The following is a 57,671-nucleotide window of genomic DNA, read 5'->3' as shown; positions in this document are numbered from 1 at the left end:
ACACGGAGCCAAAAACTATTTGCAACATGAACAGTTTGAAAAAAATGGAATTTCCGTTGAATACATGAAATACGAAAATAAAGCTTACCAACAGTGGGACAATACATTTATCAGCCATATGTCGATATTGGATCTTATTGCATACAAAGGGGTTAGTGGAATTGAATATATAAAATCCAACACAATACATTGGAGAGAATTTATTAATGGATAAACATCAAAAATTTAAGCAAGAAGTCGCAAAAAACATTCGTTCTTTAGGTGAAAAACCGACTCTTAAAACTCAGTCATATGAGTGGATAAAAGACACGGCTGCGGATAATTATACCTATAACTTTAGTTGGCTTGGTAGGCCCATTATACAGGTTCCTCAAGATATCGTTGCGATGCAGGAGCTCATTTGGGAAATAAAACCAGACTTAATTATTGAAACAGGCATAGCTCATGGTGGATCAATCATATTCAGCGCCTCAATGTTAGCCCAACTCGATATGTGTGAAGCTATTCAATCTGGGCAGACAATTGATCCAAAAAAATCCAAACGTAAAGTGTTAGCCATTGATATAGACATCCGTGAGCATAATCGTGATGCTATTGAGTGCCACCCTATGGCATCACGAATTGAAATGATCCAAGGGTCGAGTATTGACCCGGATATTGTTAATACAGTCAAAACATTCGCTAAACAATATTCACGAATAATGGTCTGCCTCGATTCCAATCATACTCATGAGCATGTGCTTGCTGAGTTAGAAGCCTATGCAAATCTAACCAGTGTGGGCAGTTATTGTGTTGTTTTTGATACTGTAATTGATGATATGCCTGAAAATATGTTTCCAAACCGTCCTTGGGGTCCGGGAAACAATCCTAAAACAGCGGTATGGGAGTACCTGAAATCACACCCTGAGTTTGAGATTGATAAGAGTATTCACGATAAGTTATTGATCACTGTTGCGCCCGACGGTTTCTTAAAACGCACCAAATAAATATCATTGGCGATAAGCAAAAAGGGGGGGGATTTCAGTTTTTTCCCCACTTTTTTTTAAATGAATTAATTTCGTTTTGGGTATAAAAAGATTTAATCAAATTATTGTGGTAAATCTTATTGAGGTCTTTTTCAGACAACCTAAATTTAGCCATCACTTCTGAATATAAATCACGAAACTTTGATTTAGTTGCATCATTAGAAATGATGTTTTCATAATGATAGCCGGCGACTTTAATAATGAGTGGCCAGTTTTTCACATCTTCGAGCTTTAGAAATAATAATTTAATGTCAGTTAATTCTTTGTAAAAGTAATTTGTGGTTTTACTAAATTCGGCAATTAAATCGACAGAAAAATAAGACTTCCATTTTAAGCTATATGGTTGGCTGGTTAATGTGATGAAATCAACCGTTATCCTATTTTTAAATTCTTCATAGTTTGTTGTTGAGAGTTCTGAAATACGGTTTCTGTGGGCTAACCCAGAAATAGATCTAGCTACCGGCTCTCTATATGTTTCAATAATTAAAGGTTTAAACTTATATTGTTTGCCCATGTATAAGATCAAGTCGTACAAACAAAGGTTATTTTTTGTCAACAAGTCAGTTTGATAAATTTCTTCAAAATAGCTCTCGTCATGCCAATGAGCCACAGTTTCATTTATATATTTTTTTATCGAGCTCGAACCTGTTTTTCCAATGCCAATGTAAAACACTTTTGGTAATGGGTTGTTGTTTTTGACACTAACTTCTATAGAACGATTAACTACCATTGCAGTTAATTCTTCTAAAAAATTCTCAGCCTTAGCGCAGTGTTTAACATTTTTTAAGTTCATTATGTTTCTTTTATGCTCATTAGTGAGTGATTGCTAAAAAATATCCTTCAGGGGTTCAATCTTATTCTTTCATCTTAAAGTTGTAGCGGAGCCTCTATACTCGATTGCAGTTTAGAATGCATCAAATCTAGAATACTCTGTTTATGTTTGCGATATTCATCCATAGGCATTAATTTGTACACTAACTCTCTAATCGTGAGGGGCTGAACAATTCTTTTCATTCTAGTACCGTTATTAGAGATTCTTGTCTCTTGGTGAGAATTGTCTTTTGAAAACAAACAAATGTAAAAAAGATTATTGTAGGCCATATATACTTCTGAAAATTTTTGTATGGGGGTATCTAAGTTTGCTTCATTTGCTGCAATATATTTAGGAATGATAAGGTCACATTTTGGGTTACTAAAACATGCAATAAGTGCCGCTCTGGTATAAAACACTGGATTATTAAATATCAATTCGTTGTCAGAGGTTTGGCGTTTAAGATAAGTTACGCCCTTATACTCAGTAGGGAAATTGGCATCTTTACACAAACTGATAATGGTATTTTTTCTTCCGTACAAAGATACGGTTAACGGGTCATTTAAATGGTAAATAACATAGTCAGGCACATCTGAGTATCTATTTAGTTGTTCAGAATTTATGACATTCAATTTATTAATCCACGCAAATTCTATTTTTAAAAGTAGTCTTAAAGACTCTTTAAATTCGGCTGAATCAGTAACAACTAAGAGAGAGCTATCGGAACAGCTATGTTGCAAACTCATTAGTTCTCTTTTATTGGAGTTAAAAGCTGAAATGTCGAAATCATTGTATTCACTTACTGTTATTAACTCTTTTATAATTGTTAGGGTTGTGAACCATTTTTTCTTAGTTATGCTAAGGTTACTAAATTCATTTAATATAGTACTAGCCCCTAGCTTTAATAACACAGCATTCGCATAATTTACCGTCCCATACATATAATAAAACAGCAGAGAGCGGCCCGTCTGATAAGAATCAAACAGTAACTCTTTTTGAGCATTAATCAGCTTATTTATATCGTCAGGTGTTGATAAGTATTCCTCAACCAACTCTTGCAGTTGCTGCACTTCTTCAAGCATTAATTTATGTGAGAATTGCTTTTCATATTTTTCGATAAAGTGGGTACTGTGCTTGGTTGAGAAAACCTTTTTATGCAGTTTTTCCAAAGCATGGTCACGCTCATCATTGCTCGCCATGATGAGTAGATTATCGATCTCAAGTGGGGTCGTTCCTTTGATTCTTGCTCCGTCGCTACAATTGTAGAAGGTTTGTTCTTTTGGCTTTCGGTGGGTGACTTGCTCGATGATCTGCCGTGATACTTTAAACTCATGTTTAGTATTTACCTTAGGCCTAAAATTACCTGGTACAACAAGTGAGGTGATATTAGCGGTCGAGTAGTCGTAGGTTTCTTTACCATCTTCTTGGTAATAGCCAGAAGACTTCGAGTGATGATGGTTTACATCAACAAAACCTAAATCTACACCCATTAAATAAATATGGTTGAAGCCCAGTACACTAATAATGTTAGTTACAAAATTACTAACAGTAGGGAAGGATTGCTGAAGTACTTCGAAGTGCTGCTTTCCTAGTACACTTAATGCAGAAACTGTTGATGATTCCCCCTCTTTAAACGCGATCAGTACATCTTTGTATAACTCGCATGTGTCTGGGTGAATACCATTGCAGGAAATAAGCGTTATTTCTTTTAAATAGTCTAAATCACCTATCAACACCGGCCAATCGAAGGTGCTGCGGTTTTGTTCTATCTCAGCGTGAAAATCAGGCGTGATGCCATTCTTATAAAGCGCCTGGAGGGCGGTACCACAGCTAATGACGATAGCCTGGTCACGCCATTCTTTGATTGCCTCAATCGACATATCTAAAGAGGGCCCATTACCTACTATAAAAACCGGGACTTCCTTATCTTCATAACTTAGGAATTGCGATGGGGTATTCATGAGTACTGGATAATCGCGCCGGAACCCTTCTTTCATGTGCTCGATGCCGTAATAGGCATGATCGAAGTATTCTCCCATGGAGATAACCACCTGAAGCTGCTCCCTGAGCTGGGCAATGGCGCTATTGAGTGAAGCGTTATAATAGCTTTGGTAAAAATAGGTATTATTTAAAATATAGGGGCCAATCGAGTGGAATTGGTTTAGCAGGTCATTGAATAAGTGAGTGCCATCATCACCTACATTCAGATATATGCGTGCATCACTGGCTTCTACTTTTTCAAAGATGGCTTGCCAATCTATTGCGAACAAAGACGCGTAAAAAAAATCAGGGTTTGGCTCGCAAACAAACAGTTTTTCCACCGTGTGTTCTTCCAGCAATTTTTCTAATTGGTAACCAATACCCAGCCCGAACATGATGATAGAAGCAATTGTTTCGGGCAATTCACCCACTTCTTCTTCTGCTTCTTTTAAAAGATCTTGGGTCTCATTTACAAACTGATAGTGGATATAGTGCGCGAGTTTGGTGCCTTTATAACCAAGCACGAGCCCATCTTTATTCGGTTGTTCGTTAAAATTTTCAAAATTTAAGATGCAGTCTTGCTTTGGTGAGTTTCCGTACCAGGGATACAACCCCTCGGACTTTAATACGTTAACCTCTTCAGACTGGTTTTTAATTGGCAACCAAATCTTGGGTTTGTAATCTTTATATTGCTGATAAATATTTGGGAAGTATTTTTTAAATGCGCCTAGGTTCTGTTTGAATAACGCGCTCTGGGGTGACACTTGGTGGTGCGTATTTAAGTCTAGTTTAGGAGTCCAGAATGGTACGTATTCTAAATGACTTTTCTCGCGCGCGATGGTAAAGCCATTATTGCTAATTTCTTCCCAGCTACGCGTGCAGATATCCTGATGAATCGAATCGAACACCTGCTGGTTATAGTGCTTATAAACATAAAAACGGGTTAAGGAAATGTGTTCCCTAAGTTCGTTTATATCCGACAGTAAGTCTCTGCCATCTTTCTCTATTTGAATGAACAGTGAAGTCCCTTTTGCTTTGGCTAAAGCAAAAATATCAGCCCAAGGCGTCGCCATTGTTGAGCATTGAAAGTACTGCACTTCAGGTTCATAAATAATGAGGTTTTTAATCGTTCTCGCTTCAAGTAATTGCTTTATGTGCAAACCGAGGCCACAGCCCAGTACCACTAAACATTCCACTTCATCTGGCATAGGACCCATGGCTTGCTCGGTCGTAAAGCTTTCCAGTTGGGTAAAATCTAATGGGTCTGTGAGCGTATCAGTATGCTTTGATTGTATTTTTGTTTTGTGAAACTCAACACTAGGGCAATGTTCAAGTGACTGCGCTACCTGCTGATTTATTTCTTCTTGAGGGTAAAAACCATAAAATGTTCTGCCTATTCCATAATCAACGATATTGGTCTCGCCCCACTTATTAATAAATAAAGATAGGTTTGAAAGCTTAGAATCTTTGATCAAGGGAAGAAGTGAAGGAATATTGCGCTGAAATGCATTAAAGCTATTGCTGCGTGTTTCAACAATGCTTTTAGCTAGAGCATCATCCAATGCGGCTTGTTTTTCTTCATCTTTCTCTAAGTGCAGGCGAATATTTTTTAACATGGTTCACTTATAGTCACGGTTGTTATGATTATCAGTAGCGACGGTTCAATTACTCAGTACTAAGCGTTTCAACCCATAGCGCTGGGATACTCGTCGAAACGTCATTGACACAAGGTCAATGGCAAAATCTGCAATAACTGGGCCGTTTTACTGCTAATTATTTGACACAAAGTCTACATAAGCATTTGATGAAAATACAGAAATCTAGAGCCGCATCATCAAACGCTACATTTTCACGCCAGAATTGGACTAACAAATAGACTGAATTTCACCTAAGTATTGATCCCAATAGAGAGGTATCGTAAAACATACTTTTTCGCTGCTTACTTTTTAACCCATATTTTGCTAATCTTAATTCAGGTTTTAAGAAGTTGTAGAGGTACAATTTCTAGGAGAAAAATATGATTAATCTAAATACAGAGTCTAATGCATCTTTGTTGCAACAAGTTCAACAAAGACAGGAGTCGATCTTTGAGAAGCTAGCTTCTGGAAAAAAGGTCAACAGTGCCGCAGATGGAGCCGCTGCTCAGCAGATTATTGACAGGTTGACCTCACAAGTTGAAGGCAACCGTCAGTCGGTAACTAACGCTTATGATGGCGTGTCGTTAACGCAAGTCGCAGAGAGTGGCTTATCTGGTATTAATGATGATGTAAGCCGAATTCGTGAATTGTCGGTACAGGCCGGTAATGGGATTTTGAGCGACTCAGATCGCCAAGCCATTCAAGCTGAAGTGTCTCAGTTACAAGAGAATATATCCCAAACGATTGGGCAAACTGAATTCGGCGGCAAGTCACTACTAAGTGATGCCGGCAATATTGATTTTCAAATTGGTGCCAATGCTGGGCAGAAAATCGGTGTGGCTACTCAAGATGTTGCCGCAAGTTTAACTGATGTGCTAAATGTAGACCTAAGCACAGCGCAAGGTGCCGAAGAAGCATTAGCGGTTGCAGATGAAGCGGCCGAGTTTGTTGGCGCCGCTAGAGCCGATTTGGGGGCTACGCAAAACCAATTTGAGAGTGCAGCGCGTAACTTAACTCAGTCAAATGTGAATGTTGCTGCAGCTCGCAGTCGTATTCAAGACACCGACTACGCGCAAGCAACGGCGGATAGCGCTGCAGCCAATATGCTTGGCCAAGCGAGCATTTCTGTGCAGGCTCAAGCAAATCAACAGCAAGGACAAGTACTTAGTTTATTAAACGGTTAATAAACAAGCTGCGATAAACTAAAGGCCATTCAGGCCTTTTTTTATGCTGTTTTTTTGTGCGTTTTGAATCCTGTTCCACCTAGCTTTTAGTCATAGATGATTTTTTTAACTCTTTGTTATACATGGGATTTATTTTTAATTTTTATAACCTTTAAATTTAGCCCTCATTCCTCTATTGCTAATCACCAATGAATGGTTAAAATTAAAACCAGAAGTAAAACAGTTAATTAACACGAAAATATTGAGGGATGCATGAGTAATATTCTGATTATCAGTGGGCGACCCACGCTCGGGCATAATCTGAACACCATATTGACCTTTCTCGGTGAAAGCAGTACCGCTATCGCATTCGAGCAAGCTGTCAGTACTCTCAAATCTCATCCTGTTTTTGATGCTGTATTGATTGATGCTCTGAATATTGATTTAGCGGGTGAGCTGTGTGATAAATTTCCCCAGCAACCTTTTATTCTAGTTGATAGTAAAGATCCAAATTTTAAGTCCGGTGCCAACCGAGTAGGCACTGTTGATGGGGCAGTGACTTACCCGTTACTTACGCAAATGTTACATCGTTGCCAAGAGCATCGTCGGATGCAACCCAACCGCAACACCACACCGCAAAATAAAACAAAACTGTTTCGCAGTTTAGTGGGCAAAAGCAATCAAATTCAAAGTGTAAGGCACCTTATTGAGCAAGTCGCACCGACTGACGCAAACGTACTTATTCTCGGTGAATCAGGAACCGGCAAGGAAGTCATTGCTCGTAACGTACATTATTTGTCGAAGCGTGGTACAAGCCCTTTCATTCCAGTTAATTGTGGGGCCATACCTGGCGAGTTGCTTGAAAGTGAACTGTTCGGTCATGAGAAAGGAGCATTTACTGGCGCCGTGAGTTCTCGCAAAGGCCGTTTTGAATTAGCCGAAGGCGGCACCCTATTTTTAGATGAAATCGGCGACATGCCTTTGCAAATGCAAGTGAAATTGTTACGTGTGCTGCAAGAACGCACTTATGAACGGGTAGGGGGAATGAAGCCTATTCGTTGTGACGTTCGGGTCGTTGCTGCAACACACAGAAATCTCGAAGAAATGATTGAGCAAGGGCGCTTTCGAGAGGATTTATATTATCGCTTGAACGTTTTTCCTATCGATAGCCCAGCATTGCGCGAGCGGCACGAAGATATTCCTCTTCTTTTACAGGAACTCGTTTCACGCATGGAGCGAGAAAACGCTCAGATCAAATTTACCGAAAATGCGATGAAATCGCTCATGGAGCATAGTTGGGCAGGTAACGTTAGAGAGCTATCTAACCTTGTTGAGCGCCTGATGATTTTATACCCCAACCAATTAATTGATGTGGGGGATTTACCACATAAATACCAGCATTTAGATGCTGATGATTATGAGCCTGACTACCCAGAAGAGTTACTCGAGCGCGAAGCGCTTAACGCCTTGTTTTCAGCTGACGCAGAAAGTGACAGTGACGAAAACTACGACGAGAGCAATAATTCTACTGAATTACCTCCAGAGGGGATTAACCTCAAAGAGTATATTTCAGAAATGGAAGTCAGCTTAATCTCCCAAGCATTGGAGCAGCAGGACTGGGTCGTTGCTCGCTCAGCCGAAGTGCTAGGAATGCGCCGTACCACCTTAGTAGAAAAGATGCGGAAATACGATATTAGCAAAGCCTAGCTTCTCTTTTCGAATATTCGCAAACCCACCTTCGACAAAAAAATGACACATCTTTTTCAGTAACTAATTGATATTACGCTAGTATTTTTTTGGCATAAGATGTGCTTACCTAACAGCTGTATTCAATCTGTCTAAGTTTTGACGTGAGGAACATATGGCATTAAGTAATTTACAGACCCAAAACACGACTCAGGCACCTTCTTCAAAAGGGGCTGTTATATCGTTCTCACATTCTGTTGATGTAAATAGCACTTCCTCGCTTGGTCCAATTGACACCACGCAAGACATTCAGGCTCTGCGTCAACAAGCCACTAGGTTGGAACACTTATTACAAGTCATGCCCGCAGGTGTGGTAGTTATTGATGGTAAAGGCCATGTGAAGCAGGCCAATCATTTAGCTAAATCACTGTTGGGTGAGCCGTTGGAAGGGCAAGTGTGGCGTAATATCATCAAGCGCTCTTTTAAACCTCAAGCTGACGATGGGCATGAAGTGTCCTTGTTTGACGGTCGCAAAGTCAAATTGTCTATCACTCCCTTGGTAAACGAACCAGGTCAGCTCATTGTATTGACGGATTTGACCGAAACGCGCCAACTTCAACAACGCATCGGCCACCTGCAAAAATTGTCTTCTTTAGGCAAAATGGTCGCCTCATTGGCTCATCAAATTCGCACGCCGTTATCTGCAGCTATGTTATATGCCGCTAACTTATCTAGCGGAGATTTGGCAAAGGAGTCTCGTCAGCGTTTCAGTGATAAATTGCTCTCTCGTTTACGTGATTTAGAAGGCCAAGTAAACGACATGCTACTGTTCGCCAAAAGTGGCAATGAACAAGTACTCGTGGATATCTCTCTTGAGGACATGATGCGTGAAGTGAAAGCTGGCAGTGAAGCCATGCTCAATAAGAGTGGCGGTATCTTAGATATCATATTACCCGAGCCAAACATTCATTTTATAGGCAACAAGACTGCTTTGAGTGGTGCGTTGCAAAACTTAATTCACAACGCACTAATTGCTAAATCAAACGGTGCACGTATTGTTTTTAGTGCTCAAAGAGACGATCTAAAGCCAGATTGTATGCGCTTAACAGTGACTGACAATGGTCCCGGTATCCCCAAAGACAAGATTGATCATATATTTGAACCATTTTTTACCACTCGCAGCCAAGGTACAGGGCTGGGGTTAGCTGTCGTTAAAACCGTCGTGCAGTCTCATCAGGGCGAAGTCAGTGTTTCAAACTTAGCCTCTGGTGGCGCATGTTTCACTATCGTGCTGCCCATATTAACGCGAACCGCAGATGACGGCTTATCCGCTGGAGCAACAAACATTCACGCCCAACAGGCGAGGAGTTAATTTTATGTCTAAAACAACGATCCTTATTGTCGAAGATGATGCAGGTTTGCGTGAAGCTTTAGTCGACACGCTATTACTTGGCGGATATAACGTATTAGCTGCAGACTGCGCAGAGCGCGGTATGATGATGATGAATGAAGAAGCTATCGATCTGGTCGTGAGCGACATTCAAATGGGCGAAATGAGTGGATTATCGCTATTACGCAGCTTAAAAAACAAATATCCAAATGTTCCTGTGCTATTGATGACAGCCTATGCCACCATCGACGATGCAGTTACGGCTATGCGCGATGGCGCAACGGATTACTTATCAAAGCCCTTCGCGCCAGAAGTATTGCTGAATCTAGTAGGGCGTTATGCGCCTGCTCAAAAAGTTCTCTCATACGACCCCATTGTTGCTGACCCAAGTAGTGTTAAGTTACTGCAACTCGCCCAACGAGTCGCGCAATCTGATGCAACCGTCATGGTGCTTGGGCCAAGTGGTTCAGGCAAAGAGGTGTTAGCCCGGTACATTCACGATCAGTCTTCTCGGGCGGATCAGCCATTTGTGGCAATAAATTGCGCCGCTATTCCTGAAAATATGCTTGAAGCAACGTTGTTTGGTTACGATAAAGGTGCCTTTACTGGCGCTATTCAGGCGTGCCCAGGCAAGTTCGAACAAGCCCAAGGTGGCACCATTTTGCTTGATGAAATAAGTGAGATGGATTTAGGTTTGCAAGCTAAATTACTGCGCGTACTCCAAGAAAAAGAAGTAGAGCGCCTCGGTAGCCGTAAAATGATCCCACTGGATGTGCGTGTCGTGGCTACTAGTAACCGGAATATTCGCCAAACGGTGGACGAGGGTTTATTCCGTGAAGATTTGTATTATCGTCTTAACGTATTTCCGCTAACGTGGGCGCCCCTTGATAAACGCCCAGGGGACATAGTGCCATTAGCGGAGCATTTAGTGGCTCGTCATCGTAGTAAACAAGGTGCGAGCGCCCTCGGCTTTTCTTCTTCAGCGCGCAGTAAAATGTTACAGCATAGCTGGCCTGGCAACGTACGAGAATTAGAAAATGTTGTGCAGCGAGCGCTCATTTTATGCGATGGCGAAAAAATCGAAGCTGATGATCTTATGCTTGAATCGATCGAAAGTGAGTTAAACAATAACCACGAACAAATTATTGAAGAAGATGAAAGTAAATTAGGTTCGGAGCTTCGTCAGCAAGAGCATCAAATTATCTTGGACACCTTACAGTCTTGCCAAGGACGCAGGAAAGACGTAGCAGAACGATTGGGGATTAGCCCACGCACACTGCGTTATAAATTAGCTAAAATGCGCGAAGTAGGTATTGAGTTACCAGCCTAAACCGTCTTACAAATAATCAAAATGTAAGTGTTGGCACTGCACTACGGCTAACGTAATACCACCATTGACCGCCTAAACGATAGGCGGTTTTTTTACCCCTAAAGTAGACTTCTCATTCTTTTACACCCGTTTACTAGTTCGCTACGATTGTTACTCACATAAATCAGTAAACTTTAGTTTTATGTCAATAAACCGTCATGTTTTTACATCGTGCTAAAATCAATGTAAAGCCTTGAAATACATGGTTTATTTTTGTTGGCATTAACTTTGCTTTTAACTGGTTGAGACTGAATACCGTCATCTCATCAATTCGCCAGGAGCACATCATGGATATCAAGGCACAATCTCTTTATCAAGACATGCAAAGCATGGCTTTGCAAAGCAAAGCAGGATTAGGTGAAATCAATCCTGCCAGCTTGAATGGTATCCAGGTCAATCCATCAGGGGAAAACTTTGCCGATATGCTTGGCCAAGCGATTGAGTCAGTCAACTCTATGCAGTTAGACGCTAAAAGCCAAGCAGAGCGCTTTGAAATGGGAGATAAAAGTCTCAGTTTAGCGGATGTCATGGTAGCGAAAGAAAAGTCTAGTATAGCGTTTGAGGCCACTATTCAAGTACGTAACAAAGTACTCGAAGCCTACAAAACCATTATGAACATGCCGGTTTAGGAGCTAACTCGTGGCAGAAGCAACAGGTACAGAATTGGCAATGAGCAATGCCGGCGCGGATCCATATTCAAGTGGTTCAGAAGCAGAGCAAAAATCTGGTTTTATGGATTCACTTGGCTCCACCGACATGGTTCGTCAACTGACACTCGTTGTGGCTTTAGTCATATGTGTGGCGATAGCGGTATTTATTATGATTTGGGCACAGGAGCCTGATTATCGTCCGCTAGCGAAGATGCAAACCCAAGAGTTGATTGAAGCGTTAGATTATTTTGACCAGAACCAAGTGGATTACCGCCTTGAAGGTAATACTGTTTATGTCAGCGCTGATCAATATCAAAATATTAAATTAGGTATGGCTCGCCAAGGCTTAAGCCAAGGCGTGTCTGAAGGCACCGACATCATCATGCAAGATATGGGATTCGGTGTGAGCCAACGTGTTGAAAAGGTACGTTTAAAGCATGCGCGTGAACAACAATTAGCGCGCACATTGGAAGAAATGAGCGCGGTTACGCGTGCGAAAGTATTACTGGCTTTGCCGAAAGAGAATGTATTTGCCCGCCGTGAGAAAAAAGCCAGCGCTACCGTCGTCGTAACCTCAAGACGCGGTGCGATAATGGGCAATGAAGAGGTGAGCTCTATCGTGGACATTGTTGCATCTGCGGTGCAGGGCTTAGAGCCTGAGCGTGTCACAGTAACCGATAGCAATGGGCGGCTTCTCAATTCTGGTTCACAAGACAGTGAAGCGGCGAGAAGTAAAAAAGAGTTTGAAATGGAGCGTAAGCGCGAGACTGAGTACTTGCAGAAAATTGATTCTATTTTGATCCCCGTTCTTGGTCTGGGTAACTATACCGCTCAAGCTGATGTGACCATGGACTTTACCGCTGTTGAGCAAACCAAACGCAGTTACAATCCTGACTTACCTGCTGTGCGCAGTGAAATGACAGTAGAAGAAAACAGTGTCGGCGGCATGCTAGGTGGTATACCTGGCGCCTTGACTAATCAACCCCCGCTTGATTCGAATATACCCGAAGAAGCTAGCGCAAGTAACACACAAACAACCGTGCCGGGGCGTAATCACAAAGAAGAAACGAGAAATTACGAGCTAGATACCACCATCAGCCACACTAAGCAGCAAACTGGTGTCATTCGTCGCTTGAGTGTGTCGGTTGCGCTTGATCATGTATCGACAGTAGGTGAAGACGGCACAAGTACACTTGTTCCTCGTTCGCAGGCTGAGTTACTTGATATCCGCCGTTTGTTGCAAGGGGGAATAGGTTTCGATGTTACCCGCGGTGATTCACTGGAAGTTGTGAGCATTCCTTTTAGCCGGGAAGGTGAGGTCGCGTTAGAAGAACTGCCCATTTGGGAAGACCCTAAATTTATGCCTATCCTGAAGTTAGTGATTGGAGGGTTGGTGATAATCGTGTTGCTTTTGGCCGTGGTTCGTCCGATGCTACGTAAACTTATTTACCCTGAAGAGACCACCTCAAAAGATGAGTTCGATGCAGATGAGGGGTTAGACTTAGGTGATGAAACCATCAGTATGTTGTCGCAAGAGTTTGATGACTCACAGGTTGGTTTTGCCGCTGACGGTAGCTTTATGTTACCTGATTTGCACAAAGACGAAGATGTACTGAAGGCTGTTCGCGCATTGGTGGCTAACGAGCCAGAGTTGTCTTCGCAAGTGGTTAAAAACTGGTTGTTACAAGACGAATAATCTAAGCAGCGCGCATCTAAGTTACGAGTAAGAGATAAACATCATGCCAGATGAAAATACAGCACCAGCAACAACCGGAACTGCAGAAAGCGGTTATGACGTTGGAAAATTAGAAGGCGTTGAAAAAGCAGCTATCTTACTGCTCAGTTTGACGGAAGAAGATGCGGCCCAAATTCTTAAGCATCTTGAGCCCAAGCAGGTACAAAGGTTGGGTCAAGCGATGGCGCAAATTGATGATATGACTCAGCCCAAAATCACAGCTGTACATAAACACTTCATTGATGAAATTCAAAAATACAGCACCATCGGCTTCCAAAGCCAAGACTTCGTAAAACGCGCTTTGACCTCTGCCCTTGGTGAAGACAAAGCGGCGAACCTTATCGATCAAATTTTGATGGGTACCGGTGCCAAAGGCCTTGATTCTCTCAAGTGGATGGATTCAAAACAGGTTGCCAGTATTATTCGCAATGAGCACCCACAAATTCAAACGATTGTTATGTCTTATTTGGATGCTGAACAATCAGCTGAAATTCTTGCCCAATTCCCAGAGAAAGTGCGCTTGGATTTAATGATGCGCGTAGCCAATCTAGAAGAAGTCCAGCCTGCAGCGTTACAAGAATTAAACGAAATCATGGAGAAGCAGTTTGCTGGACAAGCGGGCACCCAGGCGGCAAAAATGGGCGGCTTGAAATCTGCGGCGGATATCATGAACTACCTTGATACCAACATTGAAGGCCAGTTGATGGATGCAATCCGTGAACAAGACGAAGAAATGAGTCAGCAAATTCAAGATCTTATGTTTGTATTCGACAACTTAGCAGAAGTAGACGACCGAGCCATTCAAGCTATCTTGCGTGAGGTTCAGCAAGACGCTCTACTCAAAGCGATTAAAGGGGCAGATGATGCCCTCAAAACTAAAATTACCGCCAACATGTCTAAGCGAGCCGCAGACATGTTGCTTGATGATTTAGAAGCCTTGGGTCCAGTGCGTTTAAGTGAAGTCGAAGCAGCGCAAAAAGAAATCTTATCTGTGGCTCGTCGCTTGGCCGATGCGGGTGAAATTATGCTTGGAGGCGGAGGCGGTGATGAATTCTTATAAGACGCTAGCTAACAGCAAAGACATGCAATGAACGATTACGATGGTGAGCAAGACAAACACATTAGCGCTTGGGATTTGCCTTTCGTTGAAGATGAGCGTAAGGCAGTTGAAACCACGACTAATGCGTTAAATCGACGTTCGAACTGGAAATACGAACCCCCTGAAAATCAAGTAGAAGAAGAGGAGGAGTTCGCGCCCCCTACCGCTCAAGAAATCGAATCCATTCGAGAGGCTGCTCAAAGTGAAGGGTTTGAAGAAGGCAAAAAAGAGGGCTTAGAAAAGGGTCATCAAGAAGGGTTTGAACAAGGCAAAGAACAAGGCTCGGCGCAGGGACTTGAAGAAGGTAAAACCCAAGGATTAGCCGAGGCTCAAGAAAGTGTTAATCAACAATTAGAGAGCTGGCGCAGCCTGTTAGACACCTTGCACAACCCGGTCGCGTTGGTAGAAGAGACACTGCAGAAAGAACTTGTTTCGTTGGCCGTATCCCTAGCGAAATCAGTGATTAGGGCCGAAATTAAAACTAACTCAGATATTATTTTTAATGCGATTAGTGAAGGGCTAAAAGCGCTACCGATTAATGAGCGCCAGTATCAAATTCACCTTCATCCAGATGATTTAGTGTTGGTGACTGAGCACTTTAGTGAGCAAGAAATTGAGAAACACGGATGGCAGTTAATTGAAGCGCCCAATTTATCTCAAGGTGGCTGCGACATCGTGACACAAAGCAATGCGGTAGATGTAAGCATAGAGCGTCGCGTTAAAGACGTGCTCGACAAGTTTCTGCTAGAGCAGGGCTTAGATACTATTAATGCTAGCGAAGACGAGTAGTTAGCTATGCCTCTGGATATCTTAGGGAATATTAAAGCACTGCAGCAACAAGTCCCTCAAGCTCCGGTCGTTGCAGCAGGCAAGTTGGTGCGTGGTATCGGGTTAACCCTCGAAGCGGTTGGGTGTCAAATGCCAGTGGGGAGCCAATGTTTAATACAAACTGTAGACGGTGAAATAGAAGCTGAAGTAGTGGGGTTTGCCGAACACATTACCTATTTAATGCCCACTCAAGCAGTGAAAGGCATAGTACCAGGCTCACGCGTTCAACCCCTTAATCGCGAACAAGGATTACCTGTTGGCATGTCGCTATTAGGCAGAGTGGTTGATGGAAACGGCCAACCTTTGGACGGTTTAGGTGCCATTAAAGCTGAGAAACGTGTGCCATTAACGCGCCCACCCATGAACCCCTTATCTAGGAAACCTATCAGAGAGCCTCTGGACGTAGGCGTGCGCGCCATAAATAGTATGATCACGGTTGGCAGTGGTCAGCGTATGGGCTTGTTTGCCGGCAGTGGCGTGGGTAAGAGCGTATTATTGGGTATGATGACCCGAGGAACAAGCGCCGACGTGGTTGTTGTTGGTTTGGTCGGTGAACGGGGCCGAGAAGTAAAAGAATTTATTCAAGATATATTAGGCGATGAAGAGCGCCAAAAATCCGTTGTGGTTGCCGCGCCAGCTGATACCTCGCCCCTGATGCGCTTAAAAGGGTGTGAAACCGCGGTGACTATCGCGGAGTATTTTCGCGACAAAGGTATGAATGTGTTGTTGCTTGTGGACTCACTGACGCGTTACGCCATGGCGCAGCGAGAAATAGCCCTTGCTGTTGGTGAGCCGCCAGCGACTAAAGGGTATCCGCCGTCAGTATTTGCACGTTTACCCGCATTAGTGGAACGTGCAGGAAATGGCGGTGAACACCAAGGTTCGATTACTGCGTTTTATACCGTGTTGACCGAAGGAGATGATTTACAAGATCCTATCGCCGATTCAGCTAGGGCTATTTTGGATGGGCATATTGTGCTTTCTCGTCAATTAGCTGACTCTGGGCACTACCCTGCTATAGATATCGAAGCCTCCATAAGTCGAGTGATGCCCATGGTCGTAAGCCCTGAACATGTTCAAGTGGCGCGGCGTATTCGGCAAGTCTACTCAACTTACCAGCAAAATCGTGACCTCATCAGTATTGGTGCTTATACCAGGGGTAACGATCCGCGCATTGATTTGTCCATTAAGGCTGAGCCTGCGATCAATGCTTTTTTACAACAAGGCATGCAGCAAATCTTACCCTTTGATGAAAGTGTAGAAACGATGGTTAAGTTGGGTACCGGGTTAGGGCCAGCATAATGCCTGTTTATTTAAAGAATATAAGTTGCTTAGCATTGATGACTTTTTTAATAAGGTTTTCCCCATATAGTCACGGAGCTCGAAATGCCGGTAAGTAAGCAATTGCAAATGGTCGCTGATTGGGAGCGACGAAAAGAACAAAAGATGGCAACCGATTATCAGTTGGCGCAGCAAAATGTGGTTGATAATCAAAACAAACTTAGTGGACTTGAGCAATATCGGGTAAATTATTTGAAAGAAGGGATCCGAAAAGGTCAGCTAGGGTTAGCCGCCAAAAATTACGGGCAGCACCAGTCATTTGTCGGCAAAATTGACGCGGCCTGTGAACAACAAACAAAACAAGTCAGTAATGCGCTGGTGGTGGCTGAGCAGCGTAAAGCACAGTGGCTTGCCCAGCAAAGAAAGCGAAAAGCAGTCGAGATGCTACTTGATAAACAGGCCCTTAAAATACAACAAAAACAGGATCGAGCAGAGCAACAGATGCTTGACGAGCTCGCGTTACAAAAATTCATCCGTAGCAAATAACTGTATCTAAGCGACCATTAACGTCGCATTTCATTCGCATGTCTATCATTTCAGTTCTTTGTCTATACTAACCCCAGCAAATAATTAACCAGTCAGCAATTATTTACTGGAATAGGTATTACCTACCACCTACCACCTACCAGCGTACGAAAATATCTCAGCATCTTTATGGTTAGCGAAGTGCCTAGAGTTACTTTGGAATGAAGATTGCTGTGTCCCTTAGCAAGTACACAAAACAATGCATACTTAAGACGTGAAAATTGCCACATTTACTATTCAGTAATGCAGAATCATATTTTAAGGTATTGTTTTTAATAAAGTAAATTGTTATTCGTTTTTGAGTGTAGAGGATTTTAGATGCTGCAACATATTGCCACCGCAAAATCAGACGTTGCCGCTTATGCGGTTGATGTGAGTGACGAAAGCCTATCCAAGCTGCAAAACGCGGATGAATTTGCCTATATGCTGGCCAAGGAAAATAAGACTCAGCATTCGCCCAAAGAAACTACGCAACCGAAACTAAGCTCAGAGCCAAAAACCACGGCGAAAGATAAGCTGGCACCGGAAAAACAACTGGGCACTAAAGAAGAGTACTCTCACAAGAACCCTCCCGACAGTGCCAACACTGGCAAAGTGAGTGACAATAAAGAGACAAGAAAATCTGACTCGCCAGTCGATACCGCACCTGATGAAACTGGGTTAACGGCAGATGATAAGCAGCAAATTGATACCTCAAAGGGCAATACTGAAAGTTCACGAATCACGACGGGTAGCAAAAATGAAGCAGATGCTAATCACTGGCTTTCGATTATTGAACAACTAGCACTTAATAGTGAAGACGCTATTAGCAGCAAGGGGCAACACAGCGCTCTTGCCAGTGCAAGCGGGACTGACGTTCCTGTCAACACGTTAAATGATAATAAACTGGCTGATAGCGTGAACGGCGACGAGGAAGCATTGCTTCTGGCTTTGTTAAATCACATTTTCGGAGAAAAGACTCAGGCGAATGCAGATAAGGCATTAGTACCTGAGCACGAAGCGGCTGATGAAGGAACGGAGCTCACCACTGATGATGACGTCGGTAAAATGATGGCGCTACTTCAGAATAACCCAGAATTGCTTAAAGAATTAGAATCACTGATTGTGGGTCAACAACAAGTAGATGGCAGCTCACGTTTAAACGATTTAAGCACCTTCGACGCTAAAGGCGAAGACGCGCTAGATAGTGACTCACTGGAAAATGAACTTGCTGCGCTGGATTTGGCACAAAAGCAATTATTCCAGCAAGATAAAGTCATAAGCGATGAAACGCTAGCAGGTATTGCAGAAGCTGTGGTTAGCTTGATGAGCGTTACAACGCCAGCTAAGGGGGATGCCCTGAATAGCGCTCCAGAGACTGCGAACGCTGTGGCTGTCAGCACAGCTGATTTGCTTGAAGGCTCAGCATTAAGCGAGCAAAGTACTGGTCAAACCGAACCCTTGGCCTTAGAAAATGACTTAACCCAGCAACAACTAGCAATGTTAGACAGTGCGCCTGAATTGAAAAAGCTATTACAGTTACCACCCGAGAAGCTTGAAAGTGCATTAGCGCTACTTGCCAAAGAATTACAAAAGGGAGGAACCGCTAGCACTGCAGGGGACGCGACAAGTAATGCCATGTTAAAAGGGGCGCTGCAAACAGACGCCGAATTAAGCTCAACTGCTAACGTAAATTTGAACACCCTTATTAATAAAGTTGACGCTGATAGCAACCCCAGCGGCACGGCTGACTTTGTCGCTGCCCTTAAAACCGGTTTAGCTGAAGTAAAAGCGCAGCTCGAAAAAGGGCGAGAGCCTGGCATTGATTTAAAAGCCTTGGTGAATGACGCCATAAAAGCGTCACCAGAGTTGGCAAGCAATATGCTTCCTAATAAGCAAGAACAGGTAGAATTGGCGACGCGCTCTGTGTCTCAAATATTGGACGTGGCGCAATTGATGAGCACCGCACTCGAGCAAGCCTCGCATCAGCAAACGGCAAATGCGACTTATCGAGAGCTAGGCATTAACATGGTCGAACACAACAAAGCCAATCAATTGCAGCAAGGACAATTCGACAAAGCCTTGAATTTGGCCAAACCAGAGGCCCATCAGCAATTGGCTGAAAAAGTACGCTTCATGGTGAATGCCAATCAGTTGGTTGCCGATATTCGCCTCGACCCAGCTGAATTGGGCTCGATGCATGTAAAAGTGTCAGTCAACGGTGAATCAGCGAACGTGAGCTTTGTGGTGCAATCGATACATGCGAAAGAGGCGATTGATAACGCCGCGCCGAGATTAAAAGAGATGCTGGCAGAAAAAGGCATTGAGTTAGGTCAATCATCGGTTGAACAAGAATCCCAAGAACAAGAACAGCAAACGGCCGGTGGCGGCTCAGGTGATGCACCGGGACGCAGTTCAGAGCAGGGGAGTGCCGATGGTGAGGTGCCTGACGGGATATTACAACAACCTATTGTCAATGGCTCTTTAGGGGGTATTGATTACTTTGTTTGACACTTAGGTATGGCTTATAGATTGCGATTTTCTGAGTAAGAACGATAATACCAGCAAAATATTATACAGGGTGTTGGCATGGCTGAAGAAGAATTACAAATGGAAGAGGGTGGCAAGAAAAGCAAACTCATGATGATTATCATCATAGTGATTGTTTTACTGCTAGGTGGTGGTGGCGCAGCGTATTTTTTGCTTGGTGGTGAAGACGAGGTCGCTACAATGGAAGGTGAAGAGCAAGCCCAAATGGAGGGGGATGGTGGTGAAACGTCAGAGGCTGTAAAAACGGGAACAGCACTTTATGTAGCTATTCCTAATCCGATTACGTTTAACGTGCCTGGCGCAAATAGAGACCGTTTAGTCGAAATTAAAGTGCAGCTTATGGTTCGCGGCAGTAGTGCTGAAGAGCAAGTGAAAATGCACATACCGTCGATTCAAGGGGCATTGAACAGAGCATTTAGCCAAGCGAATGCTGATGATTTAATCACAGAAGCGGGCAAAGCTGCCATTCGTGATAACGCTTTAAAGGAAGTTCAGAAAACCTTGAAAGACGTGTCAGGTAATGAATTGGTAGAGCAAGTATTGTTCACCGGTTTTGTGATGCAATAAGCAAAAGCGAGAAAGAGATTGAGCGACTTATTATCCCAAGATGAAATCGATGCGCTGCTTCACGGAGTAGACGAAGTCGAAGAAGATGACGTCGAAGAAGTGCAGGGCGATGGCACTGCGCTGGAGTATGACTTTTCTTCGCAAGATCGGATCGTCCGGGGAAGAATGCCGACACTGGAAATCGTCAACGAGCGATTTGCCAGACACATGCGGGTCAGCCTATTTAATATGATGCGCCGTTCTGCGGAAGTGTCTATTAACGGTATCCAAATGATTAAGTTTGGCGAGTATATCCACACCTTGTTTGTACCTACTAGTTTGAATATGGTTCGCTTCCGTCCACTCAAAGGCACTGGGTTAATCACCATGGAAGCGCGTTTAGTGTTTATCTTGGTAGATAACTTCTTCGGTGGTGATGGGCGCTATCATGCAAAAATCGAAGGCCGAGAGTTCACGCCGACAGAGCGACGTATCATTCAGATGCTGCTTAAACTGATTTTTGAGGATTATAAAGAGGCGTGGGCCCCCGTGATGGACGTGTCTTTCGAATATTTGGACTCAGAAGTTAACCCAGCGATGGCCAATATTGTTAGCCCCACGGAAGTGGTGGTAATCAGCTCTTTTCATATTGAACTCGATGGTGGTGGTGGGGACTTTCATGTGTCATTGCCCTACTCAATGTTAGAGCCAATTCGAGAACTTCTCGATGCAGGTGTGCAAAGTGATAAGGAAGACACGGACCTGCGTTGGAGCAAAGCACTACGTGATGAAATTATGGACGTGAAAGTCGAGCTTTCAACTCACATGATGGATTTGACGCTTAGCTTACAAAAGATCATGGACATGAAAGCCGGTGATATTATTCCTATCGACATGCCCGAGCACATCACTGTGATGATAGAGGAATTACCCACATTCAGAGCGAAGCTGGGCCGTTCACGAGACAACCTAGCACTTAAGATTACCGATAAAATTCCGCGACCTACGTCTGTCAAATCGGAATTACAATTATTAACCAAAGGCGGCCGCAGAATCGATAGCGACGCCGAGTTACAAACCCTTGAAGATGATTTGTAACCAATCAAGAGGCAAAGATTATGAGCGAAGAAGAAGGTTTAGATGATTGGGCAGCGGCCATGGCTGAACAAGCAGATGAAGAAAGCAAAGACGGTAACGCTACTGTTGCCGAATATGACGAGCTTGAAGAAGACAAAGAGATATCCCCTGCGGAAAAGCGCAAGTTAGATACGATTTTGGATATTCCTGTGACTATTTCTATGGAAGTAGGACGTAGCCATATCAGTATTCGCAATTTATTGCAGTTGAACCAAGGTTCTGTCGTTGAGTTAGACCGTGTCGCAGGTGAGCCACTTGATGTGTTAGTAAATGGCACGTTGATTGCTCATGGTGAGGTAGTAGTCGTCAACGATAAATTTGGTATTCGCTTAACTGATGTTATTAGTCAACTGGAAAGAATCAAAAAGCTCCGCTAAACAAACCTCTTTTAAAACAAGGGTTTGGTATGTACTGAGCCCTCTGTTTTTAGCTTCAAATACAGCATTTGCTGAAGCTAAAACCCTCTCTGATACCTCATCCATAGTGTCAATTTTTCTATCCCTACTGCTGGTGATCGCGGTGGTTTTCATGTTGGCGTTCATAATGCGACGGTTTAACGTCACTGGCGGCAGCACGGGGCAATTAAAAGTGATAGCTTCTTTAGCGGCAGGCACTAAAGAGCGCGTGCTCGTCATAGAAGTGGGTGAAGAACAGCACCTCATTGGTGTGACGGCGCAGAATATTAATCACTTAGCAAAACTCGACACGCCTATTTCAAATGACAAACCGCCTGTTGGTGACAATTTCAAAGATAAACTGAATATGTTTATGGCAGATAAGTTACAGCCTAACGCCAACACTGGCAGCAAAAAAAGTGCGGGAGTCCACGATGAATAAGATTTTTTTACTGCTATTGGCGACGGGACTATTAATGGTTCCTAGTTGGGTTCTTGCCGAGCCCGGTATCCCCGCGCTGACCATGACTGAAAACGCGGATGGCTCGCAAGATTACACCATGACATTGCAAGTGGTGGCGATCATGACTGCGCTGAGCTTGTTGCCTGCATTTATTATGATGATGACGTCTTTCACTCGTATCATCATCGTACTCTCTATTTTGCGTCAAGCGATTGGTTTGCAACAATCCCCTTCCAACCAAATATTGATAGGCGTGAGCTTATTCCTGTCTATGTTTATCATGGCGCCAGTGTTTGAAAAAATTAATGAAACAGCGCTGCAGCCATACTTAAGTGAACAAATCACCTCGATACAAGCTTACGAACTAGCCAAAGAGCCGTTGCGGGGTTTTATGCTGGCACAGACGAGAATAAAAGATTTAGAAACATTTGTGGAAATAGGCGGCTATGAAGATCAGTTTCAAGAGCCAGCCGATGTGCCAATGAATGTGCTGATACCCGCTTTTGTCACTAGCGAATTGAAAACCGCGTTTCAAATCGGTTTTATGTTGTTCATTCCATTTCTTATTTTGGACTTGGTGGTAGCGTCAATCCTCATGGCTATGGGGATGATGATGTTATCGCCTATGATCGTTTCGCTGCCCTTCAAGCTAATGTTGTTCGTGTTGGTGGATGGTTGGAACCTTATTTTTGGCACACTAGCAAACAGCTTTGGAATGGGGACTTAGTCATGGCACCAGAGGTCTTTGTTGACATATTGAAAGAAGCCTTGAACATGGTCATTTTGTTGGTGTCAGCCATCATCTTACCTAGCTTGTTTGTGGGGTTAATCGTCGCAGTATTTCAAGCCGCCACATCCATAAACGAACAGACAATGAGCTTTCTACCGCGCTTGATTGTCACTTTATTGGCCCTTAGCTGGGGTGGACATTGGCTAGTACAGCAGTTAATGGACTTCACCTTCACTATGGTAGAGCGTATCCCGGAAGTGGTGGGTTAGCATGGCGTTTTCCGCCGACATTATCACTCAGTTCATGGGTGACATGTTACTGCCATTCATGCGTATATCGGGCATGTTGGCGACCATGGTTGGCTTGAGTGCGAAAACAGTTCCCACTACTGTACGCGCTTTATTGACGCTGTTTATTACTTTCATTATTTTGCCTGTTATACCGCCTGTGCCGGTTGTAGAAATACTCTCAGTAAGTACCTTCGTGTTGGTGATCCAGCAACTTATTATCGGTATTTCCCTGGGGTTTATCTCAACCATGGTGCTGAATACCTTTGTATTGGCAGGGCAAGTCGTGGCGATGCAAACAGGGCTTGGATTTGCTTCCATCGTCGACCCAGTCAATGGCATCAATGTACCCGCGGTAGGTCAGTTCTACTTAATTCTAGCGACTTTGCTCTTTTGGGCGCTAGATGGCCATTTAGCCATGATCCGTATGGTGGTGATGAGCTTTACTGCATTTCCAGTAGGAGAAGCGTGGCTTCAGCCAGAGCAATTTAGAGAAATCGCCCATTGGGCTGGTTGGATGTTTATTTCCGCCGTGACCTTGTCTTTAGCGCCGATTGTATCTTTATTGATTGTTAACTTGGCGTTCGGTGTTATGACCAAGGCGGCGCCGCAATTGAACATTTTTAGTTTGGGTTTCAGTATCGCGCAAATCATGGGTTTGGTGATTATCTGGATCACCATGGATAATTTCACTTACCACTTTGAAGTACAGTGGGATAGAGCTCAGCAAATGATGTGTCAGCTCGTTAGAGTTTGTCCTTAAAGGAGGCGGTTTATGTCTGACGCTAATGAAAAAACAGAAGACCCCACATCCAAAAAGATCACCGACTCCAGAAAAAAGGGCCAAGTCGCGCGATCCAAAGAACTCTCGACGGCCCTTGTTTTAGTCTTTAGCGCTGCTGCGTTCATCATGATGGGAGGGCAAATTGCCAAGGCGATTTACCTAGTTACTCAGCGCACATTTACTCTATCGCGTGATGAAACCTATGACTTTACGCATATGTTTCAAGCATGGGGCTCAGCGATCGAAACAGTCGCCACGCCCGTTATGCTGTACATGGTCATCATTACCGCAGCGGGCATTTACGGCAATATTGCGCTTGGTGGCTACAATTTCACCTGGCAGGGAGCGGCACCTAAAGCCAATAAGCTCAATCCGCTCGCTGGCTTTAAGCGCATGTTTGGTATGAATGGTTTAGTTGAATTGCTTAAAGCGATAGCCAAAGTGATAGTGGTGATGGGCATGGCTTATGTCGCTATGTTGGTATTTAAGGATGAAGCTTTACACCTTGATTTAGAACTGTATCCACAAAACTTATTTCATGCAATGGACTTAATATCATGGGCATTTCTCATGATGTGCTGTGCACTTATTCCTATCGCGGCGTTTGATGTGCCGTATCAAAGTTACAAGCACAACAAAGAAATGAAAATGTCGAAACAGGAAGTGAAAGACGAAAACAAAAACGCTGAAGGTGACCCACAGGTTAAAAACCGTATTCGTCGATTACAATTTCAAGCTGCTGCAAACCGTATGATGCAAGAAGTACCTACGGCCGATGTGGTGGTAACGAACCCGACGCATTATTCCATCGCCTTGAAATATGATCAACAAGGCACCCGAGCACCCGTGCTCGTTGCCAAAGGGGTCGATGAAATGGCGATGCATATACGTAAAATAGCCGACGCACATGAAGTGCCTATTGTCGCATCGCCCATGTTGGCTCGAGCAATTTATTACTCTACTGAAGTGGAGTCTGAGATCCCGGCTAAGCTATTCATGGCCGTGGCGCAAATTTTGGCTTATGTCTTTCAACTAAAAGCCTACAAAAATGGCAAGGGAAAACGTCCTAAGTCAGTACCCACAAACCTTCCTATCCCTTACGAATTGAGGCGCTAAAGTCTCACCAGCCTGCGGTTAGACTAAAGATTAATGCATGGCGTAGGGGTGTTTTACCTCATTTGGCGCGGTAGTTGCTTTATGAAGTAAAACGTCCGTCAGGTGTCAAAAAATACGCGCTATGCAACTAACAGCTTATCTTAATCGTTTCGACAAAAATCAATTTCAGTCTGTTATGTCTGGACTTGGTGCGCCTCTTGTATTGTTGGCCATCATGGGAATGGTTATTTTACCCATGCCAGCGTTTCTTCTCGACGTGCTGTTTAGCTTTAATATTGCTTTATCACTGGTCATTATCTTAGTGTCTGTTTTCACTAAGAAGCCCGTCGACTTCGGAATTTTCCCACTCGTTCTGCTAATTGCCACTGTACTGCGCTTAGCCTTGAATGTGGCATCAACACGGATTGTTTTGCTGGAAGGGCACGAAGGCGGTGATGCGGCGGGGAAAGTGATCCAAGCATTTGGCGAAGTGGTTATTGGTGGTAACTACGCTGTGGGTATTGTGGTATTTGCCATTCTGTTGATTATTAACTTTAAAGTGGTGACCGCAGGTGCTGGACGTATCTCAGAAGTGAGCGCACGCTTTACGTTAGATGCAATGCCAGGTAAGCAAATGGCCATTGATGCAGATTTAAACGCAGGTTTTATCGACCAAGATGAAGCCCGTAAACGCCGGTTTGAAGTGACCAGTGAAGCCGACTTCTATGGCTCAATGGACGGTGCGTCTAAATTCGTAAAAGGGGATGCGGTTGCAGGGTTATTCATTATGTTGATCAACATAGTGGGCGGTTTATTCATTGGCATTTTTCAACACGACTTAGCCTTCGGGCAGGCCGTCGAGATTTATACATTGCTAACCATAGGTGATGGCCTAGTTGCACAAATTCCTTCGTTATTGTTGTCTGTAGCGACAGCGATAATCGTCACTCGTGAAAACGACTCCCAAGAAATGGGACAAGAACTCACTCGTCAATTAGGTAATCGCCAAGCGTTATACATCACCAGTGGTATTTTGTTTGTCATGGGTATAGTGCCGGGCATGCCGCATGTGGCTTTCTTGGGGTTTAGTGCGTTAGTGGGCGGATATGCTTATTACCAGCACTGGAGCGAAAAGAAATTGGCCTCACAGCCGGAAGTATTGGCGCCTGAAAAAGAACGTGGCACACCAAAACCTGCTGAAATCAAAGAACTAGGTTGGGATGACGTGCAACACGTTGACACCATTGGTTTAGAAGTAGGTTACCGCTTGATCCCGCTGGTAGATAAATCACAAGGCGGCGAGTTATTGACACGTATCAAAGGGGTCCGTAAGAAGTTGTCTCAAGAGCTTGGCTTTCTTATACCTCCAGTTCATATTCGCGATAATTTAGATTTAAGTCCTAACAACTACACCATATCCATGTTGGGAGTCTCTGTTGGCGAAGCGGAGATCAGCCACGACGACGAGCTGGCGATTAACCCAGGTCAGGTATTTGGCAAATTAGATGGAACCGTGACAAAAGATCCAGCATTTGGCCTAGATGCCGTATGGATCCGCTCGAACCAACGTGAGCACGCACAAACGTTAGGTTATACCGTGGTCGATAGCGCCACGGTTGTCGCGACTCACCTAAGTCAACTTCTGACTAATAATGCGTATCAATTACTTGGTCACGAAGAGGTTCAGCAGTTGTTGGATATGCTTGCCAAGCAAAGCCCTAAATTAGTAGAAGGTTTAGTACCTGATATTTTGTCACTTAGTACCGTGGTTAAAGTACTGCAAACGCTATTGTACGAAGGCGTGCCTATCCGTGATTTACGCACCATTGTACAAACCTTGTGTGAGTATGGACCTAAGAGTCAAGATCCTGATGTGTTGGTGTCTGCGCTGCGTATCTCTCTTAAGCGCCTCATCATTCAAGAGATCAATGGCGGACAAGCCGAGTTACCAGTCATAACTTTGGCGCCAGAGTTGGAACAGATGTTGCACCAGTCATTACAAGCCGGTGGAGGAGATGGCGCAGGAATAGAACCTGGTTTAGCTGAACGTTTACAAAAGTCACTAAATGATGCTTCTCAACAGCAAGAATTAGCGGGCGAACCTGCGGTGTTACTCACCTCAGGTATGTTACGCCCAGTGTTATCAAGGTTCTTGAAGCACGCAGTACAAGGTTTGCATGTGTTGTCATATCAAGAAATTCCAGATGACAAACAAATTAAAATAGTCAGTGCGGTGGGTCAATAGTCCGTCACCAGATGCAAGTAGCAAGGGGTAAATTGTGAAAATTAGACGCTTTTATGGCAAAGACATGCGCGAGGCTTTGAAACAAGTCAAAGACGAGTTGGGCGATGATGCAGTCATCATGTCTAATAAAAAGCTAAGCAATGGTGTGGAAATTGTCGCTGCATATGACAAAGAGCCAGCTGCAAGCCCTAAGCGCGCCGAGTCCAGTTTGACGTCTGCACCGAAGCCCAGAGCAGAATCCACTCCTACCCTCAGTGAAATCATCGGTGACAGCGGACCGGATAGCCTTAGAGCATTGCTTGAAAAACAAATTCAAGCAAAAGAGTCAGCTCATCAAGCGAGTCAGCCTGTTGCTCAGCCTGCAAAGCCTCAAAATGTAACAAGTCAGCCGCAACGCCAAACGCAGGCGCAACCAGAGGTACCCAACGTACCGCATCAGCAAGACGCATTAAATGAAATGCGTCAAGAGCTAGCCTCTTTACGTAATGTGCTTCAGTTCCAAGTGGCTGGTCTTTTGCAACAAGACAAAGGACGAAACCATCCTTTACACGGCTATTTAACCAACAAGTTACAAAAGATGGGTATCAGTGAAGCACTGGCCAATGAAGTGGTTTCTTATACCCCGGCAGATACTGATGAGCGTCAAGCTTGGTTGTTTTTATTAAAACTGCTGGCTAATCGCATACAAACTGAAGAAAGTAACTTACTGACCAAAGGCGGCATCGCAGTTTTAATGGGCCCTACTGGGACTGGAAAGACAACGACTGTGGCAAAACTTGCCGCACAAGCTGCGCAAAAATACGGTGCTCAAAATGTCGGCTTGATCACCATTGACAGCTATCGAATCGCTGCTTACGAGCAAATTTCTACCTATGCCAGAATTATTGGTTGCTCGGTGAAAAAAGCGCAGAACGCTGAAGAGTTATCAGATCTGTTATTCCAGTTTAGGAATAAGCGCCTTATACTTATTGATACTGCAGGGTTTGGGCAAAGAGATGTTAGACTGATCAAGCAGTTAGAAACGTTGAAGCAGAGTACAACGGCGAATATCAGCAGTTATTTGGTCATGCAAGCCAACAGTCAATATCAAGTTATGCAGCAAACCATTGCTGCTTACAAACAGATTTCTTTACAGGGTTGTATTTTCACCAAAATAGATGAATGCTACAGTCTTGGAGAGGCAATTAGTGCGGCCATCGAGCACAAATTGTCCGTGAGCTTTATTACCGATGGCCAAAAGGTTCCGGAAGACTTGAAAGTGGCAGATGCAAAATTTTTAATAACCAGCGCCGCTAAGCTTTATAAAAAGCACGTATTAATTCATACTAGTGGTAACTCACTAAATAACGCAGCAGTGGCAGTATGATTGAGGACCAAGCGAGTAGCTTAAGAAGAATGAATCAATCTCGATTAATTAAAGTGATCGCCGTTACCGGTGGTAAGGGCGGCGTGGGTAAAACCAACGTCACGTTAAATACCGCGATCTCTATGGCCCAGCAGGGTAAGAGAGTCATGGTATTAGACGCAGATTTAGGCTTAGCCAACGTGGATGTGTTACTTGGCTTACGTGTGGTGAAAAACCTTTCACATGTATTGTCAGGGGAATGCACTCTAGACGAAGTCCTTGTTGAAGGTCCCCACGGGATTAAAATTGCGCCAGCAACCTCTGGCAGTCAGTCAATGACTGAACTCACTCCAACCGAACATGCAGGCTTAATTAGAGCATTCAGTGAGCTGCGCTCGCAAATTGACGTATTAATTGTTGATACTGCGGCAGGTATTTCAGATATGGTTTTAAGTTTCTCACGTGCCTCGCAAGATATCCTAGTGGTAGTGTGTGATGAACCTACATCTCTCACAGATGCCTATGCATTGATCAAAATTTTGAATAAAGAGCACGGTGTTTTTCGTTTTAAAATTGTCGCCAATATGGTGCGCAATATGCGAGAAGGACAAGAGCTGTTCAATAAGTTAACAAAAGTCACCGACCGCTTTTTAGACGTGGCCTTAGAACTAGTCGCCACTGTACCGTTTGATGAAAATATTCGTAAGTCGGTTCGTAAGCAAAAAGCGATTGTTGAAGCATATCCAACTTCGCCAGCGGCTATCGCTATTAAAAAGCTAGCTCAACAGGCAGCAGGTTGGCCAGTGCCTTCTCAGCCAGGAGGGCATTTAGAGTTCTTCCTTGAGCAGTTGGTGGCCAAAAAAGCCGTGGGCGATATTCGGTGAACAGTAAAGCCGCTGCGTATCAGCAGTTAGATGACAGAAATGCACTGGTGGAGCGTCATGCTCCATTGGTAAAGCGCATTGCTCATCATCTTATTGCCCGCTTACCCGCCAGCGTATTGGTCGACGATCTCATTCAAGCCGGTATGATTGGTTTACTTGAAGCGTCTCGTAACTTCGATGGCACCAAAGGTGCGAGTTTTGAGACCTTTGCAGGTATTCGAATTCGCGGCTCTATGCTTGACGAAATTCGAAAAGGTGATTGGACACCACGCTCTGTGCATAAAAATGGCCGTGCGATAACGGATGCCATTAATAAAGTTGAGCGTGAGACAGGCCGTGACGCCAGAGATGTAGATATAGCCAAAAAACTTGAAGTCAGCATTGAGCAATATCACCAAATGCTTGGTGAAGTGAATGCAGGTAAAATTATTGGCATGGAAGATTTAGGGGTATCGGAAGATGTGGTGACAACAGAGCAAACTAAAGGCTCTGATACTCCGTTTGAAGATTTGCTCCAAGGCTCTTTTCAAAAAGCCTTAGCCCATGCCATTACAACCTTACCTGAGCGTGAAGCAATCGTATTATCATTGTACTATGACGAAGAATTGAATCTACGTGAAATAGGTGAAGTTCTAGACGTGAGTGAATCACGTGTTAGCCAAATACACAGTCAAGCTATGCTAAAACTAAAAAGTAAAATGCAGACTTGGCGTATTGAAGAATAAACAAATAACATATAAATGTTTTGATTTTGCCTCGAGCGGAGAAAGTTTTGGATAAGAATATGAAAATTTTGGTTGTTGATGATTTCTCGACAATGCGTCGCATCATCAAGAACCTATTGAAAGATCTAGGTTTTACTAATATTCAAGAAGCGGATGATGGCAGTACCGCATTGCCTATGCTTCAACAAGGTGATTTTGATTTTGTAGTGACTGACTGGAACATGCCAGGCATGCAAGGAATTGATTTATTGCGGGCGATCCGTGCCGACGAAAACCTTAAACACACACCAGTGTTAATGGTAACGGCAGAAGCCAAAAAAGAACAAATTGTAGCGGCGGCGCAGGCTGGTGTTAATGGGTATGTTATCAAACCATTTACTGCTGCGACCCTTAAAGAGAAGTTGGCCAAGATATTTGAACGCTTAGGTTAGTCAGGCTTTTCTCAACGATAAGGAAGGCCTTATGACCTCACATCCAGCCCCCATGAAGCTAGAAGATGCAAAGCAATTAGTCGCTTTACTTGAAAGTGGTAATAATCAAGGCGCTCAGCAGCTTCTCGATAGTGTCAATGACACCAATTCTGTCGAACTGTTCGAAGAGGTAGGTAAATTAACTCGCCAACTTCATGATTCTTTGAATAACTTTCAACTCGATGAACGTATTGCTAATTTAGCGAATGAAGAGATCCCTGACGCTAAAACGCGGCTCACGTATGTTATTGAAACCACTGAGCAAGCCGCGAATCGCACGATGGACTTAGTCGATGATTGCATGCCCATTGCCGAAAAGCTCAATTCTGAAATGAACGAAATCATTCCTGAGTGGAAGAAGCTTTTTAATCGTCAGTTAGAGCTGGGCGAATTCAATGCCCTGTGCAGACGCCTCGACACCTTTTTAGAAGAGGGCAAGGACGAGTCTGGAAAATTAAACGCATTATTAACCGAGATGCTACTAGCTCAAGGCTATCAGGACATCACAGGGCAAATTATTCGCCGGGTCATTGAACTAGTTAAAGAAGTAGAAGACAGCCTAGTGCATATGTTAACGATGTTCGGTGGATCAGAGTCAGCGGAAATTCCTCATATATCTGATAAACAAGCCGATAGTGTTAAAGCGGAAGGCCCAATTCTCGATGCAGCTAACCGTGACGACGTCGCATCTAATCAAGATGATGTTGATGATTTACTGTCAAGTTTAGGATTTTAGAGGCGTTACAATATGGGGTTTGATGTTGACGAGGAGATCCTTCAGGATTTTTTAGTAGAAGCGGGTGAAATACTAGAGCAGCTTCAAGAACAGCTGGTTGAGTTGGAAAATAATCCGCAAGATTCGGATTTACTGAATGCGATTTTCAGAGGCTACCACACGGTTAAAGGTGGCGCGGGCTTTCTTTCGTTAACCGAATTAGTCGATATTTGTCACGGCGCTGAAAACGTATTCGATGTCATGCGTAACGGCCAACGTTCATTAACGCCAGAGTTAATGGATATTATTCTTCAAGCAACCGACGAAGTCGTCGCCATGTTTGAAGATGTAAAATCGAACAAACCCTTGGTAGCAGCAGAGCAATCGTTATTAGATACATTGCATCGCCTGAGTAAGCCAGAGGCGCAAGACCAAGTTGCTGCGCCTCCAATTATCGAAACGCCAGTAATCGAGGCGCCCAGTGAAGCGGCATCTCAGCCTAAAACAAATTCGGATGACTTTGACGAATCCGAGTTTGAGGCCTTGCTTGATGAACTTCACGGTGAAGGTAATCCCGTTGGAGGAGCATCGCAATCACCATCAATTAAGCCGCCACAATCCACAGAGTCTTCCAGTGGCGCTGATATGAGTAGTGATGGTGACGATATTAGTGATGATGAGTTTGAAGCGTTACTCGATCAGCTTCATGGAGAAGGGCAGTTTGGCGGCTCTCAAGACGCTCCCTCTGAATCGACTGACGCGCCCGTAGCAAGCACAAATTCTGAATCAGAAGATATCAGTGATGATGAATTCGAAGCGTTACTCGATCAGCTCCATGGTAAAGGGCAAGGGCCTGTTACCAAAAAAGAAGCTAACGGAGAAACAAGTAAAGCGCCAAACACTCCAGTAACGTCGGCAGTATCTGATAACACGCCGTCGCAATCCGCAAGTGAAAAAGCCACTGATAAAAGTAACGACACTAAGTCGAGTGCGCCCAGCATTGCCTCTAGCCAAGCCAATATACCTGCTAAAAGCCCTGGGGCGGCGGAAAAGTCGGCTGTTTCTAAGCGTGAGGAAAAGCGTCCCGCAGCACCACAGCCGGAAACGACGGTTAGGGTGGATACCAAGCGCTTAGACCAAATCATGAATATGGTAGGTGAGTTGGTATTAGTGCGTAACAGGTTGCTTAGTTTAGGTTTATCCGTCAACGACGAAAGTATGTCAAAAGCGATTGCTAATTTAGACGTGGTCACCGGCGATTTGCAAGGCGCCGTGATGAAAACGCGCATGCAGCCCATCAAAAAAGTGTTTGGGCGTTTTCCTCGAGTCGTGCGTGACTTAGCGCGCACCTTGAAGAAAGAAATTACCCTTGAACTAGAGGGTGAAGAAACAGATTTAGACAAAAATTTAGTCGAGGCCCTTGCTGATCCTTTGGTGCATCTAGTACGAAATTCAGTGGATCATGGTATAGAAATGCCAGCGGATCGGGTCGCAGCGGGCAAGCCATCTTTAGGTACGGTAAAGCTATCAGCTTCTCAAGAAGGTGATCATATTTTGCTGAGCATAGTCGATGACGGTAAAGGCATGGACCCTGATAAGCTTAAAGAAATAGCTATTTCTCGAGGCGTATTAGATGCTGATGCCGCGGCTCGAATGACAGATGAAGAAGCATTCAATTTAATTTTCGCTCCGGGTTTCTCGACCAAAACTGAAATATCCGAAGTGTCAGGCCGCGGCGTTGGTATGGACGTGGTGAAAACCAAAATTAACCAGCTAAATGGTACGGTCAATATCGATTCTGTGCTGGGCAAAGGCACCACGCTAGAAATTAAAGTGCCACTGACTTTGGCAATATTACCGACTCTTATGATAGTGGTTGGCGATCAAACCTTCGCATTACCATTAGGCTCGGTAAACGAAATTATCAACATGGATATGAGTAAAACCAATACAGTTGATGGCCAATTAACAAAAATCGTTCGTTCCAAAGCGATCCCATTATTCTATTTACGCGAGTGGTTAGTACGCAAAAATGCTAAGCCAATCCCGCTAGATCGCGCTAAGGGACATGTTGTTGTCGTGCAAATTGGTACCCAGCAACTCGGTTTTGTGGTTGATGCGCTCATCGGTCAAGAAGAAGTGGTGATTAAGCCATTAGATGAATTGCTACAAGGTACTCCTGGCATGGCTGGCGCAACGATTACCAGTGATGGTGGGATTGCGTTGATCCTAGATGTTCCAGGCCTACTAAAGCATTATGCTAAGAAAAAAGCCGATGCCATTCGACAAGCGCGTTAAACACGAGGTTTTTACAAAATACACATGGCATACAAGATATTAGTTGTTGATGATTCGATTTTTTTTAGGCGCCGTGTAAAAGAAATTCTAGAGCAAGACCCCAGTTTACAAGTCATAGGTGAGGCCAGAAATGGTCAAGAAGCAATTGAGATGGTCGCTACGCTTAATCCTGATGTAGTCACTATGGACGTGGAGATGCCTATCATGGATGGGATCACTGCCGTCAAAAAAATAATGGCCCGTAAACCCGTCCCCATCATTATGTTTTCTTCATTGACACTTCAAGGTGCTAAAGCCACCTTGGACGCACTGGACTCAGGCGCAATGGACTTCTTACCCAAGAAGTTCGAAGATATCGCGGCAAATCGTCAAGATGCCGTTGCGCTTTTGCAATCTCGGGTCAAAAGCTTGTGTAGAAAGCAACACGGACTGCGCCCCGCTTCTGTGCGTGTGGCCCCTCCTAAAGCGATTTTGTTCAATAAGCCGGTTAGTCGAAATCCTGCTAAACGCTCAGTGCAAGCGACCAGTAGTATTCCGTTGGGAGCCCCACTTTATCATTCTTCGTCCAGTGGTATTCCGTCGGGTAAAAAGTATCGCTGCTTAGCGATTGGCACGTCCACAGGCGGGCCGGTTGCTCTACAAAAAGTGCTCACAGCTGTCCCAAAGAATTTTCCTTATCCTATCTTTATTGTGCAACACATGCCGGGCTCCTTTACTAAGGCATTTGCAGAGCGACTGAATCAGTTGTCGCAATTGACTGTAAAAGAAGCGATGAACGGTGAAGAAGTTAAAGCAGGCGTCGCGTATTTAGCACCTGGTGGCCGTCAAATGACCGTTCAGGGCGATAGTCAACGTGTTTCTTTTCGAATTTATGATGCACCAGACAGTGCCGATATACTGTATAAGCCCTGCGTTGATATTACGTTTGCGTCAATTGCGCATGTATATCACGGTGATGTCTTAGGGGTCATACTCACAGGGATGGGCTCTGACGGAAAACTTGGCGCCAGCAAGCTAAAAAGTAAAGGTGCAAAAATTTGGGTGCAGGATGAGCTAAGCTCAGTAGTATATGGCATGCCACAAGCTGTAATGAATGCAGGTATCGCTGAAAAAGAGTTTTCTATAGATGCGTTTGAAAGCCATATTTTAAAAGAGATGGCGTAGAAACTGACGTATTTTGACACTTTCGATAGAGAGTTAAAAAAACAGCAGGCGACTGAAAGGTATTTATCGTGAAAGTATGGACAGTAGCAAACCAAAAAGGGGGCGTTGGTAAAACTACGACAACAGTCACCCTAGGTGGTTTGCTTGCGCAGCGTGGAGCAAAGGTCGTCCTAATCGATACCGATCCCCATGCGTCCTTAAGTTACTATTTTGGTATTGACTCTGACGAATTATCACGCAGTTTATACGATATCTTTATTCACGAAGGGCCTTTAGACAAAGGCGCTGTTTTAGATTGCTTATGCCCAACTAAACTTGACTCGCTGTTCATCTTGCCTGCTAGCATGGCGCTAGCCACATTAGATCGCAAGCTAGGGAATCAAAGTGGCATGGGGTTAACCCTTAAAAAAGCGCTCGGGTTGATCGAAGATGAGTTCGAGTACGCGTTAATTGATTGCCCGCCTGTGTTAGGTGTACTCATGGTCAATGCGTTGGCTGCGTCTACCCGAGTGATTATTCCAGTTCAAACCGAATTTTTAGCGCTCAAGGGGTTAGAGCGAATGCTTGGCTCGTTGCACATTATGCAGCAGTCATTACGTAAGGAGTTTCGCTATACCATAGTGCCGACCATGTTTGATAAACGCGTAAAAGCGGCAATAGGCGCCTATCACACATTACGAGAAACCCATGGTGATAACGTTTGGCAGGGATTAATTCCTATCGATACTAAGTTTAGAGACGCCAGTTCAAACCACGCGTTACCTTCAATTCACGCGCCTAAAGCACGAGGCGTGGTAGCGTACACAAGTTTGTTGCGTCATTTACGTTTGTTAGGGGCTGCGAAATGAATGCTAAACCGCCAGGCAAAAAAAGCGTTATGGAAGAATATTTGTCTTCCTTACTTATCGAAGATGTCGAGCAAGATGGGCCACTCACCGAAGAGATTGAGCAAAACGCGTCGTTGCAGCATGTCAGTCAGTTGCTCGACTCTGCCTCAGTGTTGCATACAGAACTGACTAGTTCAGTCTCCAGTGAAGTTGTGCTTGAGCCTGCAAAAATTGATAGCGATAACGTGCTGGCTAAACGTATCGACGAGCAACCTGCTAGCGATGAAGTATTTGAACACAGTCTAAAGGACGCCGAACTTCCCAGCCACGAACAACACGAGAGCGTGACGGTCAACACGGTAGATAATGACGGTGCCGTTAATAAGCAAAGCCAAAACGCGGATAACCCTGTAGCTAAAGATACAGGTATTTATCATGAAGCATTTCAAGTACTTATATTCGAAGTGGCCGGGTTGTCTCTGGCACTGCCACTTACTGAGCTTGGCGGGATCCACCAGTTAGCTGATGTTACGCCTATTTTTGGTAAACCGAACTGGTTTAAAGGTGTGATGCTTCATCGTGATGAAAAAATGAAAGTTGTCGACACTGCAATGTGGGTTATGCCTGAAAAATGTAATGAAAAGCTGGCGGATTCAGCTAAAAATCAATATCTTATCATGCTAGATAGCAGCGGTTGGGGTTTGGCGTGTGAGCGTATTATTGACACCATCACCTTACAAGCTGAAGATGTTAAGTGGCGCAAGTTTGACGGAAAGCGCACTTGGCTTAGCGGTATGGTAAAGAAAAAGATGTGTGCCTTGGTAAACGTGAAGCAATTAATTTCACTTTTGCAGCAGGGTATGAATAGTAAAGACAACTAGCAATTGCTGCTGGAGTATTAAAAATGAGTGATGACAAAACATCAAATAACGTACCATCTGATCGAAACGATGAAGTCTTGCAGTGGGTAACATATAAGCTAGGGGAAGAAACCTATGGCATCAATGTTATGCAGGTTCAAGAAGTATTACGTCACACCGAGATTGCCCCTGTTCCTGGCGCTCCAGATTACGTATTAGGTATCATAAACTTACGAGGTAATGTGGTAACGGTTATCGATACTCGTGCGCGCTTTGGCTTGGAGCCAACAGATTTAACGGACAACACACGTATCGTCATTATTGAGTCTGACGAGCAAGTAGTGGGCATTTTAGTAGACAGTGTTGCTGAGGTTGTTTATTTGCGCTCATCAGAAATAGACAGCGCGCCTAATGTAGGTACAGAAGAAAGTGCCAAATTTATTCAAGGTGTAAGCAATCGAGAAGGTGAGTTACTTATTTTAGTCGATCTGAATAAACTCTTAAGTGATGAAGAGTGGGAAGAGTTAACCAATATTTAATGCTCTGTTTCGTTATTAACTGATTTGGACGCAATTGTGGAAATAAGCCATCTGATTTACGTGGTTATTGTGGTCGCCATTTTATTATTTATCGGTGCTTTCGCCGTTTTGGCGAAACGTATTGCCTTATTGCAGCGTCAGAATGAGTGGCAACAAGAATCGTTGAGCGAATTACAAGAGCAATTGCTTGCTAACCAACAAGAGTTGCAGGAAGTGCGCGTGGGCAGCATTGGCATGGGAGACAAGATAAAAGCACTCGTTGCTACGGTAAGACAAACCGCTAGCCAACAAGAGCAACTCGCCAGTCAGGATCCCCAAAGTCGCCTGTACCAACAAGCGGCTAAATTGGTGGCCAGTGGTTACTCAGTTGAAGATTTGATGCACGAATGTGATATGCCAAAAGCCGAAGCTGAACTAATCTACAATCTACATAAACGCTAAAATTCAACTGAGCAAGTTACGTTGCAGGTGCCCATATCGTATTATCCCTAAGGTAAAGTTTGCGGTTTTTGCTTGGCGTTAACTTGCTTTTCTACACGGTTATTCTCCTCTTAATCACCTAGTGCATCGATTTAATTATCTCGCAACGCAGCGTGTCTCTCCATAAAATGTTGAAATGATAAACACAGGAGCACTTGGTTATGCTCTTTTGAACTTAAGCAGTTTTTACGTTTAGACGTCTAGACGTAAAGATGTTGACATTTACGGCGTTTTGCTCCAGATTTAACCTATCTAAACACATCTTGGAGCCACTATGCCTATTCGAATTCCGACAGAATTACCTGCACAAAGCATTCTAAATAGTGAGAATATTTTTGTGATGGATACCGATCGTGCTGCCATGCAGGACATTCGTCCGTTGGAAGTTGGTATCTTGAATTTAATGCCCAACAAGATGGAAACAGAAGTGCAGTTCTTGCGTCTTTTATCCAATACGCCGTTACAAATCAATGTGGACTTGATACGCATCGACAATCAAGCGCCAAAGAACACCCCTGAATCTCATATGAAGGCGTTCTATCAAAACTTTGACGATGTGGCGGATAAGCAATACGACGGATTGATTGTCACTGGTGCGCCTTTGGCATTGTTGGATTATGACGACGTAAAATATTGGCAAAAAATGAAAGTGGTGTTGGAATGGGCTCAGCGCCATGTGCAATCCACTTTGTTTTCATGCTGGGCTGCACACGCTGCCTTATATCACTTCCACGGTAAAAACCGTAGGTTGCGTGACGAAAAGCTCAGTGGGATATTTGCTCATCAAGTGAAGGATGAACATAACGAACTAATGCGCGGCTTTGACCCCGTATTTCATGCCCCTCATTCGCGTTATGGTGAAATAAGCGTAGCAGACTACGAGTCGGTTGAAGGACTTAGTGTGTTAGCTAGTTCAGAAAAGACGGGGGCTTATATAGTTGCCTCAGACGACAAACGATTGGTCTTCGTCACGGGACACCCTGAATATGATCCTGATTCGTTGGATCAAGAATACAAGCGTGACCTAAAAGCGGGATTAACCCCCAACATGCCAGAAAATTACTATCCTGACGATGACCCGGCACAAGGGCCTTTAGTTACTTGGCGTGCTCACGGTAGTTTGCTGTTTACCAATTGGTTAAACTATTACGTGTATCAGAATACGCCTTATGATTTAGCATCATTGTCGAACAAAGCTTAGACCTATTTATTATCAGTTTTAAAGGAAAAAATGTGTCAATGGTAACCTCAGAACAAGCATTACTAGACGCCGCACGATCACGGATCCTCGTTTTAGATGGCGCAATGGGCACTATGATCCAAGCGCATGACTTTCAAGAAGATGACTATCGTGGTGAACGATTCGCCGACTGGCATAGTGATGTTAAGGGCAATAATGACTTATTAACGATTACCCAGCCTGACGCTATTTTTGATATTCATTGTGCATACCTAGCCGCAGGTGCGGATATCATCGAGACAAACACCTTTAACGCCACCACAATATCCATGTCTGATTACAACATGCAGTCATTGGCCAAAGAGATAAATATAGAATCGGCTAAATTGGCCCGCAAAGCCGCTGATAAATTCACAGCGCTGACACCTGACAAACCGCGCTTTGTGGCCGGAGTGTTAGGCCCAACAAGTCGCACTGCTTCAATATCACCTAATGTGAACGACCCAGGGGAGCGAAATGTTACATTTGACGAGCTCGTTGAAGCATATGTAGAAGCGACGAATGGCTTAATAGAGGGGGGCGCTGATTTGATTATGGTGGAAACCATCTTTGATACGTTAAATGCAAAAGCAGCTTTATTCGCCGTAGACACTGTTTTTGAGTCATTAGGCAAAACGTTACCAATAATGATTTCAGGCACGATCACTGACGCCTCAGGTCGAACTTTATCTGGGCAAACCGCAGAAGCTTTCTATTATTCAATGCGCCATACAAATCCTTTCTCGTTCGGTCTTAATTGTGCTTTGGGGCCAGATTTGTTGCGTCAGTATGTTGATGAAGTATCTACTGTGGCGGAATGTTTGGTATCCGCTCACCCCAACGCCGGTTTACCTAATGAATTTGGCGAGTATGACCTTGAGAGTGATGAAATGGCTGAGCATATTCGCGAGTGGGCGCAATCAGGCCTCGTCAATATTGTGGGAGGATGTTGCGGTTCTACTCCAGAGCACATCGCCGCTATCGCCAACGTGGTTAAAGACGTTGCCCCGCGCGTCATCCCAAAACATGAAATTAAACTACGTCTTTCTGGGCTTGAGCCCTTTGTACACTAAATACGGATTGAAGTAGTGGTATTGAGCCATGACGAGTTTTGGCTTAGTGAAATGGCAAGTGAATGAAATTAAGTAAATTGAGTAACCTATGACCCAAGCAAGTGCATCTTTTATCAATGTTGGCGAACGTACTAACGTCACCGGATCCGCCATGTTTAAACGCCTTATTCTAGAAGGTGATTTTGAAAAAGCACTAGATGTTGCTCGTCAACAAGTGGAGAACGGCGCACAAATCATTGATATCAATATGGATGAAGCCATGTTGGACTCAGAAGCAGCAATGACGCGCTTTTTGAATTTGATTGCCTCAGAGCCTGACATCTCTCGCGTACCGATTATGATTGATTCATCAAAATGGTCAGTAATCGAAGCAGGTTTAAAGTGTGTTCAAGGTAAGGCCATTGTTAACTCCATTAGTTTAAAAGAAGGCGAGGAAAACTTCTTACATCAAGCTAAATTACTGAAACGTTATGGTGCAGCCACCGTTGTAATGGCATTCGATGAGGCAGGGCAAGCGGATACCGAAGATAGAAAATTTGAAATTTGTCAGCGTAGTTATCTGTTATTAACAGAAAAAATAGGCTTTCCTCCAGAAGATATCATTTTCGACCCGAATATTTTTGCGGTTGCCACGGGGATTGAAGAGCACAATAATTATGCTGTGGACTTTATTAATGCCACGCGCAGAATCAGACAAGGTTTACCTCATGCCCACATATCTGGTGGGTTATCAAATGTGTCGTTTTCATTTCGCGGCAATAATCCAGTACGCGAAGCTATGCACTCAGTGTTTTTATTTCATGCCATAAAAGCGGGAATGGATATGGGCATAGTGAACGCGGGTCAGCTTGAAGTGTATGACCAGATCCCAGCCGAGCTGAAAGTCGCGGTTGAAGACGTTATTCTCAACCGTCATCCTGATGCCACTGACCGGCTTTTAGAACTTGCGCCCAAATATCAAGGCGATGGTAAAGCGCAAGTAAAAGAGAACCTCGAATGGCGCGACCTGCCAGTGAATAAGCGCCTAGAGCATGCACTTGTGCGCGGTATCACTGATTACATTGATGAAGATACCGAGCTTGCGCGTCAGCAAGCAGAAAAACCGCTACACGTAATTGAAGGGCCATTAATGGATGGCATGAATGTAGTAGGGGATTTATTCGGTGAGGGTAAAATGTTCCTGCCTCAAGTGGTTAAATCTGCACGAGTCATGAAAAAAGCAGTGGCTTATTTAAATCCTTTCATTGAAGCCACCAAGGAAGTTGGCAGCTCGAACGGTAAGATTTTGTTGGCGACGGTAAAAGGTGACGTTCACGATATCGGTAAAAACATTGTTGGGGTGGTTTTGCAGTGTAATAACTTCGATATTATCGACTTAGGCGTGATGGTGCCTTGCGCTAAGATCTTGCAAGTAGCCAAAGACGAAAACGTCGACATGATTGGTTTGTCTGGGCTTATTACCCCATCCCTTGATGAGATGGTATACGTGGCAAAAGAAATGCAACGTCTCGGTCTGGATTTACCTTTGCTTATCGGCGGTGCAACCACATCAAAAGCGCATACCGCAGTCAAAATTGAACAGAATTACGATCAACCCGTGGTTTACGTGCCCAATGCCAGTCGTGCTGTTGGTGTCTGCCAAAAGCTGATATCAAAAGAGCATCGGCCTGCTTACGCCGAGCAAATTTCCAAAGAATATGACGTGGTTCGAGAGCAACATGCCCGTAAGAAGCCTCGCAGTCGTCCCGTCACCTTAGAGCAAGCCCGAGCTAACGCCTTTGACTTCGACTGGAGCCAGTACACACCGCCTGTACCTAAACAATTAGGTGTTCAAACCGTGTCTGTAGAGCTGACAGAGCTGCGCGCTTACATAGACTGGACACCGTTTTTCCTAACATGGTCATTGGCTGGCAAGTATCCTCGAATTTTACAAGATGACGTAGTCGGTAAAGAAGCACAGTCGTTATTCGATGATGCCAACGCTATGCTTGATGACTTGTGTGCAAACAAAAAGCTGCAAGCGAAAGGTGTCATGGGGATTTTCCCTGCAAATAGGGTTGAAGATGATATAGAAGTTTATACAGACGAAACGCGCACTCATGTTAGAGAAGTCTGTCATCACCTTCGTCAGCAAACAGAAAAGGCCAAAGGCTTTAATAACTGTTTAAGTGACTTTATTGCACCTAAGTCATCGCAAAAAGCGGATTTCATTGGTGCGTTTGCAGTGACCGCAGGTATAGGCGAAGACGAACTCGCTGAGGCCTACATCGCCGATGGTGACGACTACAACGGGATCATGGTTAAAGCCCTTGCAGATCGTCTTGCAGAAGGCTTTGCTGAGTATTTACACGAGAAAGTACGCAAAGAAATCTGGGGTTTTGCACCGGATGAATCTCTGAGTAACGAAGAGCTCATTCGTGAAAAATACCAAGGTATTCGCCCTGCACCAGGTTATGCGGCGTGTCCTGAGCATACTGAAAAACAAGCCATTTGGGACTTACTTGATGCCGAGAAGAACACAGGTATGAAATTGACCGAAAGTTACGCCATGTGGCCAGGGGCTGCCGTTTCGGGCTGGTACTTCTCTCATCCCGATGCGCGTTACTTCGCTGTTGCACAGATCCAAAAAGATCAGTTGCTCGACTACGCGACGCGTAAAAGTTGGACTGAGTTGGAAGCTGAGAAATGGTTAGGCCCGAATCTACATGCTTAGTACTGTATTCGATGTGCTTTTAGCCATTAGCCAATGCTATTGCAGTACAACCTGCACAAGGATATTCATAGTAAGATGACTGAAAAACGTTATAGTCCCTCATGCGAAAATAACCGCCTACCGATCCTAGCGGTGTTAAAAAGCGCATTGAAAGATCGTCGTCATTTACTCGAAATTGGTTCTGGCACAGGCCAGCATGCCGTGTATTTTGCCCCAGAGTTACCCCACTTAAACTGGCAAACCAGTGATTTAGCCTATAACCACCCTAGTATTCAAGCCTGGCTCGATGACTTGCCGGCACCTAATCTATACCAACCTGTGGTGTTTCAAGTCGGGGCTGATAATTGGCCTGTCAGCCGCGTTGATTGCGTATATACCGCGAACACCACTCACATTATGCAACCTCATGAAGCTGAGATCATGATGCAGACAGTAGCTAAAGAGTTACCCTCAGGTGGTGTGTTTTGTCAGTACGGGCCGTTTACGATAAACGGGGAGTTCACTAGCCAAAGTAATCATGATTTCAACCAACACTTGTTGAATGAAGACTGTGGTGGCATACGCGATATAGCAGAGTTAACGCAGTGGGCTGGGGAGCTAGAGCTTGTAGAGCAACAGCCTATGCCTGCTAATAATTTCATGCTCATTTGGCGTAAACCTTAGTAAAATCCATCGCGCTCTATCGGCGAGCGTGATAATTCTGTGACACCAGCGTCCTAGTCTTGCGTTGCTTTGAAAGGCAATAATTCTGTGGCGTTTTGCTTATATGATCGGATCCCCGCGTCTTCTTGCTGAAGGAAGCGTCTTACACCGTCATGAAACGCTGGCTCAGCTAACCAATGGTTTGAGTAGCAGAAAATCGGTTCAAAGCCGCGTAAAATCTTATGTTCACCTTGAGTGCCAGGATTAAATGTAGCGATATTTTGCTCAATGCAAAACTCGATGCCTTGATAGTAACAACATTCATAATGCAGGTTATTGATGTCTTCCATCGCTCCCCAGTATCGGCCATAGAGCTGCTTATCGTCATACAGGTAAAGGGCACTGGCGATAAGCTGATCGTCACGCGTGGCCATCACCAGCATAATATTGTCACGCATCGAGTGATACAATCGGTTAAAAAAATCGCGATTAAGGTAACCCTGATGACCACTGCGTTTCAAGTAGGTTTGCTGATAACACTGATAGAAAAAGTCGATATGTTCAGGGGTCAGGTTTTTAGCAAATACTCTTTCGAGTTTTACCTCTTGGTCCCGTACTTTTCTTCTTTCGTTTCTAATCGACTTTCGTCGCCTAGAGGTAAGCGCCGCGCAAAAATCGTCATAATGTTGGTAGTCTCGATTAAACCATTGAAATTGAACTGCCCTGCGCATCATGTGCTGATGTGTATTTAGCGCTGCGCTTAAATCCTCAGGCACAAACAACCAATGCATAGATGAAAGTCTATTTTGCGAAATGTAAGTTTGAATGGCTTTGCAGAGTTGGGGCAGCAATTGTGATTTATCCGTGCCGGTTTTTAACATTAACCTTGAACCTGGCACCGGAGTAAAGGGGATGGCACAGATCAATTTGGGATAGTAATTTAGACCGTACTCGCGATAGGTATTAGCCCAAGCGAAATCAAAAACGTACTCCCCATAGCTATGATTCTTTGTGTACAAAGGTAGAATGCCTACCAAAGTGTCATTGTGATAAATTGTGAGGTGTTGCGGGTGCCAGCCTGTTTTGGCTTCCACAGATTTTGAAAGCTCCAGTGCTTCAATAAAAGCATATTGATGAAATGGGTCACTTTGCTCAGCAATCGCATTCCAACTCTCACTGTCTATTTGCTCTATGCTGCTTAGAAATTTAAAATCAAATATTTGGCGCATAACACTCTACAGGATCCCTTTGATGGGTGAATATATTACCTGATATGACAGATAACGACAGTAAGAACATTAAATATAGTATTACCAAATATTTATCGATGCGCGAGCATAGTTGTCACGAATTGTTGCAGAAATTGACAGCTAAGGGGTATGACAAGGGGTTATGCGAAGAGCGTATTGCTCAATTTAACAAAGCAGACGTTCAAAGCGAACTACGTTATGCCGAGATGATTGTGCGCAGCCGAGTAGCAAAAGGTAAAGGTGAAAAAATCATACGTAGTGAGCTGAGTCAGCACGCTATTGCGCCTGAGCTCATCGACATTGCTATTACCGAGCAAGAGATCGATTGGGATGCGCTCGCCATTCAAGTAGCTGAAAAAAAGTTTGGCCATAAGCCCGCGAAGGATTGGCAGGAGCAACAAAAGCGTAATCGTTTTATGCAATACAGAGGCTTTAGCCATGAACAAATTCGGGCAATGAAAAGCGTGCGCTAAGTGCCTTGAAGTCCTTAACAAGTTAGCAAAAAACATGCTATCTTTGCCGACTAATAAATAGTTAAAAATGGCCGTTTGAGGCCATTTTTACCCTCAAATCATTAAATGTTGTTTCAGGATCATCCATGAGTAAGAGCACAGCGCAAATTCGACAAGCCTTTTTAAACTTTTTTGCAGACAAAGGGCATCAAAAAGTTTCTAGTTCGTCTCTGGTTCCAAGCGACGATCCCACATTGTTATTTACCAACGCGGGTATGAACCAATTCAAAGATGTGTTTTTAGGCACTGAACAACGCAAGTACACACGTGCAACCTCATCTCAACGGTGTGTAAGAGCGGGTGGTAAACATAATGATTTAGAAAATGTAGGCTACACGGCGCGTCATCACACCTTTTTTGAAATGCTAGGTAACTTCAGTTTTGGTGATTATTTCAAGCACCAAGCCATTGGTTATGCATGGTCTTTTTTAACCGAAGTATTGAAACTGCCGAAAGACAAGTTATTAGTCACTGTTTATTCAGAGGACGACGAGGCGTTTGACATTTGGCACAACGACATTGGCATTCCTAAAGAAAAAATTATTCGTATTGCCACCTCAGATAATTTCTGGTCAATGGGTGACACCGGGCCTTGTGGGCCTTGTTCTGAAATATTTTATGATCACGGTGAACACATCTGGGGTGGTCCTCCTGGCTCCCCGGAGGAAGATGGCGATCGTTTTATCGAAATCTGGAACTTGGTCTTCATGCAGTTCAATCGTCAAGCCAATGGTGACATGTTGCCTTTGCCTAAACCCTCTATCGATACCGGGATGGGGTTAGAACGTATTTCGGCTATTATACAAAATGTGCACAGCAACTATGAAATTGATATTTTCCAAAACTTGATAAAAGCCACTGCAAAGATTGTTGGGGTAACAAGCCTTGAAGACAAATCGTTGCGCGTGGTGGCGGATCACATTCGCTCCTGTAGTTTCCTTATTTCAGACGGCGTCATGCCATCGAATGAGGGGCGAGGGTATGTACTGCGTCGTATTATCCGCCGCGCGGTGCGCCACGGTAATAAGCTGGGTGCAAACGGCGTGTTTTTCTATAAATTAGTAGCAGCATTGGCCACAGAGATGGGCGACGCGTATCCAGAGCTAAACGAACAACGTGCAGTGATTGAAAAAGTGCTTCGAGTGGAAGAGGAGCAGTTTTCCCGTACGCTTGAGCGCGGAATGCTAATTCTAAACGATGCATTGAACGAGCTTGAAGGTAAAGTGGTACCGGGTGATGTGGTCTTCAAGCTCTATGATACCTATGGCTTCCCAGCAGATTTGACCAATGATGTAGCCCGAGAGAAAGGTTTGAGCATTGATGAGGAAGGGTTTGAGCAGGCGATGGCTGAGCAGCGAAAACGAGCCCAAAAAGCCAGTAACTTTGACGTGGATTACAACGAGCAACTTCGCAGCGATTTAGAGTCAATCTTTGTGGGATATGAACATGAAGATAACACTGCAACAATCACTGAGCTGTTTTTCAAAGGGCAATCAGTTAACGAATTAGCAGCAGGTGCTGAGGGCACAGTTATTTTAGATGAGAGTCCATTTTATGCCGAAGCGGGTGGTCAAGCTGGTGATACAGGTACGTTAGTCACTGACGCGGGTGGTTTCAGCGTAAAAGATACGGTTAAGTTAGGGAAAGCAATCGCCCATAAAGGCGCTGCCCTTAGCAAGCTAAGCGTGGGAGATAGCGTATTAGCAAAGGTTAATGGTGTTCGTCGCCATGCAATTAAGCTAAACCACAGCGCGACGCATTTAATGCACGCAGCACTGAAATCGATTCTTGGTGAGCATGTAAACCAAAAAGGTTCGTTAGTACAAGCGGATCGCTTGCGCTTTGATTTCTCGCATTTTGAAGCGATGAGTAAAGAGCAAGTGCTGGCTGTGGAAACCATGGTGAATGAGCAGATACTCGCTAATCATCCTTTGCAAACTCAACTAATGGGCTTAGAGCAAGCAAAAGAAGCTGGTGCGATGGCCTTGTTCGGTGAGAAATACGATGATGATGTGCGCGTGGTGTCCATGGGGAGTTTCTCGATGGAACTGTGCGGCGGTACGCACGTTGAACGCACTGGTGATATTGGATTATTCAAAATCATCTCAGAAAGCGGTATCGCGTCAGGCGTGCGACGAATAGAAGCGGTAACAGGTTTGACTGCACTCCAACATGTACAGCAACAGACATTCGAACTAAGTTCTATTAGCGCAGTCTTAAAAACGGATGTTAATTCTGCGGGTGAGCGCGTTGTTCAACTTATCGAGCAGACTAAAACGCTCGAAAAAGAAGTCGCTAAACTTAAGCAGGAAATAGCTAATAGCGCGGGGAGTGATCTTTTATCCCAGATAAACGAAATAAATGGGGTAAAAGTATTGTCTTATCATGTACAAGGCATTGAAAGTGGGGCTTTACGCACCATGATAGATGATCTAAAGAATCAAATCGGCAGTGGCGTTATCCTTTTAGGGTTAGCAACTGGCGATAAGGTTAGTTTAATTGCTGGCGTTACGAAGGATTTAACCCACAAGGTGAAAGCCGGCGAGTTAGTCAATTTTGTGGCTCAGCAAGTAGGTGGAAAAGGTGGCGGACGTCCTGATATGGCGCAAGCTGGTGGCTCTCAACCTGAGAACTTAGACACTGCGATTGCCTCTGTTTCAGAGTGGTTGCAAGAAAGGCTGTAAATGTAAAACCGACGAATTTTTGCCGTGACAACAAAAATAAGGAAGCGTCGAGTGTGTAATTCTTTGGTTATTTCAAAGGGATACGCTAGTTTTAAATTAGGGATTATTTTTTGTAAATGGATAAGGAGCTAAAAAATGCTAATTTTGACCCGTCGTGTTGGTGAAACCTTAATGGTCGGTGACGAAGTCACAGTAACGGTATTAGGGGTAAAAGGTAATCAGGTAAGAATTGGTGTTAACGCGCCTAAAGAAGTATCTGTGCACAGAGAGGAGATTTACATGCGAATTCAAGCTGAAAAAAATGGTCAGCTTGCAGGACATGACTCATCATCATCGGATGAAGATAATTAATTTTATTTTTTCTGATAAAAAAAAGCTGGTTTACCCAGCTTTTTTTATGCGAAAGAACCGTGGTTAATTTCATGATATACGCATTTTAGCGATGAATTATCATACGTTTAAGACGCTTTTTGTACGAACAGCTTAAAATACCAGCAAGCAGTAAGAATCTTTATAAAAAGTGTTTGACTTACTCCTGTGTGTCGGTAAACTTCGGCTCCAGATTTAGGAGAGACACCAAACGGTGAAAGGCGCTTCCAACGCTACGGAAGTTAAGTAAATAAGGCCTTTGTAAGATGGTTTATGCTTTGGCATAATACTCAAACTAAGACTAAATCAGTAGCAACAATTTAGCGGTTTTCCGGAGAGGTGGGTGAGTGGCTGAAACCAGTTCCCTGCTAAGGAACCATACGTATTACTCGTATCGAGGGTTCGAATCCCTCCCTCTCCGCCATAACTTAAACGGTAATCATTAGATTGCTAAGAAGCTTAGACTAAAGGAAGTAAGCTTGAGTAAAACAAGGTAGAGTGCCTAATATGTTTTATTCGATAACGATTTTGCGCATGTAGCTCAGCTGGATAGAGTACCTGGCTACGAACCAGGCGGTCGGAGGTTCGAATCCTTCCATGCGCACCATTATTAAGTTTAATATAAATAGTCTGATATTAAATTGTCCTGTTTTTGCGCATGTAGCTCAGCTGGATAGAGTACCTGGCTACGAACCAGGTGGTCGGAGGTTCGAATCCTTCCATGCGCACCACATTAAAAACCCACTGATTTCAGTGGGTTTTTTTTTGCTCAGAATTTCGCTCTCCCATTTATCACACTCGTTTTTAGCGCTTCCTCACGATTTTGACGCGCTGCTTATCATCTACTACTAGACAATGTTAGCCTGATCTTTCTCTACAACATGTAGAGTAGGCAGGTGTAATAGCTATTTATTGGGTATTCATGCAAGAAAAGTGAATTATTCCTTATTTTTTATTCCTTTTTAAACCGCCTTAAAAGTTGTGTTATTTCAGTGCACATGGTACTTATCGGGTCGTTTTGTCAGTTACCGGAGAAATACTAACTATGCAACCTGATGTAATGTCGTTATTACTTGAAGCTGGAATGCTCCTCTTAGTGGGGATGTCAGTGGTTTTTCTATTTCTGACCTTATTAATTGGCGCTGTTAATTTGATTGCATGGGTGTGTGCTAAATTTCCCGAAGAAGAATTGTCCGTCCTCAACCAGACTCGCAACCGCGCAACGCCCGCAGCTAATCAGTCAGGCGTTTCCGCGCCCGTGGTTGCGGCTATTACCGCCGCTGTTGATCAGTACCGTCGCCAACGTTAATTTTTACTTATTGTTTAATAGGAACCCAAGATGTCAAAACCTCTAGCCATCACGGATGTAGTGCTGCGTGACGCACACCAATCATTACTTGCTACGCGAATGCGAATTGAAGATATGCTGCCCATTGCGGCAAAGCTTGATCAGGTCGGATACTGGTCTTTAGAAACATGGGGCGGCGCAACATTTGATTCCTGCATTCGTTACTTGGGCGAGGATCCATGGGAGCGTATTCGTTTGCTTAAAAAGGCCATGCCAAACACCAAGCAACAAATGCTTTTACGCGGACAAAACTTGTTAGGTTATCGACATTATGCTGATGATGTGGTCGAAAAGTTCGTTGAGCGAGCTCACACCAGTGGTGTAGATGTTTTTCGTATTTTTGACGCAATGAATGACATTCGTAACCTCAAAACGGCTCTTAGTGCAGCAATCAAAGTAGGGGCACATGCCCAAGGCACCATTTCATACACTGTAAGTCCCGTGCACTCATTGCCGCTGTGGCTTGATATGGCAAAGCAGTTAGAGGATTTGGGTGTACATTCTATCTGTATAAAAGATATGGCCGGTTTGCTTAAGCCGTATGTATGTGAAGAGCTTATTACGCGCCTCAAAGAGACCGTGAGCGTGCCTATCGCCATGCAGTGTCATGCTACTACCGGTTTAAGCACAGCAACCTATCAGAAGGCGATTGACGCAGGGATCGACATGCTGGATACGTCAATCTCGTCTATGAGTATGACCTATGGCCATAGTGCGACAGAAACCATGGTGGCGATTGTTGAAGATACACCAAGAGACACAGGCCTTGATTTGCCCTTACTGGCTGAAATAGCAGCTTACTTTCGAGACGTTCGTAAAAAGTACGCTAAATTCGAAGGCAGTTTGAAAGGGGTAGATGCACGTATCCTATTAGCTCAAGTGCCCGGCGGCATGTTGACTAACATGGAATCGCAGCTAGTTGAGCAAGGCGCTCAGGACAAATTAGATGAAGTCCTTAAGGAAATTCCTCGGGTGCGTGAAGACCTCGGTTTTATTCCGCTTGTCACTCCCACCTCTCAAATCGTCGGTACTCAGTCTGTACTTAACGTGCTAACCGGCGAGCGTTATAAAAGTATTACCAAAGAAACGGCTGGTGTATTAAAAGGCGAGTATGGCGCCACCGCCGCACCAGTGAATGCTGAGCTACAAGCACGTGTATTGGATGGCAAAGAAGCAATAAACTGCCGACCAGCTGATTTATTGGATGATGAATTAGACACCTTAGAGCAAGATTTACTCAATCAAGCGAAAGAGCAAGGGATTACGCTCGCTGAGAATGCGATAGACGATGTACTCACTTATGCGCTATTCCCACAGATTGGCTTGAAATTTTTGAAGAATCGCCATAATCCCGATGCATTTGAGCCCGTGCCCACCGCTGACAATATTGACGCTAGCGCAGCGGTGAGTGCGACACCAAGTAAAGCCACAGAATCCTACTCTGTAAGAGTTGATGGAAAAGTCTACGCTGTTGAAGTGGCCCAAGGCGGGGAGCTGACAGATATTCAGGTAGCAGGCACAGCCCCTCAAAATAGTGCACCAGCTACATCTGCCCCGGTATCCGCTGCAGGTGAAGATGTTGTAGCACCGCTAGCGGGTAATGTTTTCAAGTTGCTCGTGCGCTCAGGTGATTCAATCAGCGAAGGCGATGTAATTGTCATCATGGAAGCGATGAAAATGGAAACCGAAATTCGCTCCACCGCTTCAGGTACCATCCAAGATATATTGGTTAAAGAAGGTGATGCAGTGCAGTCTGGCCAAACGATGCTGACGTTGGCGTAGGGATTATTTATGGATAAATTAACCTTACTTTGGCAAAGCACGTCGTTAGCCCATTTCGAAATTGGTCAGATTGTCATGATGGCTGTTGGGTGTTTGTTGCTATTTTTGGCGATCGTAAAGAAGTTCGAGCCCTTACTACTCGTGCCCATTGGTTTTGGTGCCATTTTAACCAATATTCCATTGGCAGGGTTTAGCGATCCGGGCGGTCTGCTTTACTACATCTATTATGTAGGGATCGAAACTGGGGTGTTCCCACTACTCATATTTATGGGGGTGGGCGCTATGACCGATTTCAGCGCCTTAATCGCTAACCCGAGAATGCTGCTGCTGGGTGCAGCCGCTCAGTTTGGTATTTTTGGTACTTTGTTTGGCGCGATTGCATTGAATTTGGTTCCGGGGTTTGAATTTACTTTAAAAGATGCTTCGGCAATTGCCATCATCGGCGGAGCTGATGGACCAACTGCAATATTTTTAGCCTCGAAATTAGCGCCGGAATTATTAGGTGCCATTGCCGTTGCGGCATATTCATACATGGCGTTGGTGCCTATTATTCAGCCACCAATAATGCGCCTATTGACCACTGAAGACGAACGTAACATCAAGATGGCACAACTGAGAGTGGTCTCCAAGCGTGAGAAAATCATCTTCCCTTTAGCGGTTTTATTGGCGACGATTTTGTTCTTACCTTCGGCAACCCCATTAGTTGGAATGTTCTGCCTTGGTAATTTGATGAAAGAGTCGGGGGTGGTTGACCGTTTAAGCAATACTGCTCAGAACGAATTGATTAATATCGTCACGATATTTCTTGGTTTAGCGGTTGGCTCTAAACTATCAGCAGATAAATTTTTGACCATCGAAACCTTGGGTATTTTGGGCTTAGGAGCAATAGCATTTTCAATTGGTACTGCTGCAGGTATTTTGATGGCTAAAGCCTTGGGTAAACTTTCCAGCGAGAAAATTAATCCATTGATTGGCGCTGCTGGCGTATCTGCTGTGCCCATGGCCGCGCGAGTCGTCAATAAAGTAGGTCTTGAAACTAACCCGCATAATTTCTTGCTGATGCATGCTATGGGCCCGAACGTGGCCGGTGTACTTGGCTCGGCAGTGGCTGCAGGTATCTTATTAGCACTGGTGGGATAACCCCGCTACAAAACTGCACACACCACTAAAAAGGGCTTAGCAACATACACTGCTAAGCCCTTTTTTATTGGATATCGTTTTTCGACCTTGGTGGAATGAGGATTAGCTTTGGCCATCAATAAGGGCTTGATGGGCGTGAACCAATTTTTTTGTGTAGTCATCTTTAGGCCAATGAAAAATGACTTCCGTTTTACCTGACTCAACGACCTTACCTTGTTTCATTACTAGCATTTTGTCACTTATGTGGCGCACTATGCCTAAATTATGAGAGATAAAAATAAAGCCAAGGCCCAGCTCTCGTTGCAGCTCCAGTAACAGATTGACAGTTTGAGAGCGCACCGAGGGATCAAGTGCCGCAAACGGCTCGTCAGCCACGATCACTTGAGGATTGAGAATGATCGCCCTTGCTAACGCAACACGCTGCCGCTGCCCATCAGAGAGCATATGGCGGTAAAAAAATCGATGTTCAGACAGCAATCCTACTTGTCTTAATGTTTGTTCTACTTTAGCGACTCGCGCTTGCGCACCTAGATTTGTATTTAGCTTTAAAGGCTCTTCCAAGATGGAGCCTAAAGTAATACCTGGGTTAAGTGATTCATTGCTGTTTTGAAACACCATGCGAATATTCAGCACACGATGCTTGTTGTCATATTGCTCTAATTTTTTCTCATTCAGATAGATAGAGCCGCTATCAGGTTGCTCGAGGCCTACTAATAATTTAGCAAGCAGGGACTTGCCTGAGCCATTAGCCCCCACAATAGCCAAGGTCTCTCCCGCTTGAATGCTGAAATTAACCGGGCCTAGCGTAAATTTAGCTCCCTTTTTCTGCCATCGTTTGCCGTGACAGTTCTCAAAGGTTAAATTTTCAACTGAAAGTAAGTTGTTCACTTCTGGTCTCGATGCAAAGGAAAATGACAGCTGTAAGTATGTTCATGAATGCGCCGCACTTCTGGCACTTTCACGCATTCTCTGCGAGCCCTAGGACAGCGCGGCCCTAAACGACAGCCAATAGGTAAATGTTGAAATGAGGGAATTGTTCCTCCTAATGAGCTCAGGGGCGACTTAGGCGCTAAGTCCGTGCGAAAACTAGGGGCGCTTTCTAACAGAGCTTTTGTGTAAGGGTGCAAAGCACGCTTACGTAACTGCGACATGCGTCCGCTTTCCACCGTCTGTCCACAATAAAGTACCGTCATATGGTCAGCCATACTGGAGATGGCCAATAAGTCGTGGCTCACAAAGAGAATGCTTAGTTTGCGTACCTTATTCACCCGACTTAGCAACTTCAAGATTTGGCTTTTATCCGTTATTTCCATGCCACGGGTAGGATCATCTGCAATCACCAATTTAGGCTGTGAAGCAAGTGCCATGGCAATCATAAATTTCTGACAAACGTCATTAGGGATTTGGTGAGGTAGGCTGCGCATATACACCTCATGATCTTTAATCCCCACGCGATGGAGTAGCTCAGAGGCATATTTCTTACGGGCTTTTGCGCGGTTCCAAAACATGCCTTTTTCTAAACGGGTGGCTAATATAACTTCTTTTAACTGGTCCCCTAAGGTCACTATGGGATCAAGCGAGCTTTTAGGGTTCTGAAAAATAACCGAAATATCCGAGCGGATAATTTTACGCCGCTCGCGTACTGACATTTTTAGTAAGTCCTGGCCGCGCCACGTCATTCTGTCAGCAGTAATACGCCAACGATCCGAAATGGCGCCCACAATCGCTTTAACAATGATGCTTTTCCCTGAGCCTGATTCGCCTACTAAGGCGTGGATCTGCCCTTCGTTAATGACAAGATTAATTTTGTCGAGGGCTTTTATCCAGCCACTTTGAGAGTCAATTTCCAGGGTGAGATTCTTAATATCCAATAGGCTCATTAGCGTAACAACCTATAGCGTAAAGCTGAGCGTAAACCGTCACCCACTAAGTTAATTGACATCATCATAAAGAATATTGCTCCCCCTGGAATAGCAATGTTCCATGGGGCAACGTAAGCTGTGGTTAACCCTTCAGATAATAACGCGCCAAGCTCGGGAGAAGGGGCTTGCGCACCTAAATTTAAAAAGCCTAATGCGCTGATATCCAATATCGCAACAGACAATGAAAGGGTCACTTGCACTACTAGCATTTCAGCCATGTTGGGCAATATTGAATTGAAAAATATGTGTACCTTGCCCGCTCCATCGAGCTGGGCGGCCAGTACATATTCTTTCTTCATTTTTTGGCGCACTATGTCTCGGGTTTGGTGAATAAACTGTGGAATAAGCGCGAGTGAGATAGCCCACATGCTATTCACAAGACCCGTGCCGACAATGGCAATAATGATAATGGCAATGAGTAAAGTAGGGATAGCCATGATTGAATCAAGTAGGTGGTTTACCACGCTGGAGCGCAATCCTTTACTCATACCAGCCATGGCGCCTAGCGCAACGCCTATCAGCATTGAAATGATTACCAACACTAAGCTAATACCAAACGTCATTCTGCAGCCATAAATGATACGCGATAGCATATCTCGGCCTAGACCGTCGGTACCAAATAAGTAACTGATATCGCCGTTGTTATCCCAAGCGGGAGGCACTAATAGCAAATCAATATTTTGTTGCAATGGATCATATGGGGCCAAGAACGGACCGAAAATCATAATAAAAATAAAGAAAACAACGCAATACAGGCTCAATACGGCTGCATGATTCTCTTTAAATTCTTTCCACGTATTTTGTATGGGAGAAGGGTAATACTCTTCTTGGTATAAATTAAGACGTGGCATTTTCTGGCCTTCTGCCCGCAGGGTCAAATATTTGAATAACCATATCTATCGTAATGGTAAAAGTAAGTACCAAAGCAGATACGGCTAACATACCAGCACGGATAGCGGGAAAGTCTCGTTGGTAAATAGCTTGAATGAGTCCGTTGCCAATACCTGGCCAAGAGAATATGGTTTCTACAATCATAGCGTTGGTAAGCAAGGTGGTAAATTGCATAACCAATAAGGGTAAAATCGGAATAAGTGCATTTTTCACTCCGTGGCGCAAAAAAACTTGTCTCGGGCTTAAGCCACGAGCATAAGCCGCTTGTATGTACTCACTGCTCATCACCTCAACTACTGAGCGCCGTGTAATACGCATGACAATAGTACAGGTCACAATGGCGATCGAAACACTTGGTAAGACTAAATGACGAAGTGCATCTTTAAAGGCAAATTCTTTGTCGGGTAAGTCACTTAACAATATATCAATTAAAATGAATCCCGTCTGGTAGGGGACATCGTAAAGCAAACTAATTCTGCCTGAAAGCGGGAACCAGCCCAGTTGAATCGAGAAAATTAAAATAGCAATTAAGGCTGCCCAAAAGACGGGGATAGAGTATCCGATTACACTGGTGGTCAAAAGGGCAAAGTCGGTCAATTTATGATGCCGTAAGCCCGCAAGGAAGCCCAAGGGTAATCCAACAACAAAAGAAACAATCAGTGCGTATGCGCTAAGTTCAACGCTGGCTGCCAGTGAGCGGCTGATTTCTTCTGCTAACGGCAAGCCAGAGCTGAAACTCAGCCCCCAGTTTCCAGAAAATAGATGGTTAACGTACTGCCAATATTGGCTTAAGAAGGAGTCTTGCATAGCGTATTGTTGAGCCAAAATAGCATACCCTTGCTCAGAACTATCGCGGATACCGGTTAAATTCACCAAGGGATCGCCCGGAAATAAATACGCTAAAGAGAATGAGAAAAAGCTTAAAATAAATAAGGTCAATATCAGTAAGCTCACGTGACGCAATATAATCTTCAGCATTATTGCTTACTCACGTTTCTAAACTGAATGCCGCCATACGGGTTTATTTCAATGCCAGTTACATTGTCCCGGTACGCTTGATAGCGAAATGCGTGGGCAATAGGCATGAGTGGCATTTGCTCATTAATCAGTTCAATTGCTTTGCTATAAAAGTATGCTCTGTCTTCCTGTGCGGTGTAATTGAGCGCCTGGTCAATTAGTTTGTCGTATTCCTTGGAGCACCAACGAGCGCGGTTTGTACCTGAGTCTATAGCTGAGCATGTGAGTAGCGGCCTGAAAAAATTATCGGGATCGCCGTTATCAGCAGACCAGCCAATTAACACGGAATCATGCAAACCTTGATTTAACCTCGCTCGGAAAGTTGACCATTCGTAGCTGACAATATTTGCATCAATACCAACATTTCGCAGGTAGCGCTGCATTAATTCGGCCATTTTCATGGCGTTAGGATTATAAGCACGCTCAACGGGCATTGCCCAAATAGTCATACTAAAGCCTTCCTCAACACCATTTTCACGTAATAATTTAGCTGCAGCTAAAGGATTAAAAGTGGATGATCTGGTATCCGGTTGAAAGGCCCATGAAGAAGGAGGAATGATGGATGTTGCAGGGATCGCACTACCAAAATAAATCGCTTCCATAAGCGCGTTCTTATCAATCGCCATGGCCAGTGCACGGCGTACCTCTGGTTTATCAAACGGTGGCCTTGTGGTGTTAAATGCCCAAAAACCTACATTTAACCCTGGTTTTTCATCGAGTGTTAATTCCTTTCGCTTACGGATGATATCCAGCTGGCTGTGTGTTGGGAACGCCATAGAGTCGCATTCGCCAGTCATGAGCTTCGCCAAGCGTAATGAACTTGAAGGAGTAATGTCGAAAATGAGTTGTTGCGTTGTGCTGCGCTCGCGCCAATATTTAGGATGAGCATCAAAACGTACGTACCTGTCTTGTCTAAAGCTATTAAATTTAAATGGTCCTGTGCCTACAGGATGTGTATCTATCAGATCTGGTGTGCCTGCAGCTGCAAGTTTTTCAGCATATTCAGCGGATAATATAATTGAGAAATCGGTGGCTAAATTGGCTAAAAAAGAGCTTTCAGGGCGCACCAGTGTGATTTCGACTCGGTATCTGTTTATGCGTTTAATATCGCTGATAAGATCGCCCAAGCCAACGCTATTGATATACGGATAACGCCCGCCTGATACATCATGGTAAGGGTGGTTCTTGTCGCGCCAGCGATTAAAACTAAATACCACATCATCAGCATCAAATGAACGAGTTGGGGTGAAATAACCGGTACTGTGAAAAGCAATATCTTTTCGCAGTTGGAAGGTATAGGTCAAGCCATCAACGCTGGTCATCCAGCTGCTGGCAAGGCCAGAAATGATTTC

General features: G+C 44.2%; 51 protein-coding genes and 3 tRNA genes (2 of these 54 cut by a window edge). 46 read left to right on the top strand and 8 right to left on the bottom strand.

From position 1 onward, the window contains the following. Together PATL_RS15670 and PATL_RS15665 are read left to right on the top strand one after the other, a co-directional pair. Positions 1-214 carry the end of a WbqC family protein gene (locus tag PATL_RS15670; RefSeq protein ID WP_011575802.1) on the top strand. It extends 497 nt beyond the left edge of the window, so the window shows 214 of its 711 coding nt (coding positions 498-711); the start codon falls outside the window, past its left edge; it ends in the stop codon at positions 212-214. Next, entirely contained in the window at positions 207-986 is a 780-nt protein-coding gene (locus PATL_RS15665; protein ID WP_011575801.1) for a cephalosporin hydroxylase family protein, read from the top strand. Before PATL_RS15670 ends, PATL_RS15665 begins: the two co-directional genes overlap by 8 nt. Before the next feature lie 34 nt (positions 987-1,020). Here the strand turns inward: PATL_RS15665 and PATL_RS15660 are convergent, their stop codons facing one another. Next, complete coding sequence (locus PATL_RS15660; protein WP_011575800.1) at positions 1,021-1,818, bottom strand: hypothetical protein; 798 nt, start codon at positions 1,816-1,818, stop codon at positions 1,021-1,023. 74 nt (positions 1,819-1,892) lie between these two features. Next, a complete protein-coding gene (locus PATL_RS15655) occupies positions 1,893-5,432 on the bottom strand; it encodes a 6-hydroxymethylpterin diphosphokinase MptE-like protein (protein ID WP_011575799.1) in 3,540 nt (1,179 codons plus the stop codon). Between the two features lie 401 nt (positions 5,433-5,833). Between PATL_RS15655 and PATL_RS15650 the strand changes: the two genes are divergently transcribed. The 35 genes from PATL_RS15650 (at position 5,834) to PATL_RS15480 (ending at position 43,425) form a co-directional block, all read left to right on the top strand. Continuing rightward, entirely contained in the window at positions 5,834-6,637 is an 804-nt protein-coding gene (locus tag PATL_RS15650) for a flagellin (protein WP_011575798.1), read from the top strand. A gap of 252 nt (positions 6,638-6,889) precedes the next feature. Beyond that, entirely contained in the window at positions 6,890-8,323 is a 1,434-nt protein-coding gene (locus PATL_RS15645) for a sigma-54 dependent transcriptional regulator (RefSeq protein ID WP_011575797.1), read from the top strand. Positions 8,324-8,477: 154 nt separating this feature from the next. Continuing rightward, positions 8,478-9,674 (top strand): sensor histidine kinase, encoded by a 1,197-nt coding sequence (locus tag PATL_RS15640; protein WP_011575796.1) that lies wholly within the window; start codon positions 8,478-8,480, stop codon positions 9,672-9,674. A 4-nt stretch (positions 9,675-9,678) separates the two neighbouring features. Then, a complete protein-coding gene (locus PATL_RS15635; protein ID WP_011575795.1) occupies positions 9,679-11,022 on the top strand; it encodes a sigma-54-dependent transcriptional regulator in 1,344 nt (447 codons plus the stop codon). 326 nt (positions 11,023-11,348) lie between these two features. Further along, a complete protein-coding gene (gene fliE, locus PATL_RS15630) occupies positions 11,349-11,690 on the top strand; it encodes a flagellar hook-basal body complex protein FliE (RefSeq protein WP_011575794.1) in 342 nt (113 codons plus the stop codon). 10 nt (positions 11,691-11,700) lie between these two features. Further along, a complete protein-coding gene (fliF, locus tag PATL_RS15625; RefSeq protein ID WP_011575793.1) occupies positions 11,701-13,407 on the top strand; it encodes a flagellar basal-body MS-ring/collar protein FliF in 1,707 nt (568 codons plus the stop codon). Between the two features lie 43 nt (positions 13,408-13,450). Next, on the top strand, positions 13,451-14,506 hold the full coding sequence (gene fliG, locus PATL_RS15620) for a flagellar motor switch protein FliG (protein ID WP_011575792.1): 1,056 nt from the start codon (positions 13,451-13,453) through the stop codon (positions 14,504-14,506). Between the two features lie 27 nt (positions 14,507-14,533). Next, positions 14,534-15,334: a flagellar assembly protein FliH gene (fliH, locus tag PATL_RS15615; protein ID WP_011575791.1), complete on the top strand. Its 801-nt coding sequence runs from the start codon at positions 14,534-14,536 to the stop codon at positions 15,332-15,334. A 6-nt stretch (positions 15,335-15,340) separates the two neighbouring features. Beyond that, entirely contained in the window at positions 15,341-16,675 is a 1,335-nt protein-coding gene (fliI, locus tag PATL_RS15610; RefSeq protein ID WP_006993720.1) for a flagellar protein export ATPase FliI, read from the top strand. An 84-nt stretch (positions 16,676-16,759) separates the two neighbouring features. After that, on the top strand, positions 16,760-17,200 hold the full coding sequence (gene fliJ, locus PATL_RS15605; RefSeq protein ID WP_011575790.1) for a flagellar export protein FliJ: 441 nt from the start codon (positions 16,760-16,762) through the stop codon (positions 17,198-17,200). 357 nt (positions 17,201-17,557) lie between these two features. After that, positions 17,558-19,729 carry a flagellar hook-length control protein FliK gene (locus PATL_RS15600; protein WP_011575789.1) on the top strand — a complete coding sequence of 724 codons (2,172 nt, stop codon included), beginning with the start codon at positions 17,558-17,560 and terminating at the stop codon, positions 19,727-19,729. Positions 19,730-19,807: 78 nt separating this feature from the next. After that, positions 19,808-20,335: a flagellar basal body-associated protein FliL gene (gene fliL, locus PATL_RS15595; RefSeq protein ID WP_011575788.1), complete on the top strand. Its 528-nt coding sequence runs from the start codon at positions 19,808-19,810 to the stop codon at positions 20,333-20,335. Between the two features lie 18 nt (positions 20,336-20,353). Beyond that, positions 20,354-21,412, top strand: a complete 1,059-nt coding sequence (gene fliM, locus PATL_RS15590; RefSeq protein WP_006993716.1) for a flagellar motor switch protein FliM — start codon at positions 20,354-20,356, stop codon at positions 21,410-21,412. Between the two features lie 20 nt (positions 21,413-21,432). Then, positions 21,433-21,828, top strand: coding sequence for a flagellar motor switch protein FliN (fliN, locus tag PATL_RS15585; RefSeq protein ID WP_011575787.1), 396 nt, complete (start codon positions 21,433-21,435; stop codon positions 21,826-21,828). Next, entirely contained in the window at positions 21,788-22,288 is a 501-nt protein-coding gene (fliO, locus tag PATL_RS23050) for a flagellar biosynthetic protein FliO (protein ID WP_011575786.1), read from the top strand. Before fliN ends, fliO begins: the two co-directional genes overlap by 41 nt. After that, the gene (gene fliP / locus PATL_RS15575; protein ID WP_011575785.1) at positions 22,281-23,036 is read left to right on the top strand and encodes a flagellar type III secretion system pore protein FliP; all 756 of its coding nucleotides are present in this window, start codon (positions 22,281-22,283) and stop codon (positions 23,034-23,036) included. Before fliO ends, fliP begins: the two co-directional genes overlap by 8 nt. A gap of 2 nt (positions 23,037-23,038) precedes the next feature. Further along, positions 23,039-23,308 carry a flagellar biosynthesis protein FliQ gene (gene fliQ, locus PATL_RS15570; RefSeq protein WP_006993711.1) on the top strand — a complete coding sequence of 90 codons (270 nt, stop codon included), beginning with the start codon at positions 23,039-23,041 and terminating at the stop codon, positions 23,306-23,308. 1 nt (position 23,309) lies between these two features. Beyond that, positions 23,310-24,089, top strand: coding sequence for a flagellar biosynthetic protein FliR (fliR, locus tag PATL_RS15565; protein WP_011575784.1), 780 nt, complete (start codon positions 23,310-23,312; stop codon positions 24,087-24,089). Positions 24,090-24,101: 12 nt separating this feature from the next. Then, complete coding sequence (gene flhB, locus PATL_RS15560; protein WP_011575783.1) at positions 24,102-25,226, top strand: flagellar biosynthesis protein FlhB; 1,125 nt, start codon at positions 24,102-24,104, stop codon at positions 25,224-25,226. A gap of 121 nt (positions 25,227-25,347) precedes the next feature. Next, positions 25,348-27,450 carry a flagellar biosynthesis protein FlhA gene (gene flhA, locus PATL_RS15555; protein WP_011575782.1) on the top strand — a complete coding sequence of 701 codons (2,103 nt, stop codon included), beginning with the start codon at positions 25,348-25,350 and terminating at the stop codon, positions 27,448-27,450. Positions 27,451-27,484: 34 nt separating this feature from the next. Then, entirely contained in the window at positions 27,485-28,816 is a 1,332-nt protein-coding gene (flhF, locus tag PATL_RS15550) for a flagellar biosynthesis protein FlhF (RefSeq protein ID WP_011575781.1), read from the top strand. Continuing rightward, a complete protein-coding gene (locus PATL_RS15545) occupies positions 28,813-29,679 on the top strand; it encodes a MinD/ParA family protein (protein WP_011575780.1) in 867 nt (288 codons plus the stop codon). Before flhF ends, PATL_RS15545 begins: the two co-directional genes overlap by 4 nt. Next, entirely contained in the window at positions 29,676-30,404 is a 729-nt protein-coding gene (locus PATL_RS15540; RefSeq protein WP_006993705.1) for an RNA polymerase sigma factor FliA, read from the top strand. The genes PATL_RS15545 and PATL_RS15540 overlap by 4 nt, the downstream gene beginning before the upstream one ends. 47 nt (positions 30,405-30,451) lie before the next feature. Beyond that, a complete protein-coding gene (gene cheY / locus PATL_RS15535) occupies positions 30,452-30,835 on the top strand; it encodes a chemotaxis response regulator CheY (RefSeq protein ID WP_011575779.1) in 384 nt (127 codons plus the stop codon). A gap of 31 nt (positions 30,836-30,866) precedes the next feature. Next, entirely contained in the window at positions 30,867-31,610 is a 744-nt protein-coding gene (locus PATL_RS15530; RefSeq protein WP_011575778.1) for a protein phosphatase CheZ, read from the top strand. A 12-nt stretch (positions 31,611-31,622) separates the two neighbouring features. Continuing rightward, the gene (locus PATL_RS15525) at positions 31,623-33,887 is read left to right on the top strand and encodes a chemotaxis protein CheA (protein ID WP_011575777.1); all 2,265 of its coding nucleotides are present in this window, start codon (positions 31,623-31,625) and stop codon (positions 33,885-33,887) included. 24 nt (positions 33,888-33,911) lie between these two features. After that, the gene (locus PATL_RS15520) at positions 33,912-35,051 is read left to right on the top strand and encodes a protein-glutamate methylesterase/protein-glutamine glutaminase (RefSeq protein ID WP_011575776.1); all 1,140 of its coding nucleotides are present in this window, start codon (positions 33,912-33,914) and stop codon (positions 35,049-35,051) included. Positions 35,052-35,119: 68 nt separating this feature from the next. Beyond that, complete coding sequence (locus tag PATL_RS15515; RefSeq protein WP_011575775.1) at positions 35,120-35,899, top strand: ParA family protein; 780 nt, start codon at positions 35,120-35,122, stop codon at positions 35,897-35,899. Beyond that, positions 35,896-36,759, top strand: coding sequence for a chemotaxis protein CheW (locus PATL_RS15510; protein WP_011575774.1), 864 nt, complete (start codon positions 35,896-35,898; stop codon positions 36,757-36,759). Before PATL_RS15515 ends, PATL_RS15510 begins: the two co-directional genes overlap by 4 nt. A 23-nt stretch (positions 36,760-36,782) precedes the next feature. Continuing rightward, the gene (locus PATL_RS15505; protein WP_011575773.1) at positions 36,783-37,277 is read left to right on the top strand and encodes a chemotaxis protein CheW; all 495 of its coding nucleotides are present in this window, start codon (positions 36,783-36,785) and stop codon (positions 37,275-37,277) included. Between the two features lie 36 nt (positions 37,278-37,313). Further along, positions 37,314-37,718 carry a DUF2802 domain-containing protein gene (locus PATL_RS15500; RefSeq protein ID WP_011575772.1) on the top strand — a complete coding sequence of 135 codons (405 nt, stop codon included), beginning with the start codon at positions 37,314-37,316 and terminating at the stop codon, positions 37,716-37,718. Between the two features lie 313 nt (positions 37,719-38,031). Continuing rightward, positions 38,032-38,958 (top strand): homoserine O-acetyltransferase MetA, encoded by a 927-nt coding sequence (gene metA, locus PATL_RS15495; protein ID WP_011575771.1) that lies wholly within the window; start codon positions 38,032-38,034, stop codon positions 38,956-38,958. Positions 38,959-38,996: 38 nt separating this feature from the next. Then, a complete protein-coding gene (locus tag PATL_RS15490; RefSeq protein ID WP_041713948.1) occupies positions 38,997-40,049 on the top strand; it encodes a homocysteine S-methyltransferase family protein in 1,053 nt (350 codons plus the stop codon). An 88-nt stretch (positions 40,050-40,137) separates the two neighbouring features. Beyond that, entirely contained in the window at positions 40,138-42,762 is a 2,625-nt protein-coding gene (gene metH / locus PATL_RS15485; protein WP_081429947.1) for a methionine synthase, read from the top strand. A gap of 75 nt (positions 42,763-42,837) precedes the next feature. Further along, complete coding sequence (locus tag PATL_RS15480) at positions 42,838-43,425, top strand: DUF938 domain-containing protein (protein ID WP_041713945.1); 588 nt, start codon at positions 42,838-42,840, stop codon at positions 43,423-43,425. Between the two features lie 53 nt (positions 43,426-43,478). Here the strand turns inward: PATL_RS15480 and PATL_RS15475 are convergent, their stop codons facing one another. Then, positions 43,479-44,633, bottom strand: a complete 1,155-nt coding sequence (locus tag PATL_RS15475) for a GNAT family N-acetyltransferase (RefSeq protein WP_011575769.1) — start codon at positions 44,631-44,633, stop codon at positions 43,479-43,481. A 26-nt stretch (positions 44,634-44,659) separates the two neighbouring features. Between PATL_RS15475 and PATL_RS15470 the strand changes: the two genes are divergently transcribed. The 9 genes from PATL_RS15470 to PATL_RS15430 all read left to right on the top strand — a co-directional run bounded on the left by PATL_RS15470 (position 44,660) and on the right by PATL_RS15430 (position 52,489). Next, the gene (locus PATL_RS15470) at positions 44,660-45,127 is read left to right on the top strand and encodes a regulatory protein RecX (RefSeq protein ID WP_011575768.1); all 468 of its coding nucleotides are present in this window, start codon (positions 44,660-44,662) and stop codon (positions 45,125-45,127) included. A 125-nt stretch (positions 45,128-45,252) separates the two neighbouring features. Next, complete coding sequence (gene alaS, locus PATL_RS15465; RefSeq protein ID WP_011575767.1) at positions 45,253-47,850, top strand: alanine--tRNA ligase; 2,598 nt, start codon at positions 45,253-45,255, stop codon at positions 47,848-47,850. Positions 47,851-47,985: 135 nt separating this feature from the next. Next, positions 47,986-48,201, top strand: a complete 216-nt coding sequence (gene csrA, locus PATL_RS15460) for a carbon storage regulator CsrA (RefSeq protein ID WP_006993689.1) — start codon at positions 47,986-47,988, stop codon at positions 48,199-48,201. Between the two features lie 351 nt (positions 48,202-48,552). After that, positions 48,553-48,643 (top strand) — tRNA-Ser (locus PATL_RS15455). Positions 48,644-48,749: 106 nt separating this feature from the next. Further along, positions 48,750-48,826, top strand: a tRNA-Arg gene (locus PATL_RS15450). Between the two features lie 47 nt (positions 48,827-48,873). Continuing rightward, positions 48,874-48,950, top strand: a tRNA-Arg gene (locus tag PATL_RS15445). A 314-nt stretch (positions 48,951-49,264) separates the two neighbouring features. Then, positions 49,265-49,528 (top strand): OadG family protein, encoded by a 264-nt coding sequence (locus PATL_RS15440; protein WP_041713943.1) that lies wholly within the window; start codon positions 49,265-49,267, stop codon positions 49,526-49,528. 30 nt (positions 49,529-49,558) lie between these two features. Next, on the top strand, positions 49,559-51,349 hold the full coding sequence (oadA, locus tag PATL_RS15435; protein WP_011575765.1) for a sodium-extruding oxaloacetate decarboxylase subunit alpha: 1,791 nt from the start codon (positions 49,559-49,561) through the stop codon (positions 51,347-51,349). A gap of 9 nt (positions 51,350-51,358) precedes the next feature. Beyond that, positions 51,359-52,489 (top strand): sodium ion-translocating decarboxylase subunit beta, encoded by a 1,131-nt coding sequence (locus PATL_RS15430; protein ID WP_006993686.1) that lies wholly within the window; start codon positions 51,359-51,361, stop codon positions 52,487-52,489. 102 nt (positions 52,490-52,591) lie between these two features. Here PATL_RS15430 and PATL_RS15425 read toward each other — a convergent pair whose 3' ends face one another. The 5 genes in view from PATL_RS15425 to PATL_RS15405 are tightly spaced (each overlapping or abutting the next) and all read right to left on the bottom strand, a layout consistent with a single transcriptional unit that may run on beyond the window. After that, on the bottom strand, positions 52,592-53,377 hold the full coding sequence (locus PATL_RS15425) for a peptide ABC transporter ATP-binding protein (protein WP_011575764.1): 786 nt from the start codon (positions 53,375-53,377) through the stop codon (positions 52,592-52,594). After that, positions 53,374-54,369 (bottom strand): peptide ABC transporter ATP-binding protein, encoded by a 996-nt coding sequence (locus PATL_RS15420; RefSeq protein WP_006993683.1) that lies wholly within the window; start codon positions 54,367-54,369, stop codon positions 53,374-53,376. The genes PATL_RS15425 and PATL_RS15420 overlap by 4 nt, the downstream gene beginning before the upstream one ends. After that, complete coding sequence (locus PATL_RS15415) at positions 54,369-55,262, bottom strand: ABC transporter permease subunit (RefSeq protein ID WP_011575763.1); 894 nt, start codon at positions 55,260-55,262, stop codon at positions 54,369-54,371. The genes PATL_RS15420 and PATL_RS15415 overlap by 1 nt, the downstream gene beginning before the upstream one ends. After that, complete coding sequence (locus tag PATL_RS15410) at positions 55,249-56,280, bottom strand: ABC transporter permease (RefSeq protein WP_011575762.1); 1,032 nt, start codon at positions 56,278-56,280, stop codon at positions 55,249-55,251. Before PATL_RS15410 ends, PATL_RS15415 begins: the two co-directional genes overlap by 14 nt. Further along, positions 56,280-57,671, bottom strand: the 3' portion of a protein-coding gene (locus tag PATL_RS15405) for an ABC transporter substrate-binding protein (RefSeq protein WP_011575761.1). It continues 243 nt past the right edge of the window; 1,392 of the gene's 1,635 nt are visible here — the last part of the coding sequence; its start codon lies beyond the right edge, outside the window — the gene reads right to left on this strand; the stop codon is at positions 56,280-56,282. Before PATL_RS15405 ends, PATL_RS15410 begins: the two co-directional genes overlap by 1 nt.

It is taken from the genome of Paraglaciecola sp. T6c (assembly GCF_000014225.1).
In the GTDB taxonomy this organism is placed as follows: domain Bacteria; phylum Pseudomonadota; class Gammaproteobacteria; order Enterobacterales; family Alteromonadaceae; genus Paraglaciecola; species Paraglaciecola atlantica_A.
This window is presented reverse-complemented; position numbering and strand designations above follow the sequence as displayed.

Excerpts from the sequence above, each read along its gene's own strand:
- PATL_RS15665 (WP_011575801.1), top strand. The coding sequence starts at position 207 with ATGGATAAACATCAAAAATTTAAGCAAGAAGTCGCAAAAAACATTCGT.
- PATL_RS15660 (WP_011575800.1), bottom strand. The coding sequence starts at position 1,818 with ATGAACTTAAAAAATGTTAAACACTGCGCTAAGGCTGAGAATTTTTTA.
- PATL_RS15655 (WP_011575799.1), bottom strand. The coding sequence starts at position 5,432 with ATGTTAAAAAATATTCGCCTGCACTTAGAGAAAGATGAAGAAAAACAA.
- PATL_RS15650 (WP_011575798.1), top strand. The coding sequence starts at position 5,834 with ATGATTAATCTAAATACAGAGTCTAATGCATCTTTGTTGCAACAAGTT.
- PATL_RS15645 (WP_011575797.1), top strand. The coding sequence starts at position 6,890 with ATGAGTAATATTCTGATTATCAGTGGGCGACCCACGCTCGGGCATAAT.
- PATL_RS15640 (WP_011575796.1), top strand. The coding sequence starts at position 8,478 with ATGGCATTAAGTAATTTACAGACCCAAAACACGACTCAGGCACCTTCT.
- PATL_RS15635 (WP_011575795.1), top strand. The coding sequence starts at position 9,679 with ATGTCTAAAACAACGATCCTTATTGTCGAAGATGATGCAGGTTTGCGT.
- fliE (WP_011575794.1), top strand. The coding sequence starts at position 11,349 with ATGGATATCAAGGCACAATCTCTTTATCAAGACATGCAAAGCATGGCT.
- fliG (WP_011575792.1), top strand. The coding sequence starts at position 13,451 with ATGCCAGATGAAAATACAGCACCAGCAACAACCGGAACTGCAGAAAGC.
- fliH (WP_011575791.1), top strand. The coding sequence starts at position 14,534 with ATGAACGATTACGATGGTGAGCAAGACAAACACATTAGCGCTTGGGAT.
- fliI (WP_006993720.1), top strand. The coding sequence starts at position 15,341 with ATGCCTCTGGATATCTTAGGGAATATTAAAGCACTGCAGCAACAAGTC.
- fliJ (WP_011575790.1), top strand. The coding sequence starts at position 16,760 with ATGCCGGTAAGTAAGCAATTGCAAATGGTCGCTGATTGGGAGCGACGA.
- PATL_RS15600 (WP_011575789.1), top strand. The coding sequence starts at position 17,558 with ATGCTGCAACATATTGCCACCGCAAAATCAGACGTTGCCGCTTATGCG.
- fliL (WP_011575788.1), top strand. The coding sequence starts at position 19,808 with ATGGCTGAAGAAGAATTACAAATGGAAGAGGGTGGCAAGAAAAGCAAA.
- fliN (WP_011575787.1), top strand. The coding sequence starts at position 21,433 with ATGAGCGAAGAAGAAGGTTTAGATGATTGGGCAGCGGCCATGGCTGAA.
- fliO (WP_011575786.1), top strand. The coding sequence starts at position 21,788 with ATGTTATTAGTCAACTGGAAAGAATCAAAAAGCTCCGCTAAACAAACC.
- fliP (WP_011575785.1), top strand. The coding sequence starts at position 22,281 with ATGAATAAGATTTTTTTACTGCTATTGGCGACGGGACTATTAATGGTT.
- fliQ (WP_006993711.1), top strand. The coding sequence starts at position 23,039 with ATGGCACCAGAGGTCTTTGTTGACATATTGAAAGAAGCCTTGAACATG.
- fliR (WP_011575784.1), top strand. The coding sequence starts at position 23,310 with ATGGCGTTTTCCGCCGACATTATCACTCAGTTCATGGGTGACATGTTA.
- flhB (WP_011575783.1), top strand. The coding sequence starts at position 24,102 with ATGTCTGACGCTAATGAAAAAACAGAAGACCCCACATCCAAAAAGATC.
- flhA (WP_011575782.1), top strand. The coding sequence starts at position 25,348 with ATGCAACTAACAGCTTATCTTAATCGTTTCGACAAAAATCAATTTCAG.
- PATL_RS15545 (WP_011575780.1), top strand. The coding sequence starts at position 28,813 with ATGATTGAGGACCAAGCGAGTAGCTTAAGAAGAATGAATCAATCTCGA.
- PATL_RS15530 (WP_011575778.1), top strand. The coding sequence starts at position 30,867 with ATGACCTCACATCCAGCCCCCATGAAGCTAGAAGATGCAAAGCAATTA.
- PATL_RS15525 (WP_011575777.1), top strand. The coding sequence starts at position 31,623 with ATGGGGTTTGATGTTGACGAGGAGATCCTTCAGGATTTTTTAGTAGAA.
- PATL_RS15520 (WP_011575776.1), top strand. The coding sequence starts at position 33,912 with ATGGCATACAAGATATTAGTTGTTGATGATTCGATTTTTTTTAGGCGC.
- PATL_RS15510 (WP_011575774.1), top strand. The coding sequence starts at position 35,896 with ATGAATGCTAAACCGCCAGGCAAAAAAAGCGTTATGGAAGAATATTTG.
- PATL_RS15505 (WP_011575773.1), top strand. The coding sequence starts at position 36,783 with ATGAGTGATGACAAAACATCAAATAACGTACCATCTGATCGAAACGAT.
- metA (WP_011575771.1), top strand. The coding sequence starts at position 38,032 with ATGCCTATTCGAATTCCGACAGAATTACCTGCACAAAGCATTCTAAAT.
- PATL_RS15490 (WP_041713948.1), top strand. The coding sequence starts at position 38,997 with ATGGTAACCTCAGAACAAGCATTACTAGACGCCGCACGATCACGGATC.
- metH (WP_081429947.1), top strand. The coding sequence starts at position 40,138 with ATGACCCAAGCAAGTGCATCTTTTATCAATGTTGGCGAACGTACTAAC.
- PATL_RS15480 (WP_041713945.1), top strand. The coding sequence starts at position 42,838 with ATGACTGAAAAACGTTATAGTCCCTCATGCGAAAATAACCGCCTACCG.
- PATL_RS15475 (WP_011575769.1), bottom strand. The coding sequence starts at position 44,633 with ATGCGCCAAATATTTGATTTTAAATTTCTAAGCAGCATAGAGCAAATA.
- alaS (WP_011575767.1), top strand. The coding sequence starts at position 45,253 with ATGAGTAAGAGCACAGCGCAAATTCGACAAGCCTTTTTAAACTTTTTT.
- csrA (WP_006993689.1), top strand. The coding sequence starts at position 47,986 with ATGCTAATTTTGACCCGTCGTGTTGGTGAAACCTTAATGGTCGGTGAC.
- PATL_RS15440 (WP_041713943.1), top strand. The coding sequence starts at position 49,265 with ATGCAACCTGATGTAATGTCGTTATTACTTGAAGCTGGAATGCTCCTC.
- oadA (WP_011575765.1), top strand. The coding sequence starts at position 49,559 with ATGTCAAAACCTCTAGCCATCACGGATGTAGTGCTGCGTGACGCACAC.
- PATL_RS15430 (WP_006993686.1), top strand. The coding sequence starts at position 51,359 with ATGGATAAATTAACCTTACTTTGGCAAAGCACGTCGTTAGCCCATTTC.
- PATL_RS15420 (WP_006993683.1), bottom strand. The coding sequence starts at position 54,369 with ATGAGCCTATTGGATATTAAGAATCTCACCCTGGAAATTGACTCTCAA.
- PATL_RS15415 (WP_011575763.1), bottom strand. The coding sequence starts at position 55,262 with ATGCCACGTCTTAATTTATACCAAGAAGAGTATTACCCTTCTCCCATA.
- PATL_RS15410 (WP_011575762.1), bottom strand. The coding sequence starts at position 56,280 with ATGCTGAAGATTATATTGCGTCACGTGAGCTTACTGATATTGACCTTA.